The sequence below is a fragment of the Kitasatospora sp. NPDC002040 genome (genome assembly GCF_040296785.1).
Taxonomy (GTDB): domain Bacteria; phylum Actinomycetota; class Actinomycetes; order Streptomycetales; family Streptomycetaceae; genus Kitasatospora.
Genome location: NZ_JBEOXV010000016.1, coordinates 57319 through 114989, shown reverse-complemented (window position 1 = coordinate 114989; position 57671 = coordinate 57319). Strand labels below are relative to the sequence as shown.

48 protein-coding genes (2 of these 48 only partly in view) are annotated in these 57671 nt (G+C 72.8%); 35 read left to right on the top strand and 13 right to left on the bottom strand.

Annotation, left to right across the window (positions count from 1 at the left end; translation table 11 throughout):
- On the bottom strand, positions 1 to 278 hold the start of the coding sequence (locus ABT118_RS27065) for a glutamate ABC transporter substrate-binding protein (RefSeq protein ID WP_350674254.1). 616 nt of this gene lie to the left of the window's left edge; 278 of the gene's 894 nt are visible here — the first part of the coding sequence; the start codon lies at positions 276 to 278; the stop codon falls past the left edge of the window.
- A gap of 91 nt (positions 279 to 369) precedes the next feature.
- Entirely contained in the window at positions 370 to 1137 is a 768-nt protein-coding gene (locus tag ABT118_RS27060; protein WP_350674252.1) for an amino acid ABC transporter ATP-binding protein, read from the bottom strand.
- Positions 1138 to 1416: 279 nt separating this feature from the next.
- Between ABT118_RS27060 and ABT118_RS27055 the strand changes: the two genes are divergently transcribed.
- Both ABT118_RS27055 and ABT118_RS27050 read left to right on the top strand, forming a co-directional pair.
- The gene (locus ABT118_RS27055) at positions 1417 to 2118 is read left to right on the top strand and encodes a response regulator transcription factor (protein ID WP_350674249.1); all 702 of its coding nucleotides are present in this window, start codon (positions 1417 to 1419) and stop codon (positions 2116 to 2118) included.
- A gap of 6 nt (positions 2119 to 2124) precedes the next feature.
- Positions 2125 to 3552 carry a sensor histidine kinase gene (locus tag ABT118_RS27050; RefSeq protein WP_350674247.1) on the top strand — a complete coding sequence of 476 codons (1428 nt, stop codon included), beginning with the start codon at positions 2125 to 2127 and terminating at the stop codon, positions 3550 to 3552.
- Between the two features lie 86 nt (positions 3553 to 3638).
- On the opposite strand, the gene ABT118_RS27045 is transcribed toward ABT118_RS27050, so the two are convergent.
- Complete coding sequence (locus ABT118_RS27045; RefSeq protein WP_350674245.1) at positions 3639 to 4649, bottom strand: TAXI family TRAP transporter solute-binding subunit; 1011 nt, start codon at positions 4647 to 4649, stop codon at positions 3639 to 3641.
- 79 nt (positions 4650 to 4728) lie between these two features.
- Between ABT118_RS27045 and miaB the strand changes: the two genes are divergently transcribed.
- Both miaB and ABT118_RS27035 read left to right on the top strand, forming a co-directional pair.
- The gene (gene miaB, locus ABT118_RS27040) at positions 4729 to 6216 is read left to right on the top strand and encodes a tRNA (N6-isopentenyl adenosine(37)-C2)-methylthiotransferase MiaB (RefSeq protein ID WP_350674241.1); all 1488 of its coding nucleotides are present in this window, start codon (positions 4729 to 4731) and stop codon (positions 6214 to 6216) included.
- A 90-nt stretch (positions 6217 to 6306) separates the two neighbouring features.
- Positions 6307 to 7005: a class III extradiol dioxygenase subunit B-like domain-containing protein gene (locus tag ABT118_RS27035; RefSeq protein ID WP_350674238.1), complete on the top strand. Its 699-nt coding sequence runs from the start codon at positions 6307 to 6309 to the stop codon at positions 7003 to 7005.
- A 7-nt stretch (positions 7006 to 7012) separates the two neighbouring features.
- On the opposite strand, the gene ABT118_RS27030 is transcribed toward ABT118_RS27035, so the two are convergent.
- Positions 7013 to 7243, bottom strand: coding sequence for an antitoxin (locus ABT118_RS27030; RefSeq protein WP_350674235.1), 231 nt, complete (start codon positions 7241 to 7243; stop codon positions 7013 to 7015).
- A 127-nt stretch (positions 7244 to 7370) separates the two neighbouring features.
- Between ABT118_RS27030 and miaA the strand changes: the two genes are divergently transcribed.
- The 5 genes from miaA (at position 7371) to hflX (ending at position 13906) form a co-directional block, all read left to right on the top strand.
- Positions 7371 to 8309, top strand: a complete 939-nt coding sequence (gene miaA, locus ABT118_RS27025; RefSeq protein WP_350674232.1) for a tRNA (adenosine(37)-N6)-dimethylallyltransferase MiaA — start codon at positions 7371 to 7373, stop codon at positions 8307 to 8309.
- Positions 8310 to 8503: 194 nt separating this feature from the next.
- Entirely contained in the window at positions 8504 to 9007 is a 504-nt protein-coding gene (locus ABT118_RS27020; RefSeq protein WP_350674229.1) for a hypothetical protein, read from the top strand.
- An 18-nt stretch (positions 9008 to 9025) separates the two neighbouring features.
- Positions 9026 to 9895, top strand: a complete 870-nt coding sequence (gene dapF, locus ABT118_RS27015) for a diaminopimelate epimerase (protein ID WP_502884684.1) — start codon at positions 9026 to 9028, stop codon at positions 9893 to 9895.
- 189 nt (positions 9896 to 10084) lie between these two features.
- On the top strand, positions 10085 to 12310 hold the full coding sequence (locus ABT118_RS27010) for a RelA/SpoT family protein (protein ID WP_350674223.1): 2226 nt from the start codon (positions 10085 to 10087) through the stop codon (positions 12308 to 12310).
- An 87-nt stretch (positions 12311 to 12397) separates the two neighbouring features.
- Positions 12398 to 13906 carry a GTPase HflX gene (gene hflX / locus ABT118_RS27005; RefSeq protein ID WP_502884679.1) on the top strand — a complete coding sequence of 503 codons (1509 nt, stop codon included), beginning with the start codon at positions 12398 to 12400 and terminating at the stop codon, positions 13904 to 13906.
- 46 nt (positions 13907 to 13952) lie between these two features.
- Here hflX and ABT118_RS27000 read toward each other — a convergent pair whose 3' ends face one another.
- A complete protein-coding gene (locus tag ABT118_RS27000) occupies positions 13953 to 15086 on the bottom strand; it encodes a trypsin-like serine peptidase (protein ID WP_350674220.1) in 1134 nt (377 codons plus the stop codon).
- Between the two features lie 258 nt (positions 15087 to 15344).
- Between ABT118_RS27000 and ABT118_RS26995 the strand changes: the two genes are divergently transcribed.
- The 5 genes from ABT118_RS26995 to ABT118_RS26975 are packed head-to-tail and all read left to right on the top strand — an operon-like array spanning position 15345 to position 22933.
- A complete protein-coding gene (locus tag ABT118_RS26995; RefSeq protein ID WP_502884678.1) occupies positions 15345 to 17093 on the top strand; it encodes an IucA/IucC family protein in 1749 nt (582 codons plus the stop codon).
- A complete protein-coding gene (locus tag ABT118_RS26990; RefSeq protein ID WP_350674216.1) occupies positions 17090 to 17605 on the top strand; it encodes a GNAT family N-acetyltransferase in 516 nt (171 codons plus the stop codon). The genes ABT118_RS26995 and ABT118_RS26990 overlap by 4 nt, the downstream gene beginning before the upstream one ends.
- Positions 17606 to 17631: 26 nt before the next feature.
- A complete protein-coding gene (locus tag ABT118_RS26985) occupies positions 17632 to 19023 on the top strand; it encodes a lysine N(6)-hydroxylase/L-ornithine N(5)-oxygenase family protein (RefSeq protein WP_350674212.1) in 1392 nt (463 codons plus the stop codon).
- A 19-nt stretch (positions 19024 to 19042) separates the two neighbouring features.
- Positions 19043 to 20821: an IucA/IucC family protein gene (locus tag ABT118_RS26980; protein WP_502884677.1), complete on the top strand. Its 1779-nt coding sequence runs from the start codon at positions 19043 to 19045 to the stop codon at positions 20819 to 20821.
- A gap of 12 nt (positions 20822 to 20833) precedes the next feature.
- Complete coding sequence (locus ABT118_RS26975) at positions 20834 to 22933, top strand: ATP-dependent DNA helicase (protein ID WP_350674209.1); 2100 nt, start codon at positions 20834 to 20836, stop codon at positions 22931 to 22933.
- Between the two features lie 62 nt (positions 22934 to 22995).
- Here the strand turns inward: ABT118_RS26975 and lexA are convergent, their stop codons facing one another.
- Positions 22996 to 23733, bottom strand: coding sequence for a transcriptional repressor LexA (gene lexA / locus ABT118_RS26970; protein ID WP_350674364.1), 738 nt, complete (start codon positions 23731 to 23733; stop codon positions 22996 to 22998).
- Positions 23734 to 24114: 381 nt separating this feature from the next.
- Between lexA and nrdR the strand changes: the two genes are divergently transcribed.
- Together nrdR and ABT118_RS26960 are read left to right on the top strand one after the other, a co-directional pair.
- Positions 24115 to 24606: a transcriptional regulator NrdR gene (gene nrdR, locus ABT118_RS26965; protein WP_350674204.1), complete on the top strand. Its 492-nt coding sequence runs from the start codon at positions 24115 to 24117 to the stop codon at positions 24604 to 24606.
- Positions 24607 to 24735: 129 nt separating this feature from the next.
- Positions 24736 to 27603, top strand: a complete 2868-nt coding sequence (locus tag ABT118_RS26960) for a vitamin B12-dependent ribonucleotide reductase (protein WP_350674201.1) — start codon at positions 24736 to 24738, stop codon at positions 27601 to 27603.
- Positions 27604 to 27717: 114 nt separating this feature from the next.
- Here ABT118_RS26960 and ABT118_RS26955 read toward each other — a convergent pair whose 3' ends face one another.
- The gene (locus ABT118_RS26955; RefSeq protein WP_350674196.1) at positions 27718 to 28098 is read right to left on the bottom strand and encodes a winged helix-turn-helix transcriptional regulator; all 381 of its coding nucleotides are present in this window, start codon (positions 28096 to 28098) and stop codon (positions 27718 to 27720) included.
- A gap of 69 nt (positions 28099 to 28167) precedes the next feature.
- On the opposite strand from ABT118_RS26955, the gene ABT118_RS26950 reads away from it, so the two are divergent.
- Both ABT118_RS26950 and ABT118_RS26945 read left to right on the top strand, forming a co-directional pair.
- Positions 28168 to 28815: a nitroreductase family protein gene (locus ABT118_RS26950; RefSeq protein ID WP_350674194.1), complete on the top strand. Its 648-nt coding sequence runs from the start codon at positions 28168 to 28170 to the stop codon at positions 28813 to 28815.
- Between the two features lie 137 nt (positions 28816 to 28952).
- Positions 28953 to 29384, top strand: a complete 432-nt coding sequence (locus ABT118_RS26945; protein ID WP_350674190.1) for a hypothetical protein — start codon at positions 28953 to 28955, stop codon at positions 29382 to 29384.
- Here the strand turns inward: ABT118_RS26945 and ABT118_RS26940 are convergent.
- Entirely contained in the window at positions 29370 to 29756 is a 387-nt protein-coding gene (locus ABT118_RS26940; RefSeq protein WP_350674186.1) for a GNAT family N-acetyltransferase, read from the bottom strand. The genes ABT118_RS26945 and ABT118_RS26940 overlap by 15 nt on opposite strands.
- A complete protein-coding gene (locus ABT118_RS26935; RefSeq protein WP_350674183.1) occupies positions 29753 to 30550 on the bottom strand; it encodes a helix-turn-helix domain-containing protein in 798 nt (265 codons plus the stop codon). Before ABT118_RS26935 ends, ABT118_RS26940 begins: the two co-directional genes overlap by 4 nt.
- Before the next feature lie 74 nt (positions 30551 to 30624).
- Here ABT118_RS26935 and ABT118_RS26930 point away from each other — a divergent pair, with 74 nt between their 5' ends.
- The 15 genes from ABT118_RS26930 (at position 30625) to ABT118_RS26860 (ending at position 47311) form a co-directional block, all read left to right on the top strand.
- A complete protein-coding gene (locus ABT118_RS26930; protein ID WP_350674180.1) occupies positions 30625 to 30891 on the top strand; it encodes an RNA polymerase subunit sigma-70 in 267 nt (88 codons plus the stop codon).
- A gap of 3 nt (positions 30892 to 30894) precedes the next feature.
- Entirely contained in the window at positions 30895 to 31449 is a 555-nt protein-coding gene (locus ABT118_RS26925) for a Clp protease N-terminal domain-containing protein (RefSeq protein WP_350674177.1), read from the top strand.
- A 219-nt stretch (positions 31450 to 31668) separates the two neighbouring features.
- The gene (locus ABT118_RS26920; protein WP_350674172.1) at positions 31669 to 33345 is read left to right on the top strand and encodes an ATP-binding protein; all 1677 of its coding nucleotides are present in this window, start codon (positions 31669 to 31671) and stop codon (positions 33343 to 33345) included.
- On the top strand, positions 33342 to 33743 hold the full coding sequence (locus ABT118_RS26915; protein ID WP_350674169.1) for a roadblock/LC7 domain-containing protein: 402 nt from the start codon (positions 33342 to 33344) through the stop codon (positions 33741 to 33743). The genes ABT118_RS26920 and ABT118_RS26915 overlap by 4 nt, the downstream gene beginning before the upstream one ends.
- Complete coding sequence (locus tag ABT118_RS26910) at positions 33740 to 34108, top strand: DUF742 domain-containing protein (RefSeq protein ID WP_350674164.1); 369 nt, start codon at positions 33740 to 33742, stop codon at positions 34106 to 34108. Before ABT118_RS26915 ends, ABT118_RS26910 begins: the two co-directional genes overlap by 4 nt.
- The gene (locus ABT118_RS26905; RefSeq protein ID WP_350674161.1) at positions 34089 to 34712 is read left to right on the top strand and encodes a GTP-binding protein; all 624 of its coding nucleotides are present in this window, start codon (positions 34089 to 34091) and stop codon (positions 34710 to 34712) included. Before ABT118_RS26910 ends, ABT118_RS26905 begins: the two co-directional genes overlap by 20 nt.
- Positions 34709 to 35959: a cytochrome P450 gene (locus tag ABT118_RS26900; RefSeq protein WP_350674159.1), complete on the top strand. Its 1251-nt coding sequence runs from the start codon at positions 34709 to 34711 to the stop codon at positions 35957 to 35959. Before ABT118_RS26905 ends, ABT118_RS26900 begins: the two co-directional genes overlap by 4 nt.
- 26 nt (positions 35960 to 35985) lie before the next feature.
- Positions 35986 to 37188, top strand: coding sequence for a cytochrome P450 family protein (locus ABT118_RS26895; protein WP_350674156.1), 1203 nt, complete (start codon positions 35986 to 35988; stop codon positions 37186 to 37188).
- A gap of 245 nt (positions 37189 to 37433) precedes the next feature.
- On the top strand, positions 37434 to 38789 hold the full coding sequence (locus ABT118_RS26890) for an ABC transporter substrate-binding protein (RefSeq protein ID WP_350674152.1): 1356 nt from the start codon (positions 37434 to 37436) through the stop codon (positions 38787 to 38789).
- 73 nt (positions 38790 to 38862) lie between these two features.
- The gene (locus tag ABT118_RS26885; RefSeq protein WP_350674149.1) at positions 38863 to 39867 is read left to right on the top strand and encodes a carbohydrate ABC transporter permease; all 1005 of its coding nucleotides are present in this window, start codon (positions 38863 to 38865) and stop codon (positions 39865 to 39867) included.
- Complete coding sequence (locus ABT118_RS26880; RefSeq protein WP_350674146.1) at positions 39864 to 40799, top strand: carbohydrate ABC transporter permease; 936 nt, start codon at positions 39864 to 39866, stop codon at positions 40797 to 40799. The genes ABT118_RS26885 and ABT118_RS26880 overlap by 4 nt, the downstream gene beginning before the upstream one ends.
- Positions 40800 to 40953: 154 nt before the next feature.
- Positions 40954 to 44031, top strand: a complete 3078-nt coding sequence (locus ABT118_RS26875; RefSeq protein ID WP_350674143.1) for an Ig-like domain-containing protein — start codon at positions 40954 to 40956, stop codon at positions 44029 to 44031.
- A gap of 147 nt (positions 44032 to 44178) precedes the next feature.
- Complete coding sequence (locus ABT118_RS26870) at positions 44179 to 45738, top strand: DUF4153 domain-containing protein (RefSeq protein ID WP_350674140.1); 1560 nt, start codon at positions 44179 to 44181, stop codon at positions 45736 to 45738.
- Positions 45739 to 45883: 145 nt separating this feature from the next.
- Positions 45884 to 46567 (top strand): ribonuclease HII, encoded by a 684-nt coding sequence (gene rnhB, locus ABT118_RS26865; RefSeq protein WP_350674136.1) that lies wholly within the window; start codon positions 45884 to 45886, stop codon positions 46565 to 46567.
- Positions 46568 to 46915: 348 nt separating this feature from the next.
- Complete coding sequence (locus ABT118_RS26860; RefSeq protein WP_350674133.1) at positions 46916 to 47311, top strand: hypothetical protein; 396 nt, start codon at positions 46916 to 46918, stop codon at positions 47309 to 47311.
- Between the two features lie 55 nt (positions 47312 to 47366).
- On the opposite strand, the gene ABT118_RS26855 is transcribed toward ABT118_RS26860, so the two are convergent.
- Together ABT118_RS26855 and ABT118_RS26850 are read right to left on the bottom strand one after the other, a co-directional pair.
- The gene (locus tag ABT118_RS26855; protein ID WP_350674130.1) at positions 47367 to 49793 is read right to left on the bottom strand and encodes a PQQ-dependent sugar dehydrogenase; all 2427 of its coding nucleotides are present in this window, start codon (positions 49791 to 49793) and stop codon (positions 47367 to 47369) included.
- A 10-nt stretch (positions 49794 to 49803) separates the two neighbouring features.
- Positions 49804 to 50820 carry a chitinase gene (locus ABT118_RS26850; RefSeq protein WP_350674126.1) on the bottom strand — a complete coding sequence of 339 codons (1017 nt, stop codon included), beginning with the start codon at positions 50818 to 50820 and terminating at the stop codon, positions 49804 to 49806.
- Positions 50821 to 51054: 234 nt separating this feature from the next.
- Here ABT118_RS26850 and ABT118_RS26845 point away from each other — a divergent pair, with 234 nt between their 5' ends.
- Complete coding sequence (locus ABT118_RS26845; protein ID WP_350674124.1) at positions 51055 to 52509, top strand: APC family permease; 1455 nt, start codon at positions 51055 to 51057, stop codon at positions 52507 to 52509.
- A 137-nt stretch (positions 52510 to 52646) separates the two neighbouring features.
- On the opposite strand, the gene ABT118_RS26840 is transcribed toward ABT118_RS26845, so the two are convergent.
- Positions 52647 to 53243 (bottom strand): hypothetical protein, encoded by a 597-nt coding sequence (locus ABT118_RS26840; protein ID WP_350674361.1) that lies wholly within the window; start codon positions 53241 to 53243, stop codon positions 52647 to 52649.
- Between the two features lie 425 nt (positions 53244 to 53668).
- A complete protein-coding gene (locus ABT118_RS26835; protein ID WP_350674120.1) occupies positions 53669 to 55876 on the bottom strand; it encodes a DEAD/DEAH box helicase in 2208 nt (735 codons plus the stop codon).
- A 221-nt stretch (positions 55877 to 56097) separates the two neighbouring features.
- Here ABT118_RS26835 and ABT118_RS26830 point away from each other — a divergent pair, with 221 nt between their 5' ends.
- A protein-coding gene (locus ABT118_RS26830) for a DUF4192 domain-containing protein (protein WP_350674116.1) crosses the window boundary here: on the top strand, positions 56098 to 57671 show its 5' portion. It continues 43 nt past the right edge of the window; 1574 of the gene's 1617 nt are visible here — the first part of the coding sequence; its start codon is at positions 56098 to 56100; its stop codon lies beyond the right edge, outside the window.

Below are 57671 nucleotides of genomic sequence, written 5' to 3'. Positions count from 1 at the left end.
ATCTTGGCGATCTCGATGTCGAAGCCCTCACGGGTGCCGGAGGCGACGTTCTCGAAACCGAGGAACGGCTGGTCGGCCTTGGCGCCGATGATCAGCTTGCCGCGCTTCTTGGCCTCGTCGAAGGTCTTCGAGCCCTCCACCTTGGCATCGGTCTTCACCGTGTAGGTCGGCAGCTTGGCGGTGGTGTCGGAGGCCGGGGCGGCCTCCTTGCCGCAGGCGGCGACGGCGGTCAGCGCCAGGACGGACAGGGCGGCGGCGATGGTACGACGAGTCCTCATGGAAGGAGCTCTCCTCTGGTGTGGCCACGGAGTGTCCGGGCACGGGGAGTTCAGGACATGACAGAAGACTGACGCTAGGTCAGCAGGGGCCTCAGTGGTGCAGGATCTTCGAAAGGAAGTCCTTGGCACGGTCGCTGCGCGGCGCGGTGAAGAACGCCTCGGGGGTGCTCTCCTCGACGATCCGGCCGTCGGCCATGAAGAGCACGCGGTTGGCGGCGGAGCGGGCGAAGCCCATCTCGTGGGTGACCACGACCATGGTCATCCCCTCGGCGGCCAGACTGCGCATGACCTCCAGCACCTCGTTGATCATCTCCGGGTCGAGCGCCGAGGTGGGCTCGTCGAAGAGCATCACCTTCGGGTTCATCGCCAGCGCCCGGGCGATCGCCACCCGCTGCTGCTGGCCGCCGGAGAGCTGGGCCGGGTACTTGGCCGCGTGCGCGTCCAGGCCGACCCGCTCCAGCAGGGAGTGCGCGGTCTGCTCGGCCTGCGGGCGCGGGACCTTCCGCACCTTCATCTGGCCGAGCACCACGTTCTCCAGCACGGTCTTGTGCGCGAAGAGGTTGAAGCTCTGGAACACCATCCCGACCTCGGCCCGCAGCTTCGCCAGCTGCTTGCCCTCGGCCGGCAGCGGCCGGCCGTCGATCGAGATCGAGCCCGAGTCGATGGTCTCCAGCCGGTTGATCGTCCGGCACAGGGTCGACTTGCCGGACCCGGACGGGCCGATCAGGACCACCACCTCGCCCTGACGGATCTCCAGGTCGATGTCCTGCAGGACGTGCAGCGCGCCGAAGTGCTTGTTCACACCGCTCAGCACCACCAGCGGAGCGGCGGAGGAGTCACTGACGGTGGTCTCGGTCATCGCGCCTGGCTCCCTCGTGGGCGAACCCCGGAGGTTTCTCCTCGCAGGGGCGGTGCGTGGGCCTGTCGGACAGGCTCAGGTCCGGGGGCTGGTCGCCGGCGGAGCTCGCAGCCCCCGGTTGGGCCGACCTTAGGGCGCTGACCATGTCACGTCAGCCGATCTGAGCGTTACTTGAGGATCACGATCCGGCCACGCAGCGTTGCGGAGCGGCCCGGCCGTGACAGACGGAGCGGCTTGGACGATACTCCGCAGGGATCGGACACCGAAGGGAGGACCACGATGCGACTGCTGCTCGTCGAGGACGACGAACGGGTGGCCGCGGCGCTGGTCGCGGTGCTCGGGCGGCACGGCTTCCAGGTCAGGCACGCCCGCAGCGGCCACGAGGCGCTGGACGCACTGGTGCCGGACGGCAGCGACCCGTACCGGGTGGTGCTGCTCGACCTCGGCCTGCCCGACCGGGACGGCTTCGAGGTGTGCAGCCGGATCCGCGCCCACAGCGGCGTCCCCGTCATCATGGTCACCGCCCGCGCCGACATCAGGTCCCGCATCCACGGCCTCAACCTCGGTGCGGACGACTACGTCACCAAGCCGTACGACATGGGCGAACTGCTCGCCCGCATCCACGCGGTGGCCCGCCGCGGCCTGGCCGCCGAGCCGGCCGAGCCGGTCAGCCAGGCCGGTCCGCTGGAGGCCCGCGGCATCGTGATCGACCGCGATCGCCGCCGGGTCAGCGTGCAGGGGCGCGATGTCCCGCTCACCCGCAAGGAGTTCGACCTGCTGGCGCTGCTCGCGCAGAGCCCCGGCGTGGTCTACCGGCGCGAGCAGATCTTCAGCGAGGTCTGGCGCTCCGGCTGGGAGGGCAACGGCCGGACCCTGGAGGTGCACATCGGTTCGCTGCGCACCAAGCTGGCGCTGCCCGGCCTGGTCGAGGCCGTCCGGGGCGTCGGCTACCGCCTGATCCCCGAGCAGCCGGCCGGCTGATCCCTCGTGCGCACCCGTCTGCTCGGCATCCTGCTCGCCCTGATGGCGGCCGTCCTGGCCGCCCTGGGAGTGCCGCTCGCGGCCGCGATGGCCGCCGCCGAGCAGAGCAGGGTGGTGGTCGACCGGATGGACGACGCGGCCCGGTTCGCCCAGAGCCTGCCCACCCAGGGCCGCCCGACCGCGGGCACCGCCGTCAAGGGCGACCCCACCCCGGTGGACGGCGACGGCGGACGGCTGCACGCCCTGGTCGGCGAGGTCGAGCGCTACTACGAGCTGTACGGCGTCCGGGTCGGCATCTTCCACCGCGACGGCAGCGCGGTGGCGGTCGCCCCGGCCGACTGGAAGGTCCCGGCCGAGGGCCCCGGCTCCCAGGCCTTCCAGGAGGCGGTGGACGGCCGCCGCAGCCAGAACCCGCCGCAGGCCTGGCCCTGGACCCCGGACCGCACCCTCACCGTGGCCGCCCCGGTGGTCCGGGACGGCGACGTGATCGCGGTGGTGATCACCGAGTCGCCCACCGGGCCGCTGCGCTCCCGGATCCTCTACCGCTGGCTCGGGATCGGCGCGGGCGAGTCGCTCGCGATGATCGCGGCCGTGCTGCTCTCGATGCGGCTGACCGGCTGGGTGCTGCGCCCGGTCCGGACCCTGGACCGGGCCACCCACGACATCGCCACCGGCCGGATGAACGCCCGGGTCGCCCCCAGCAGCGGCCCGCCCGAACTCCGGCGCCTGGCACGGTCGTTCAACGACATGGCGGACAACGTCCTGATCGCGCTGGACCAGCAGCGGGCCTTCGTCGCGGACGCCTCGCACCAGCTCCGCAACCCGCTGGCCGCCCTGCTGCTGCGGGTCGAACTGCTCGGCCTCGAACTCCCGGAAGGGCACGAGGCGGAGCTCGGCGCGGTCCGGGAGGAGGGCACCAGGCTGGCCCGGGTGCTCGACGACCTGCTCGGCCTGGCCACCGCCGAGCACGCCCGCCCCGAACCGGAGCGGGTCGACCTCAGCGTGCTGGCGCTGGCCCGGATCGACGCCTGGCGGCCGGTGGCCGAGCAGCGCGGCATCCGGCTGGGCTGGGACGGGCCCGCCACCGCGATCGGGCTGGCCGATCCGATCGGGTTCGGCAGCGCGCTGGACGCGGTGCTCGACAACGCGCTCAAGTTCACGCCGAGCGGGGCGGCCGTCCGGCTCGACGTCGAGCGGGGCAAGCGGCAGATCACCCTCACCGTCTCCGACGCGGGCCCCGGCCTCACCGAGGAGGAACTGGCCCGGATCGGCGACCGCTTCTGGCGCAGCCCCCGCCACCAGAACGTCGACGGCTCCGGCCTCGGCCTCTCCATCGCCCGCACCCTGCTGCTGGCCGGCGGCGGCTCCCTCGACTTCGCCCCGGTCGCCCCCACCGGCCTCGCCGTCCACCTGACGGTGCCCCGGCCGCGCTGAGCCTGCGGCAGGCGCCGAGCCGTCAGGGTGGAGGGTCAGGCACTTCTGCCTGCTGCCTCACCGTTCCCCGGCCGCGCTGAGCCTGGCTACGGCTTGACGGAGAGGTAGTAGCGGCGGGCGCCTTCGTGCAGGGGGAGCGGGTCGGTGTAGACCGCCGTGCGGAGGTCCACCACCTGGGCGGCGTGGACCTCGGCGCCGATCGCGTCCCGGCTGTCGATCACCGCCTGCGTCATCCGCTGCACCAGCCCCGGATCCACGTCGTCCCGGGTGATCAGCAGGTTGGGCACGGCCAGCGTGGCCACCGCCGTCCCGCTGGACCGGGCGTGCGGGTAGGCGTCGGCCGGGATGGTGGCGGCCCGGTAGGCGTCGGCTCCGCCGCCCTCGCCGTGGTGCACCGACTCGGCCAGGTCGCCGAGCGGCACGATCCGGATCGGGAAGTGCTCGGAGAGGTCGCTCAGCGCGCTGGTGGGGAGCCCCCCGGACCAGAAGAAGGCGTCCAGCTGACCGTTCCTCAGCTGGTCGGCGGCGTCGCCGACGCCGAGGTTGGCGGCGGCCACGTCCAGGTCGGGGTCGAGCCCGGCCGAGGTCAGCAGGCGTTTCGTCACCAGCAGCACCCCGGACCGGCTCTGCCCGACCCCGACCCGCAGTCCCTTGAGGTCGGAGGCCCGCTGGACCTTGGAGTCGGCGGGCACCACCAGTTGCAGGTAGTCGTCGTACAGCCGGGCGATCCCGCGCAGCCGGTCCTTGCCGTCGCCCTGGTAGCTGGCCACCGCGTCGGCGGTGGCGATGGCGAAGGAGTCCCGGCCGGAGGAGATCCGGTCCAGGTTGTCGAGCGAGCCCTGGGAGTTGTCCAGCCGCAGTTCGGCCCCGGGCATGGCGGTGTGCAGGTAGGTGCGGAGCAGCTGGCCGTACCGGTCGTACACGCCCCGTTGGACTCCGGTGGCGAAGCCGATCTCCCCGCGCGGGTAGTCCGGCCGGTCGCCGGAGGCCAGCCACCAGCCGCCCAGCCCGGCCACGACCAGCAGCAACGCGGCGGCCACCCGGACGAGCCGGCTGCGGGCCAGCGCGCGCAGCGGGGCGGCGGGTCTCCAGGTCATGGGGTTGGATACTGCCAGTCCTGGCCCGGGAAAGGGAGAGGGTCACGGAGCCCGATCCGGTTCTCGTACTCTTGGGTCCGTGGGTACGAGCCAGGATTCCAAGAGCTACAAGGTCGTCACGTACGGCTGCCAGATGAACGTGCACGACTCCGAGCGCCTCTCCGGGCTGCTCGAGGACGCCGGGTACGTGAAGGCCGACCAGGAGGGTGATCCCGACCTGGTGGTCTTCAACACCTGTGCGGTGCGCGAGAACGCCGACAACAAGCTGTACGGCAACCTCGGCCAGCTCGCTCCGGCCAAGACCCGGAACAAGGAGATGCAGATCGCCGTCGGCGGCTGCCTGGCCCAGAAGGACCGCGACACCATCGTGAAGCGGGCCCCCTGGGTCGACGTGGTCTTCGGCACCCACAACATCGGGCACCTGCCGGCGCTGCTGGAGCGGGCCCGGATCGAGCAGCAGGCCCAGGTGGAGATCCTGGAGTCGCTGGAGACCTTCCCCTCCACCCTGCCGACCCGGCGCGAGTCGGCGTACGCGGCCTGGGTGGCGATCTCGGTCGGCTGCAACAACACCTGCACCTTCTGCATCGTCCCGGCGCTGCGCGGCAAGGAGGAGGACCGCCGCCCCGGCGACGTGCTCGCCGAGATCGAGGCGCTGGTCGGCGAGGGCGTCATCGAGGTCACCCTGCTCGGCCAGAACGTCAACGCGTACGGCTCCGACCTGGGCGACCGGGAGGCGTTCTCCAAGCTGCTCCGGGCGGCCGGCCAGATCGAGGGCCTGGAGCGGATCCGCTTCACCTCGCCGCACCCGCGCGACTTCACCGACGACGTGATCGCCGCGATGGCCGAGACCCCGAACGTGATGCACCAGCTGCACATGCCGATGCAGTCCGGCTCGGACACCGTGCTCCGGGCGATGAAGCGCTCGTACCGGCAGGAACGCTTCCTCGGCATCATCCGCAAGGTCCGCGAGGCGATGCCGGACGCGGCGATCTCCACCGACATCATCGTCGGCTTCCCCGGTGAGACCGAGGAGGACTTCGAGCAGACCATGCACGCGGTCCGCGAGGCGCGCTTCACCAACGCCTTCACCTTCCAGTACTCCAAGCGGCCCGGCACCCCCGCCGCCGAGATGGACGGGCAGATCCCCAAGGCCGTGGTGCAGGAGCGCTACAACCGGCTGATCGCCCTCCAGGAGGAGATCTCCTGGGAGGAGAACAAGAAGCAGGTCGGCCGCACCCTGGAGGTCCTGGTCGCCGAGGGCGAGGGCAAGAAGGACGACCGGACCGACCGGCTCTCCGGCCGCGCCCCCGACAACCGGCTGGTCCACTTCACCCGCCCCACCGAGCCGGTCCGCCCGGGCGACACGGTGACGGTCGAGATCACCTACGCCGCCCCGCACCACCTGCTGGCGGAGGGCCCGACGCTCTCGGTCCGCCGTACCCGCGCGGGCGACGCCTGGGAGAAGCGGCAGGGGCTCCCGGCCGCGAAGCCGGCCGGCGTCATGCTGGGCCTGCCCACGATCGGCGTCCCGGCGGCGCTCCCGGTGGTCACCGGCTGCGGCGACTAGCCGACTGCGCCGGGGCACTTTCGCGTTCCGACCCCGGCGCCGGTTCCCCGGGCCCCCGCCTTCCGTACCGGGTGCCATAGGGTGATCGTCATGCTCGTTGCCGCTGCCGTCGTCCCCTGCCCCCCGCTGCTGGTGCCCGAGGTCGCCTCGGGCGCGGCGCCCGAGCTGGAGCCGCTCCGGGCGGCCTGCCTGGAGGCGGTGCAGGAGCTGCTGGCCGCCGGGGCGGAGCTGATCGTGCTGGTCGGCGGCGGCCCTGCGGCGGGCGTCTGGACCGAGGGCGGGGCGGGTTCGTTCCACCGGTACGGCGTCTCCCGGGTGGTCCGGCTGCCGTCCGGCGGGGTGGACGGGCCCGAGCTGGCGCCGTCGCTGACCGTCGGGGCCTGGCTGCTGGAGCAGGCGGGGGCGACCACGCCCACCCACGCCTGCGCCGTTCCGGTCGACGCGCCCACCGGGCGGTTGCTCGGCCTGGGCCAGGGGCTGGCCGAACTCGCCGACCGGGTCGGTCTGCTGGTGCTCGGCGGCGGCAGTGCGTGCCGTTCGGTCAAGGCACCGGGCTACCTGGACGAGCGGGCCGAGGGCTGGGACGCCGAGGCGGCCCGGGCCCTGGGCGGGGCGGACCCGGACGCGCTCGCCGGGCTCGACGCCGGGCTGGCGGCCGAGCTGCAGGCGGACGGACGGGCGCCCTGGCAGGTCCTCGCGGGAGCTGCGCAGGGCGCCGGGTTGAGCGGGAGGCTCCGGTACGACGAGGCCCCGTACGGGGTGGGCTACTTCGTGGCCTCCTGGAGCTGACCGCAGGTCAGCTCTGTCCCTCGTCCTTGGGCTTGGCGGCGAAGTTGTCGACCGCGCCCTTGGCCTTGCTGGTGCCGGTCTCGATCTTGTCGCTGTACTTGCCCTTGGTCGCCTTGTCCACGGCACTGCCGGTCTTCTCGACCATGTGGTCGATCTTCTCGTTGTGCTTGCCGGCCAGCTCGCTGGCCTTGTCCTTGAGCTCCTCGGCCTTGCCCTTGAGGTTGTCCATCAGGCCCATGGTCCGTCGCTCTCCTTCTGCTGGGTCCGCCCGGCGGACGGAGAAAATAGGTCATACCGTTCATATCCTTCCCCAGAGTGACCGCCCGAGACACGGCGCCACTCCCGTTCTTTGCGAGACTTGGCCCGTGAGCAGCTCTCCCGTCACCCAGCCCCGCGTCGTCTCCGTGGTCGGCGCGACCGCCGCGGGCAAGTCCGACCTGGCGGTCGCCATCGCCCGCACGCTGGGCGGCGAGGTGATCAACACCGACTCGATGCAGCTCTACCGGGGCATGGACATCGGCACCGCGAAGCTCACCACCGCCGAGCGCGGCGGCATCCCGCACCACCTGCTGGACATCTGGGAGGTCACCGAGGCGGCCAGCGTCGCCGAGTTCCAGCGGCTGGCCCGGGCCGAGATCGACCGGCTGCTCGCCGAGGGCCGCACCCCCGTGCTGGTCGGCGGCTCCGGGCTGTACGTCCGGGCGGCGATCGACGAGATGGAGTTCCCGGGGACCGACCCGGAGGTCCGGGCCCGGCTGGACGCCGAGTGCGAGCAGGTCGGCCCCGGTGCGCTGCACCGGCGGCTGGCCGGGCTCGACCCGGCCGCCGCCGAGGCGATCCTGCCCAGCAACGGGCGCCGGATCGTCCGGGCGCTGGAGGTGATCGAGATCACCGGCCGGCCGTTCACCGCCAGCCTGCCGACCAACACGGCGGTCTACGACGCGGTGCAGATCGGCGTCCAGGTCGAGCGCCCGGAGCTGGACCGGCGGATCGAGCTGCGGGTGGACCGGATGTGGGAGGCGGGCCTGCCGGCCGAGGTCCGCGAGCTGGAGGCCCGGGGGCTGCGGGACGGCCTGACCGCCTCCCGGGCGCTCGGCTACCAGCAGGTGCTGGCGCACTTCGCGGGCGACTGCACCGAGGCGGAGGCCAAGGCCGAAACCGTCCGGGCGACCAGGCGCTTCGCCCGCCGCCAGGAGTCCTGGTTCCGCCGGGACGACCGCATCCACTGGCTGTCCCGCCCGGCCGGTACGGACCCCGTCGAGCTGCTGGAACGGTCGCTGGACCTGATTGCCCGTCAGATCTGAGCGGTTTCCGGCCATCCGGCCGGTGCAGGTGCAAGTGCAGGACGAACTGAGGGTTACGGGCGCATCACGTCCTGGCCACGGATCACCCGATGACCCGGTGGGACCCGCGTCGGCGGCACGGGACATGCCATTATCGAGAACAACCAGGGGTCGGCCGCGCGGGCCGCCCTCACCGCCCGCGAGTCCGTTGGCTCGTGTCGAACCGTCAGGGGAGGCCGCGTGTCCATGGGAACCGGCCCGAGACCGAGGCGCTTCCGGGCACCGTCAGCGCCGAGCTGGTGCTGGCCGAGGACCGCCCGACCACCTCGTACGCCCTGGCCCTGCCCGCGCTCACCGACCTGGCCGCACCCGGCGTGGTGCACGAGCGGGAGATCCGCCCGCGCCGCCGGCTGCGCTGGTGGCAGACCCTGCCGATCGTGCTGCTCGGCGCCGCCGGTGCGCTGATGTTCGCCTTCCCGCTCGCCTTCGGCTCCGGTGACGGCGCCTCCGCGATGATCGGGATGCTCGGCCTGCTGCTCACCGCCGCCTCGGTCGGCTGGGGCGCGATGGCCGCCCGGATGGCCGGGTACAAGTGGCCCGGCGTCCCGCGCCGGGGCAGCGGCCTGCGGGCCGGTCGCAAGGCGATCGCCCTCTACACCCTGGCGGCAGCGGTCGCGGTCGGCCTCGCGGTCTGGCGAGTGGTCCACCTCGCCTCCTGAGCCGCCCGGCTCAGTACCATCGGCTCTGTGAGCGCATCCAGGACCTTCGGTCTCCCCTTTCTCAAGGGCCACGGCACCCAGAACGACTTCGTGATCGTCCCGGACCCGGACGGCCTGCTCGACCTCGGCCCGGCCGACGTCGCCCGGCTGTGCGACCGCCGGGCCGGCATCGGCGGCGACGGCCTGATCCGGGTGGTCCGGGCGGCGGCCGATCCGGCGTCGGCGGCGATGGCGGACCGGGCCGAGTGGTTCATGGACTACCGCAACGCCGACGGCTCGATCGCCGAGATGTGCGGCAACGGCATCCGGGTCTTCGCCCGCTACCTGACCGAGGCCGGGCTGGCGAAGCCGGGCACGCTCGCGGTGGCCACCCGGGCCGGCGTGCTGGGCGTGCGGGTCGCCGAGGACACCGGCCTGATCACCATCGACATGGGCCGGGTCACGCTCCCCGGCCCCGACCTGGTCGAGGTGACGGTCGGCGGCTCCAGCTGGCCCGCGCGGAACGTCAACATGGGCAACCCGCACGCGGTCGCCTTCGTCGAGGACCTGGCCCAGGCGGGCGACCTGTACACCGCCCCGGGCGTCACCGCCGGGGTCTACCCCGAGGGCGTCAACGTCGAGTTCGTGGTCGAGCGCGGGCCCCGGCACGTCGCCATGCGGGTGCACGAGCGCGGCTCCGGCGAGACCCGCTCCTGCGGCACCGGCGCCTGCGCGGTGGCCGTGGCGGCCGCCCGCCGCCACCACCTCGACCCCTCGGTCACCGGCGAGCCCGTCACCTACACGGTCGACCTCCCCGGCGGCACCCTCCTGATCACCGAGCACCCGGACGCCCGGATCGAGATGACCGGCCCGGCCGAGATCGTCGCCACCGGCACCCTGCACCTCTGATCCCCGGCACCCGTTCCGGCGCTGCGGCCAGGGGCTCGCCGCTCCCGGCGCCCCTGGCCGCGCGCCGTGCTTCCCGTTTCGGTACGGAGCGAATCCCCCCGTTCGGGTGGAGTTGGTGACGGTGCGGGAGCAGGGCGTCGCGGAACGTGCTGTGCTCGGTAGCATGGACCATCGCTGCCGGAGGTGCAGATGACCATCGATGCCGAGGCCGGGAAGCGTCCCCGGGGCAGACTCAACCGGGCCTCCCTTGGCCGGGCCGGCCGGGCGGCCGTGCTGGCCACCGGCCGCGCCCCGCTCCCCGACGCGATCGAGCCGATCGTGGAGGCGCACCGCCGCCACCACCCGGGCGCCGACCTGGCCCTGCTCGGCCGGGCGTACCGGACGGCGGAGGCCAGCCACCGGGGGCAGACCAGGAAGAGCGGCGAGCCGTTCATCACCCATCCGCTCGCGGTGACCATGATCCTGGCCCAACTCGGCGCCGGGACAACGACCCTGGTGGCCTCGCTGCTGCACGACACGGTCGAGGACACCGAGGTGACGCTGGACCAGGTGGCCGAGGAGTACGGGCCCGAGGTGGCCTATCTGGTCGACGGCGTCACCAAGTTGGAGAAGGTCGACTTCGGCGCCGCCGCCGAGGCGGAGACCTTCCGGAAGATGCTGGTGGCCACCGGCGACGACGTCCGGGTGATGGTGATCAAGCTCGCCGACCGGCTGCACAACATGCGGACCATCCGGCACATGAAGCCCGCCAGCCGGATCAGGATCGCCAAGGTGACCAGGGACGTGCTGATCCCGCTCGCCGAGCGGCTCGGGATCCAGGTGCTGAAGGCCGAGTTGGAGGACATCGTGTTCGCCACTCTGCACCCGGAGGAGTACGCCCGCACCGGTGCGCTGATCGAGGCGTACGACGCGCGCCCGGAGGAGCTGCTGCAGCCCTTCGCGGACGCGCTGACCCGGCAGCTGGCCGAGTCCGGGGTGACCGCCTCGGTGACCGTCCGGCCCAGGCACTGCGTCTCGGTCCACCGGGTGCTGCTCAAGCGGACCGCCGCGGCCGGCCCGGACGGCCTGCCGCAGGACCTCCAACCCGCCGATTTCGGGCGGCTGTTGGTGGTGGTGGAGGAGAACGCGGACTGCTACGCGGTGCTCGGCGAGCTGCACACCTGCTGGACCCCGCTGCCCGGGGAGTTCAAGGACTTCGTGGCGTCCCCCAAGTTCAACCTGTACCAGTCGCTGCACACCGCGGTCGCGCTGGCCGGTGGCGAGGTGGTCGAAGTCCTGGTCCGGACCCGGGAGATGCACCGGGCGGCCGAGTTCGGGGTGGTGGCCCTGGGCGATCCGCACCAGGACGGCCCGGACGATCCGGAGCGGATCGACCCGACCCGGCCCGGCTGGCTGAGCCGGCTGCTGGAGTGGCAGCAGGAGACGCCGGACCCGGACACGTTCTGGTCCGCGCTCACCTCGGACCTCTCCGACGACCGCGAGATCACCGCCGTCACCGAGCAGGGCGAGACGCTGCACCTGCCCGCCGGGGCGAGCTGCGTGGACGCCGCGTACCTGCTCGGCGAGGAGACCGGCCACCGCTGTCTGGGGGCCAGGGTGAACGGGCGGCTGGTCGCGCTCTCCACCGCGCTCCGGGACGGTGATGTGCTGGCGGTGCTGACCGAGCAGGCCGCCGAGGCGTCCGGCCCGGCCGCCGAGTGGCTGGAGTACGTCCGCACCCCGGCGGCCCGGCTGGCGATCGAGCGCTGGCTGGCCGGCCGCCCGGTCGGCGCGCCGGTGGCGCAGCCGGGCGCGGAGCCGGCCAAACCGGCGCCCACCGCCGTCCCGTCCGCCGGGCGGCGGCGGGCCCCGGTGACCGTCCCGGGCCGGCCGGGGGCGTCGGTCCGGCTGTCCAGGTGCTGCACGCCGGTGCCGCCGGACGCGCTGACCGGCTACCTGATCCGGGGCGGCGCGGTGGCCGTGCACCGCACCGGCTGCCCGGTCGGGGAGCAGCTGCGGGAGGACGGCCGGGAGCCGGTCGGCCCGCACTGGGTGCCGGGCGCCGACCCGGCCGACGGCTACCGGGTGACGCTGCGGGCCGAGGCGCTGAACCGTCCCCGGCTGCTGGCCGACCTGACGGCCGCGATGTCGGCCGAGGGGGTCGGCATCATCGCGGCCGAGGTGGAGCCGCCGCAGCAGCTGCGGGTCCGGCACAGCTACACGGTGGAGCTGCCGGCGGCGGCGGTGCTGCCGCTGCTGATGCGGGCGATGCTGCGGGTCTCGGGCGTGTACGACGTCTACCGGCCCGGTCCCGGGGCGGAAAATCGGGATGACCCGGTCGTGGCGGGCGTGCGACCATCGTGGGGAATTCGCGGCCGGTCCGTGGCGTTCACCGGACGTAGTGGTTCCGGTGTCGACCGCGGCCTGCAGGGGTAGCTCGGCTCGCCACGTGGTATCGGGGCGCCATACGGGGCAGACTCCGGGGTGCGCACGGCGCACCGGCCCGTCCCGATCTACCTAAGGATGAGATTGACCTCCACGTCCGACAGCCGCAGCAATTCCGACAGCCAGAACAACCGGCTGTCGGACCTCCGGGCGGAAGCCCTGATGGACGAGGACCTCGCGGCGAACGACGAGGGCTTCGACCGATACGACGGCGAGCAGTACGACCGGAGCGAGCGCGCCGCGCTGCGCCGCGTCGCCGGCCTCTCCACCGAACTGCAGGACGTCACCGAAGTCGAGTACCGCCAGCTCCGACTGGAGCGGGTGGTGCTCGTGGGCGTCTGGACCGACGGCACGGTCGAGGAGGCGGAGAACTCGATGGCCGAGCTCGCCGCCCTGGCCGAGACCGCGGGCTCCGAGGTGCTCGACGGTGTGATCCAGCGCCGCGACAAGCCCGACCCCGCCACCTACATCGGCTCCGGCAAGGCCCGGGAGCTGCGCGACATCGTCGCCTCCACCGGCGCCGACACCGTGGTCTGCGACGGTGAGCTGACCCCGGGCCAGCTGATCCAGCTGGAGGACGTGGTCAAGGTCAAGGTGGTCGACCGCACCGCCCTGATCCTGGACATCTTCGCCCAGCACGCCAAGTCCCGGGAGGGCAAGGCGCAGGTCTCGCTCGCGCAGATGCAGTACATGCTGCCGCGGCTGCGCGGCTGGGGTGCGTCGCTGTCCCGGCAGATGGGTGGTGGCGGCTCCGGCTCCTCCGGTGGCGGCATGGCCACCCGTGGTCCCGGTGAGACCAAGATCGAGACCGACCGGCGCCGGATCCGCGAGAAGATGGCGAAGCTCCGCCGGGAGATCGCCGACATGAAGAAGGGCCGCGACACCAAGCGCCAGGAGCGCCGTCGCAACCACGTCCCCTCGGTCGCCATCGCGGGCTACACCAACGCGGGCAAGTCCTCGCTGCTCAACCGCCTGACCGGGGCCGGCGTCCTGGTGGAGAACTCGCTGTTCGCCACCCTGGACCCGACCGTCCGCCGGGCGCAGACCCCGAGCGGCCGGGTCTACACCCTGGCCGACACGGTCGGCTTCGTCCGGCACCTGCCGCACCACCTGGTCGAGGCGTTCCGCTCGACCATGGAGGAGGTCGCCGAGGCCGACCTCATCCTGCACGTGGTGGACGGTTCGCACCCCGAGCCGGAGACCCAGCTGGCCGCCGTCCGGGAGGTGATCGTCTCGGTCGAGGCACAGAACGTGCCGGAGATCGTGGTGATCAACAAGGCCGACGCCGCCGACCCGCTGGTGCTCCAGCGGCTGCTCCGCCGGGAGCCGCACGCCATCGTGGTGTCGGCCCGCAGCGGGCAGGGCATGGACGAGCTGCTGCAGCTGATCGACAGCGAGCTGCCCCGCCCGGCCATCGAGGTGCAGGCGCTGGTCCCGTACACCCGGGGCGACCTGCTCTCCCGGGTGCACGCCGAGGGTGAGCCGATCTCCACCGAGCACACCGGTGAGGGCACCCTGCTGCACGCCAAGGTGGCCGCCGAGCTGGCGGCCGAGCTGGAGCAGTTCGCGGTCGTCACCCAGAACTGAGCCCGGTCCGCAGGGCCCGCACCGGTCACCGGTGCGGGCCCTGCGGTCATTTCCGGGCGACGTACTCCAGCGCCTGGCGGGCCACGCTGTCCAGGTACGGGCCGTTCAGCGCGGTGTGGGCGAGGTTGCCGATCGAGGTGTTGCTGACCAGCGCCTGCCGGCCGTCCGGCATGGTGGCGAACCAGCCGCCGCCGCTGGAGCCGGCCGTCATGGTGCAGCCGATCGAGAGCATCGGCGGCCGGGCGGGGGCGAAGGAGAGCCGGGCCGGGCGGCCGCCGTCGCAGCGGTACAGCTCGCGCCCGTCGAACGGCTTGACCGAGGGGTAGCCCCAGGCCTCGACCGAGAGCTGCTCGCGCGGGGCGTCGAACCAGACCGGGACGGCGGTGCCGATGGTCTCCTCCAGCGAGCGGCCGCTGCCGTCCGGGTTGTGCACCTTGAGCACCGCGAAGTCGTACTGGTTGGCCGCGTTGCCGCTGTGGCCGCCCTCGGCGAGCCACTGCGGGGAGGTGATCACGTTGTCGGCCCACCACTGCCCGAGCGGGGCGGCCTCGGCCATGGTGGCCTTCCGGCCCGGGTTCGAGCCCGCGCTGTTGTAGGCGGGGACGAAGATCAGGTTCTTGAACCAGCCGCCGGCCTGCCCCTCGTGCACGCAGTGCCCGGCGGTCCAGACCAGATTGCTCTTCCCCGGGTGCAGCGGGTCGGCCACGGCGGTGGCGGAGCACTGGCCGGTGCCGCCGCGCGGTGCGGTGGAGAAGACCTTCCCGGAGGCCGGGTGGAGGGTGTACGGCCGGGGCACCGGGACGGCCTGCACGGCGGCCGGCTCCGGGGCGGCCGGTTCGGTGGCGCTCGGGCCCGGGGCGCTCGGCCCGGTGGCCTCGGGCGTGGGCGCGGGGGACGGCGGGGCCGGCTGCTGCGGCGCGGCACCGCCCATCCGGTCCGGATCCCAGAGGTCGGTGACCACCGGGTTCTCGAACACGTGCTGCCTGGCCCAGCGGTCCCAGTCCTCGTACCGCCAGGTCTTCAACTCCTGCCAGCGCTGGGACAGTTCGCCCCGCCACTGGGACGGCACCGCAGTCGGCAGCCGCCAGTCCCCGGACCGCTCCCCGTCCGGGCCGCCGCACCCCGTGAGCAGTACCAGCCCGAGCAGCACCGCCGTCGTACCCCTGCGTATCGACCCCATGGCCCCCGCCCCCCTGTTTCGGACGCCGATTGTCCCACCGGCGGGCTCCACCGCCCGGATCCGGGGCGCGTGTCGATCCGGACCAGACCACTCCAACGAGTGAGTGATCCGTTGGGATTCACCACAACGAGTGAGCTGATCTTGTGATCACCCGTCAGCGGACAGTTCCCTTGGCCTGTCGGCGCCCCACGGCCATGCGAGCCTCGGCCGTCCCCCAACTCCCGGCGCCCGCACCCCCGCTCGCCCCAAGGAGCAGCCTTGAGCACCGTCGCCCTCGCTGGAGTACCGCCCGTCGCCCTTCCACAGCCGAACGACAGACTGCTCGACGCCGACCCGGCGGTGGCCGCCGAACAGGCCGGGGTGGAGGGCCTGCTGCGTTGCTGGGCCCGCGAGACCGGGGCCGGTCCGGGCCCGGACGGGACGCTGCGGGTGCCGGTGCTCGGCGGGGCGGTCGAGCTGACCGCCCCGGTGCGGTACTGGTCGCGGACCGGCTGGCACCGGTTCGGCGAGGTGACCCTGGCCGGGCTGCCGGTGGACGCGGTGACGGTGGCCACCCTGGTCGCGGGCGCCACCGCCGAGCGGCCCGAGGCCGGTCAACTGACCGACCTGGCCGCCCGGGTGGCCGACTCGGTGCTCCGTACCGCCGAGGTGCTGGCGCACCGCCGGACGGCGGCCGACCCGGACTGGCCGTTCCTGGCGGCCGAACAGGCCCTGCTGCTCGGCCACCCGCTGCACCCCACCCCGAAGAGCCGGGACGGCCTCGGCCCGGCCCAGAGCGCCGCGTACTCGCCGGAGCTGCACGGCGCCTTCCGACTGCACTGGTACGCCGTCAGCCGGGACCTGCTGGCCTCGGGCTCGGCGGTCGGCGTCCCGGCCGAGCAGCTCACCGCCCGGCTGCTCGGCGACCGGGTCGCGCTGCCGCCGGGCACCGCCGCGCTCCCGCTGCACCCCTGGCAGGCCCGTGAGCTGGCGCTCCGCCCCGAGTTGGCCGCGCTGCTGGCGGCCGGCGCGCTGCACGACCTGGGCGAGCACGGCGAGGAGTGGCACCCGACCTCCTCGGTGCGGACGGTCTGCCGCCCCGGCACACCCTGGATGCTCAAGCTCTCGCTCGGCCTGCGGATCACCAACTCCCGCCGGGAGAACCTGCGCAAGGAGCTGCACCGGGGCCTGGAGGTGCACCGGCTGCTGGAGACCGGCCTGGCCGCCGAGTGGCGGGCCGCGCACCCCGGCTTCGACATCGTCCGCGACCCGGCCTGGATCGGTGTCGACCTGCCCGGCGGCACCGACCCGAACGGACTGGACACGGTGCTCCGCCAACAGCCGTTCGGCCTGCGCGAGCGTGCGTACTGCGTCGCGGGCCTGGTGGCCGAGCAGCCGTTCGGCGAGCGGGTCGACTCGCTGCTCGGGCGGACCGTCCGGGTGCTCGCCGAGCGGTGCGGCCGCCCGGTGCACACCGTCGCCACCGAGTGGTTCCTGCGCTACCTGGACGCGGTGGTGCTCCCGGTGCTCTGGCTGGACGGCCGGGCCGGGATCGCCCTGGAGGCCCACCAGCAGAACAGCCTGGTGCTGCTGGACGAGGCGGGCTGGCCGGTCGGCGGACGCTACCGGGACAACCAGGGCTACTACTTCCGCGAGTCCTTCGCCGACCGGCTGGAGGCCCGGCTGCCCGGGGTCGGGCGGAGCAGCGACACCTTCGTCGACGACGGCCTCGCCGACAAGAGCTTCGCCTACTACCTCGGCATCAACCACGTGCTCGGCCTGATCGGCGCCTTCGGCTCGCAGCGGCTGGCCGAGGAGGAGGTGCTGCTGGCCGCCCTGCGCGGCTTCCTGGGCGGCCCCCGCGCGGCCGGCACCGGCTCCGGGCTGCCCGCACTGCTGCTGGAGCGCCCCGAACTGCGGTGCAAGGCGAACCTGTTGACCAGGCTGAACGGAATGGACGAACTCGTCGGCCCGGTCGCCACCCAGTCCGTCTACGTCGACATCCGCAACCCGGTGGCCGCCGTATGAGGACCGCCGTCGGCGAGTTCGAGCTGCGCGAGGTCGAACTCGCCACCGACCTGCCGCTGCTGGCCGGGTGGATGAACGACCCGGAGGTGGACGCGTACTGGGAGCTGGCCGGGCCGCCCGAGACCACCGCCCGGCACGTCGCCCCGCAGCTCGGCCCGGACAGCCACAGCTGCCCGCTGATCGGGCTGCTGGACGGCACCCCGATGAGCTACTGGGAGCTCTACCGGGCCGAGGCGGACCGGCTCGCCGAGTACTACCCCGCCGGGCAGGGCGACCTCGGGCTGCACCTGCTGCTCGGCCCGCCCGGCCACCGCGGCCGGGGCATCGGCGCGCTGCTGCTCACCGCGCTGGCCGACCGGCTGCTGACCGAGCCCGGCTGCGAGCGCCTGGTGGCCGAGCCCGACCTGCGCAACACCCCGTCGCTGCGGGCGTTCCGGCGGGCCGGGTTCGAGACCGTGGCCGAGCTGGACCTGCCCGAGAAGCGGGCGGCGCTGATGCTGCGTCAACGATGACCCGCCCGCACGAAGACTGGGACGACATGGACCACCCGCAGCCCGAGCCCTACGACCTGCTGGGCGTCGGCCTCGGCCCGTTCAACCTGTCCCTGGCGGCGCTGGCCGACCGGGTCAGCGGGCTCGACGCGCTGTTCTGCGAGGCGAAGCCGGAGTTCCGCTGGCACCCCGGGATGCTGGTGGACGGGGCCCGGATGCAGGTCCCGTTCTTGGCCGACCTGGTCTCGCTGGTCGACCCGACCAACCCCTGGTCCTTCCTCAACTACCTGCGCGACCAGGACCGGCTGTTCCCGTTCTACTTCGCCGAGCGCTTCCAGCTCGCCCGCCGGGAGTACGACCACTACTGCCGCTGGGCGGCCGAGCGCCTGGTCAACTGCCGGTTCGGCGCGGCCGTCACCGAGCTGCACTGGCACCCCGAGCAGGAGCTGTTCCGGGCGCTGGCCGGCGGCACCGAGGTCTGGGCCCGGAACGTGGTGCTCGGCGTCGGCACCGCCCCGGTCCACCCGGAGGCGTTCGCCGCGCTGCGCGGGCACCCGGCGGTCTGGCACTCCGCCGAGTACCTGGACCGCCGGGCCGGCCTGGACCGGGCCCGGGACATCACCGTGGTCGGCTCCGGACAGTCCGGCGCCGAGGTCTTCCTCGACCTGCTCCGCCACCGGGGCGGCGACGGCACCCGGCTGCGCTGGCTGACCAGGACCAGGGCGCTGGCCCCGATGGAGTACTCCAAGCTCGGCCTGGAGCACTTCACCCCCGACTACACCCGCCACTTCCACGGCCTCGCCCCCGCCGTCCGGGACCGGTTGGTGCGGGAGCAGTGGCAGCTGCACAAGGCGGCCAGCGCCGAGACCCTGGCCGAGATCCACGAGCTGCTGTACGAGCGGACCATCGGCCGGGCGCTGGACGCGGAGCCGGTGGAGATCCTCCCCGGCACCGCCGTCACCGAGGCGCTGGCCGGGCCGTGCGGCGGCTTCGAGCTGGCATGTCGACAGGTCGACTCGGGTGCCGAGCACGTGGTGCGGACCGACGCGGTGGTGCTGGCCACCGGCTACCGGGCGGTCCGCCCGGCGCTGCTCGACCCGGTCGCCGAGCTGGTCGACTGGGACGGGCACGGCCGGTTCCGGGTCGACCTGGACCACCGGGTCGCCACCCGGCCCGAACTGACCGGCGGTCTGTACGTGCAGAACGCCGAGCTGCACACTCACGGGGTCGGCACACCCGATCTCGGCCTGGGTGCGCACCGGGCCGCGGTGATCCTCAACGCGGTGACCGGCCGGACCGTCCACCGGCTGCCCGCCCGGACGGCCTGGACCAGCTTCGCCCCGCCGGTTCCTGCAACAGCTCCGCCCGCATCCGTTCCGCCCGCTTCCGCCCTCCCGCGCCCGCAGGAGGGCAACCGTGCCGCCCCAGTCACCCGCTGAACCCCTCCGGAGGGGAACCGTGCCGCAGCCTCCCGCCGAGCTCCACCTGCCGCCCCAGCTCACGGCCGCGCACTGGCAGCGGGCCCGCCGGGCGATGCTCGCCAAGATGCTCGGCGAGTTCGCCTACGAGGAGCTGCTCACCCCGGTGCCGGACGGCGCCGGCTACCGGCTCGACCTGCCCGAGGCGGTCTACCGCTTCACCGCCCGCCGCGGCGCGTACGGGAGTTGGCAGGTCGATCCGGACTCGGTGCACTGCCAGGCCGACCCCGGGCGGGACCCGCTGCGGCTGCTCCAGCTGGCCCGGGGCGTGCTGGGCCTCTCCGGCGACACCCTGGGGCACCTGGTCCGGGAGCTGACCGCCACCCTGCTCGCGGACGCCCGGCAGCTGGCCACCCAACTGACCGCCGCCGAGCTGGCCGACCTGGACCACGTCGAGCTGGAGGGCCGGCAGACCGGGCACCCGTGGATCGTCCCGAACAAGGGCCGGCTCGGCCTCTCCGCCACCGACCTGGCCGCCTGGGCCCCCGAGGCCCGGACCCCGCAGCAGCTGCCCTGGCTCGCGGTGCACCGCGGGCTGGCCGAGTTCCGGGGCCGGTCCGACCTGTACGAGCAGGAGTTGAGCCCGGCCTTCCGGTCGCAGGTCGGGGACGACTACCTGCTGCTGCCGGTGCACCCGTGGCAGTGGGACGAGGTGGTGCTGCCGCTGTTCGCCCCCTGGATCGCCTCCGGCGAGATCGTCCCGCTGCCCAGCGACGGCGACCTGCGACTGCCGCAGCAGTCCATCCGCAGCTTCTTCAACCTCAGCCGGCCCGAGCGCTGCACCGTCAAACTGCCGCTCTCGGTGCTCAACACCCTGGTCTGGCGCGGCCTGCCCACCGAGCGCACGCTGGCCGCGCCCGCCGTCACCGCCTGGATCCACGGCCTGCGGGACGGCGACCCGTTCCTGCGCGACGAGTGCCGGGTGATCCTGCTCGGTGAGATCGCCTCGGTCGCGGTCGACCACCCGGTCTACCGCGACCTGCCGGAAGTCCCTTACCAGTACAAGGAGTTGCTCGGCGCGATCTGGCGTGAGCCGCTCGGCCGGTACCTCGCCCCGCACGAGCGGGCCCGCACGCTGGCCTCGCTGCTGCAGACCGGCTCGGACGGCCGCGCCCTGGTGGCCGAGCTGGTCGACCGCTCCGGGCTGCCGGCCCGGGACTGGCTGCGCCGGCTGTTCGCGGTGATGCTGCCGCCGCTGCTGCACTTCCTCTACCGCTACGGCACGGTGTTCTCCCCGCACGGCGAGAACGCCATCGTGGTCTTCGACCAGCACGACGCCCCGGCCCGGCTCGCGGTCAAGGACTTCGTCGACGACGTCAACATCAGCGACCGCGAACTGCCCGAACTCGACGGCCTGCCGGCCGAGGTGGGCGAGGTGCTGCTGCGGGAGCCGCCGGAGTACCTGTGCCAGTTCCTGCACTCCGGCCTGTTCGTCGGGGTGTTCCGCTACCTGGCGCCGCTGTTCGACGCCCAGCTCGGCGTCTCCGAGGCCGAGTTCTGGGAGCTGCTGCGCGAGCGGATCACCGCCTACCAGCGGCGCTTCCCCGAACTCGGCGAACGGTTCAAGCTCTTCGACCTCTTCACGTCCAAGATCGACCGCCTCTGCCTGAACCGCAACCGGCTGCTGCTGGACGGCTACCGGGACCGCCCCGAGCGCCCGCACGCCGCCGTGCACGGCGAGGTGTCCAACCCGCTGCACCTGGACGGGACGGCCGGGCTGCCCCCGCAGCAGAGCCGGATTGTCACCCCCACGTCGTAGGCTGGGCGGGCCATGACGAACGACTCCGAATCCCAGTCCCTGCCCGGTACCGCCGAGGCCCCGGCACCCGTCTCCCGCGCCGCGCTCCCGGAGCTGCTGCACGCCGCCGTGACGGCCGTCGGGGGCGTCGAGCGCCCCGGCCAGGTGGCGATGGCGGCAGCCGTCGCCGACGCGGTCGGCAGCGGCGAGCACCTGCTGGTCCAGGCCGGCACCGGCACCGGAAAGTCCCTCGCCTACCTCGTCCCGGCGCTCGCGCACGGCGACCGGGTGGTGGTGGCCACCGCCACCCTGGCGCTGCAACGCCAGCTGGTGGAGCGGGACTTGCCCCGGACGGTGGACGCGCTGCACCCGGTGCTGCGCCGCCGCCCGCAGTTCGCGATGCTCAAGGGCCGGTCGAACTACCTCTGCCTGCACCGCGCGCACGAGGGCACCCCGAGCGAGGAGGGCGAGGGCCTGTTCGACCCGGTGGACGCGCTCGGCGGCCCGACCGGCAAGCTCGGCCAGGACGTGCTCCGGCTGCGCGACTGGGCCGACGAGACCGAGACCGGCGACCGCGACGACCTCTCGCCCGGTGTCTCCGACAAGGCCTGGGCCCAGCTCTCGGTCACCTCCCGGGAGTGCCTCGGCGCCTCGAAGTGCACGTACGGGCAGGAGTGCTTCGCCGAGGCGGCCCGGGAGCGGGCCAAGCTGGCCGACGTGGTGGTCACCAACCACGCGATGCTGGCGATCGACGCGATCGAGGGCGCCCCGGTGCTGCCCGACCACGGCCTGCTGATCGTCGACGAGGCGCACGAGCTGGTGAACCGGGTGACCGGCGCCGCCACCGGCGAGCTCACCGTCGGCGCGGTGAACCGGGCGGTCAAGCGGGCCGCCCGGCTGGCCAACGAGAAGGCGGTGGACGCGCTCCAGGCCGCCGCCGAGAACTACCACGGGCTGATGGAGACCGCCCAGCCCGGCCGGGTCGAGGGCGAGCTGCCCGAGTACCTGGCCTACGCGGTCACCGCGATCCGGGACGCCGCCCGCCTGGTCATCACCTCGCTCGGCGAGACCAGGGACAAGGCGCTCACCGACGAGGACGCGGTCCGCAAGCAGGCGATGGCCTCCGCCGAATCGCTGCACGAGACCGCCGACCGGCTGCTCTCCGAGTCCGCCTACGACGTGATCTGGATCGAGCGCAGCGACCGCTTCGGCCCCGGCACCGCCTCGCTCCGGGTCGCCCCGCTGAGCGTCTCCGGCCTGCTCCGGGAGAAGCTCTACAAGGAGCGCTCGGTGGTGCTCACCTCCGCCACCCTCAAGCTGGGCGGCGACTTCAACGGCGTGGCCGCCTCGGTCGGCCTGCCGGGCGAGGGCCGGCTGCCGGACGAGCGGGCGGCCGACGAGCCCGAGCTGGTGCACGGCGAGGACACCCCGCCGTACTGGCGCGGGATCGACGTCGGCTCGCCGTTCTCCTACCCCAAGCAGGGCATCCTCTACGTCGCCAAGCACCTGCCCGACCCGGGCCGCGACCCGGAGCGCCCGGAGATGCTGGACGAGCTCACCGAGCTGATCGGTGCGGCCGGCGGCCGCACCCTCGGCCTGTTCTCCTCGATGCGCGGGGCCAAGGCGGCGGCCGAGGCGCTGCGCGAGCGGCTGGACAACAAGATCCTGCTCCAGGGCGAGGACACCCTGGGCGAGCTGATCCGGGAGTTCGCCTCGGACGCCTCCACCTGCCTGTTCGGCACCCTCTCGCTCTGGCAGGGCGTGGACGTGCCCGGCTCGGCCTGCCAGCTGGTGGTGCTGGACCGGATCCCGTTCCCGCGCCCCGACGACCCGCTGATGAGCGCCCGGCAGAAGGACGTCGAGGAGCGCGGCGGCAACGGCTTCATGGCGGTCGCCGCCACCCACGCCGCGCTGCTGATGGCCCAGGGCGCGGGCCGGCTGGTCCGGGCGGCCGACGACCGGGGCGTGGTCGCGGTGCTGGACCCGCGGGTGGCCACCAAGCGCTACGGCAGCTTCTTCCGGTCCTCGATGCCGGACTTCTGGTACACCAACGACCGCAACCAGGTGCGCCGTTCGCTGGCTGCCATCGACGAGTCGGCGCCGCCGGTCCGCCCGGTGGCCAAGCGCGGCTGACGGCCCGCACGGGAAAGGGCCACCCCGAGGGGGTGGCCCTTTTCGTGTCTCCGTACGACGGGTCAGAGGCGGCGGAGCACCGCGACGACCTTGCCCAGGATGGTCGCGTTGTCGCCCGGGATCGGGTCGTACGCGGGGTTGTGCGGCATCAGCCAGATCTTGCCGTCCTCGCGCTTGAGGCGCTTGACGGTGGCCTCGCCGTCGATCATCGCGGCCACGATGTCGCCGTTCTCGGCCACCGGCTGGCGGCGGACGGTGACCCAGTCGCCGTCGCAGATGGCGGCCTCGATCATCGAGTCGCCGCGCACGGTGAGCGCGAACAGCTCGCCCTCGCCGACCAGCTGACGGGGCAGCGGGAAGACGTCCTCGACCGTCTGCTCGGCCAGGATCGGGCCGCCGGCGGCGATCCGGCCGACCAGCGGCACGTACGAGGTGGACGGGCGACCGGCCGCCTCGGCCGTGTTCGGCCGGGCCACCTCGACGCCGCGGACCTCGTAGGCGCGCGGGCGGTGCGGGTCGCGGCGCAGGAAGCCCTTGCGCTCCAGCGCCATCAGCTGGTGCGCGACCGAGGAGGTCGAGCTGAGGCCGACGGCCTGGCCGATCTCCCGCATCGACGGCGGGTAGCCCCGGCGCTGCACCGAGTCCCTGATCACTTCGATCACCCGGCGCTGGCGCTCCGTCAGCCCGGCCTCGTCGGTGCGGATGCCCGGGGGCCGCCCCGGCAGCGAGCGCGTCGGGACGGTCTGGCCGAGGACGTCGTCCTGGGCGGCGGAGTGCTCGATGGGCTGGCTCCGGCTCATGGTGTGGTCCACGCTCTCCTGCTCAGCGGTGCGCGCGGGGCGCTCCTGCACCGGGATGGAGGTCTTGGCTTCGACGGTGTTCACGGCGGTCCTTCCGACAGGTCTCCCTTTGCCCAGCACAACTGGGTCCCCTATCGAAAGGTTGCGCCAAACACACGTTCGAGTGAATTTATTCGAAGTCGGCTGACTCGATCAAGACTCTGGGTGTAGATCGCTTAAATGTTCGACCTGAGCAGTCTATTTGAAGTGCCGAGAAGTTTTCACCCCGCCCGGCGCGTCAGCTGGTCCGTCACAAGATGTAGGGGTAGGTTCTCGGCTTGGGCCCACCCCTTGTGTCGGGTAGGCTTCTGGAGTCCGTTGTTGCCAGAGAGGGAGTTCCCGATGCACTGCCCCTTCTGTCGGCATCCGGACAGCCGGGTCGTGGACAGCAGAGCCAGTGACGACGGGAGTTCCATCCGTCGCCGCCGCCAGTGTCCCGACTGCAGCCGACGCTTCACCACGGTCGAGACCGCCACCCTGATGGTGATCAAGCGCAGCGGCGTGACCGAGCCGTTCTCCCGGTCGAAGGTGATCACCGGTGTCCGCAAGGCCTGTCAGGGCCGCCCGGTCACCGAGGACGCCCTCGCCCAGCTCGGCCAGCGGGTCGAGGAGTGCGTCCGGGCCTCGGGCAGCGCAGAACTCTCGACACACGACGTGGGCTTGGCCATACTCGGCCCACTCAAGGATCTCGACCTGGTCGCCTACCTGAGGTTCGCCTCGGTGTACCGCGCCTTCGACGATCTCGAAGACTTCGAGGCCGCCATCGCGGAGCTCCGCGCCGAACGGCCTCTCCCCTCGGTGGAGGACGTCGCCGTCCTCTCCGCCACGCCCTGACCAGCTGACGTACACCGGTTGATCCGGGTCTCCGGCGTGCCCGAAAACGGTGCGCCGAACACTGCCGCCCGCCCCTGCGCCCATCTGATAATGGGATATCGGGGGATTTTCCCTGGAGGAGAGCAAGAAGTGACCGATACCACGAGCGGGTCAGCACGCGGGTCGAAGGCTGCCAAGGGGGCCGGCAAGGCTCCGAAGGGCGGGCTGCGCATCGAGCGCATCCACACCACTCCCGGCGTGCACCCCTACGACCAGGTCACCTGGGAGCGCCGGGACGTCGTGATGACCAACTGGCGCGACGGCTCGATCAACTTCGAGCAGCGCGGCGTCGAGTTCCCCGACTCCTGGTCGGTGAACGCGGTCAACATCGTCACCTCGAAGTACTTCCGCGGCGCGGTCGGCACCCCGCAGCGCGAGTGGAGCCTGAAGCAGATCATCGACCGGGTGGTGCTGACCTACCGCGCCGCCGGTGAGAAGAACGGTTACTTCGCCCGCCCGGACGACGCCGAGATCTTCGAGCACGAGCTGACCTACGCCCTCCTCCACCAGGTGTTCAGCTTCAACTCGCCGGTCTGGTTCAACGTCGGCACCAAGCAGCCCCAGCAGGTCTCCGCCTGCTTCATCCTGGCCGTCGACGACTCCATGGAGTCGATCCTCGACTGGTACAAGGAAGAGGGCATGATCTTCAAGGGCGGCTCCGGCGCCGGCCTGAACCTCTCCCGGATCCGCTCCTCCAAGGAGCTGCTCTCCTCCGGCGGCAACGCCAGCGGCCCGGTCTCCTTCATGCGCGGCGCCGACGCCTCGGCCGGCACCATCAAGTCCGGTGGCGCCACCCGCCGCGCGGCCAAGATGGTCGTGCTGGACGTGGACCACCCGGACGTCGAGGCCTTCATCGAGACCAAGGTCAAGGAGGAGGAGAAGATCCGCGCCCTCCGTGACGCGGGCTTCGACATGGACCTCGGTGGCGACGACATCACCTCGGTCCAGTACCAGAACGCCAACAACTCGGTCCGGGTCTCGGACGAGTTCATGACGGCGGTCGAGAACGGCACCGAGTTCGGCCTGAAGGCCCGGATGACCGGCGACGTGATCGAGACCATCGACGCCAAGAAGCTGTTCCGCAAGATGGCCGAGGCGGCCTGGGCCTGCGCCGACCCGGGCATCCAGTACGACGACACCATCAACCACTGGCACACCTGCCCGGAGTCGGGCCGGATCAACGCGTCCAACCCCTGCTCCGAGTACATGCACCTGGACAACTCCAGCTGCAACCTCGCCTCGCTGAACCTGATGAAGTTCCTCCGCGACGACGACTCCTTCGACGCCGGGCGCTTCGCCGCCGTGGTCGAGCTGGTCATCACCGCGATGGACATCTCGATCTGCTTCGCCGACTTCCCGACCGAGAAGATCGGCGAGACCACCCGGGCGTACCGCCAGCTCGGCATCGGCTACGCCAACCTCGGCGCCCTGCTGATGGCCACCGGCCACGCCTACGACTCCGAGGGCGGCCGCGCGCTGGCCGGCTCCATCACCTCGCTGATGACCGGCACCGCCTACCGCCGCGGCGCCGAACTCGCCGGTGTGGTCGGCCCGTACGACGGCTACGCCCGCAACGCCGCCCCGCACCAGCGGGTGATGAAGCAGCACGCGGACGCCAACGCCGTCGCGGTCTCCTACGACGACCTGGACGCCCCGATCTGGGCCGCGGCCACCGCCACCTGGGCGGACGTGCTGACCCTGGGCGCGCAGAACGGTTTCCGCAACGCGCAGGCCTCGGTGCTCGCTCCGACCGGCACCATCGGCCTGATGATGGACTGCGACACCACCGGCGTCGAGCCCGACCTGGCGCTGGTGAAGTTCAAGAAGCTGGTCGGCGGCGGCTCGATGCAGATCGTCAACAACACCGTGCCGCGCGCGCTCAAGCGCCTCGGCTACCAGCAGGAGCAGGTCGAGGCGGTCGTCGCCCACATCGCCGAGCACGGCAACGTGCTCGACGCGCCGGGCCTCAAGCCCGCGCACTACGAGGTCTTCGACTGCGCGATGGGCGAGCGGGTCATCTCCGCCATGGGCCACGTGCGGATGATGGCGGCGATCCAGCCGTGGATCTCCGGTGCGATCTCCAAGACGGTCAACATGCCCGAGGCCGCCACGGTCGAGGAGATCGAGGAGATCTACTTCGAGGCGTGGAAGCTGGGCGTCAAGGCCCTCGCGATCTACCGCGACAACTGCAAGGTCGGCCAGCCGCTCTCGGCCAAGAAGAAGGACGCCCCGGCCGTCGCGGCCCCCGCCGCCGCGGCCGTCCCGGCGCCCGTGGTCGAGTACCGCCCGGTCCGCAAGCGCCTCCCCAAGGGCCGTCCCGGCATCACCACCTCCTTCACGGTGGGTGGCGCCGAGGGCTACATGACCGCCAACTCCTACCCGGACGACGGTCTGGGTGAGGTCTTCCTGAAGATGTCCAAGCAGGGTTCGACCCTCGCGGGCATGATGGACGCCTTCTCGATCGCGGTCTCGGTCGGCATGCAGTACGGCGTCCCGCTGGAGACGTACGTCTCCAAGTTCACCAACATGCGGTTCGAGCCGGCCGGTCTGACCGACGACCCGGACGTGCGGATGGCGCAGTCGATCGTCGACTACATCTTCCGCCGCCTGGCGCTGGACTTCCTGCCCTTCGAGACCCGGTCCGCGCTCGGCATCCACTCGGTCGAGGAGCGCCAGCGCCACCTCGACACCGGCTCGTACGAGCCGATCGAGGCCGAGGACCTGGACGTGGACAGCCTGTCCCAGTCCGCCCCGCTGGCCAACGCCCGCCCGGTCGAGATCACCCCGGCCCCCAAGGCGGCGGCCCCGGCCCAGGCGCACAACTCCACCGAACTGATGGAGATCCAGCTCGGCCTCAACGCCGACGCGCCGCTCTGCTTCTCCTGCGGCACCAAGATGCGCCGCGCGGGCAGCTGCTACCTCTGCGAGGGCTGCGGCTCGACCAGCGGCTGCAGCTGATCCTCGCGCCCGGTAGGGCGTGAAGCTGCCGTTCAGGGCGGTGGGGCCGGGATTCCGGCGCCACCGCCCTGCGGCGTTCGACGGGTTGTGCGGTGGGTGCCGGACCCGGGTCGGTCAGGCCGGGCGGTGCTGCTGCCGGGCCCGTTCGATCTTGTTGATGTGGGTCTCCGCCCATTCGCGCAGCGCCCTGACCGGCTCGGCCAGGCTGTGGCCCAGCTCGGTCAGGGTGTACTCGACCCGGGGCGGGACGGTCGGGTGGACGGTGCGGGTGAGGAATCCGTCGGCCTCCAGCGCGCGCAGGGTCTGGGTGAGCATCTTCTGCGAGACGCCTTCGATCCGGCGGCTCAACTCCGTGTAGCGCAGCGTGCCTTGGAGGAGGGCGTCGACGACCAGGACCGTCCACTTGCCGGCGATCCGGTCGAGTACGTCGCGGGTGGGGCAGTTCGCCGAGTAGGCGTCGGCCGGGAGCCCGGATGATTCCACCACTGTCGTCATGCCCGGGAGAGTAACGCACTTTCAGGTGCCCTCTTCCTGATCGAGCGTCACTCTCCAATAGTGAGTGGCATGACGAACCGCACCGCATCTGTCGCCGACGCCATCCGCACCCGCCGCACCATCCGCCACTACCGGCCGGACCCGATCCCGGACGCCACCCTCACCGCCCTGCTCGACCTCGCCGTCGAGGCGCCCACCAGCTGGAACCTGCAGGACCGTTCGATCGTGGTGGTCACCGACCCGGCCGGTCGGGCGGAGCTGGCCCGCGCCACCGGCGGGCAGCCGCAGCCGCAGGAGGCGCCGGTGGTCCTGGTATTCGTCGCGGAGCCGCAGGCCTGGCGGGAGGACCGCGCCGACGTCTACGAGCGGGCCCGTCGCAGCGGGGCCTGGAACGAGGAGTTCATCGCCGCGTTCGACGCCGAGTCCACGGCCTTCCAGACCGACCTCGACCGGCGCGGCCTGGTGCGGGAGTACGCCGTCAAGGACGCCGTGATCGCGGCCTCCTTCCTGATCCTCGCCGCCACCGAACTCGGCCTGGCCACTTCCCCGATGAACGGCTGGAACGAGGCGGAGGTCAAGCAGGCGATCGGCATCGGTGACCGCGACGACCTCGCCATCGCCCTGCTGGTCTCGCTCGGCCACCCGGCGGAGTCCCGTCCGCACCCGGGCCGCCGCGCCCCGGAACGCAACGTCTTCCGCGAGCGCTACGGGGCCTGAGGCGGTGGCCTGCACCCCGCTGCCGGGCCGGCATTACCCGGGACGTAATCGACCCGGTGCGACCGGCCCGGCAGGCTGGGTGCAGGCCGCCGGGGAGGACCTCGGAGGGCCGCCGACCGCTCGGAGGGTGATCCGTCATGTCCGTGAACTCGCTTGTTGGTGCTGTCCGTTCGACCGGGACCGGGCAGGGGTGGCTGCGTCGGGTGCTGGCGCTGGACGCCGTGGTCACCGGGGGGAACGGGCTGGCCTACCTGGCCGCCTCGGGGCCGCTCGGGGAGCTGCTCGGGATCGACCGGGGGGTGCTGCTGGAGATCGGGGCGTTCCTGCTGCTGTTCGGCGCCGGGGTGGGCTTCCTGGCGAGCCGGCCGGAGCCGTCGGCGGCGGTGGTGAAGGTGCTGGTGGACGTGAACCTGCTGTGGACGGTGCTCAGCGTGGTGGCGATGGCGGTGTGGTTCGAGCCGACCACCGCCGGGCTGGTGTGGATCCCGCTGCAGGCCGCGACGGTGGCCGGGTTCGCGGTGCTGCAGTGGCGGGCGCTGCGCGGAGCCGCCCGGTCAGAGCGCCAGTAGTCCGGCGGCGGTCGGCCGGAAGCCGCACCTGGCGTAGATGCCGGTCAGGTGCGGCTCGTAGTCGACGTGCAGCCAGTGGGCCCCGTGTTCGCGGGCCTGCTCGGCCGCGGCCCGCACCAACCGCACCCCGAGGCCGAGCCGTTGCTCGTCGGGGTGCACGGTGGTGTCCAGGATGAAGGCGTGCGCCCCGCCGTCGCCCACGACGTTGACGTACCCGATCAGGCGGGAACCGCGGTGGGCGCCGACCCAGAGCAGGCTGCGGGTGAGCAGCGGGGCGAAGGCGGTCGGGCGGTGCTCGGGCCAGGCCGCGGCGAAGAGTTCGTTCAGCTCGGCGTCGGTCAGTGCCGGGCGGATCGTGAGGGTGACGGTCACGGCAGCACCTCGCGCAGGTAGGACGCGGTCTCCGGGTCGGCCGGGAGGAAGGTCTCCATGGCCAGCTCGGAGACGGTCACGTCCATGGGGGTGTTGAAGGTGGAGATGGCGGAGAGGAACGAGAGCACCCGCCCGCCGTGCTCGAACCGGAGCGGCAGGGCGAACGGGAACAGTGCGGAGGCGTCCTGCGACTCGTCCTCCAGCGGGGCCGGGTAGGCCCTGACCTCCTCGTACAGCAGGCGCAGCGGTTCGGAGCGGACCAGGGCGATCTGACGCTCCATCTGCTCCAGCAGGTGGGCCCGCCACTGCCGGAGGTTGCGGATCCGGGGGGCGAGGCCGCCGGGGTGCAGGGTGATCCGCATGGCGTTCATGGGCGGGGTGAGCAGCCCGGGGTCGACGCCTTCCAGCAGCAGGGCGATGCCCCGGTTGGCGGCCAGGACCCGGTAGGTGCCGTCGACGATCAGGGCGGGGTAGGGCTCGTGGGCCGCGAGCAGCTGCTCCATGCCGGACCGGAGCGCGTCCAGGGACGGGTCGTCGAGCGGGGTCTCGGCGTAGTGCGGGGCGTAACCGGCGGCCAGCAGCAGGGCGTTGCGTTCGCGGACCGGGATGTCCAGGTGCTCGGCGAGGCGGAGCAGCAGCTCCTGGCCGGGGCGGGCGCGGCCGGTCTCGATGAAGCTGATGTGCCGGGCGGAGGAGTCCGCGCCGAGGGCGAGCTGGAGCTGGCTGAGGCCGCGCCGCTCCCGCCAGTCGCGCAGCAGGGCTCCGGAGCCGGGCCCGGTGGACGTGGTGGTCATGGGGAGACCGTAGCGCGCACGGCCAGGTGTCAACCAAGGTTGACAGAATCGACGTGTCAACCTACGTTGACAGTATGAGCGATTCGAAGCAGCTCGCGGCAGCCGCGAGCAGCCGCGACCCGGCCGTCGGCCTGCGCGCCGTCCGCGCCCTGCGGGACCTGGCGGACCGGCTGGAGGACCTCCAGGTCGGGAACGCGCGCGGCCAGGGCTGGTCCTGGCAGGACATCGCGGTCTGCCTGGGCGTCAGCAGGCAGGCCGTGCACAAGAAGTACGCGAAGCGCGGCTTCGGCGACGAGAGCAGCGGCAGCAGTGGCGGCAGCAGCGCCGCGGACGGAGGCTGAGGAATGTTCGAGCGGTTCACGGCGGCGGCCCGGCAGGTGGTCGTGCAGGCCCAGGCCGAGGCGGCGGAGTTCCGGCACGGCTACATCGGGACGGAGCACCTGCTGCTCGCGGTGCTGGCCGACCCGGCCGACCCGGCGGCGGCGCTGCTGGTCGCCAAGGGGCTGGATCACGACGCGGTCCGGGCGGAGGTGACCCGGCTGATCGGCCCGGGCGAAGGGCACGACGCGGCGGTGCTGGCCACCATCGGGGTCGACCTGGACGCGGTACGGGAGGCGGTGGAGGCCGAGTTCGGGGTCGGGGCGCTGGACGGGCCGAAGGAGGAGCCGCGCCGGCGCGGCTGGTTCAAGAGCGACCACAGCCCGTTCACGCCCCGGTCGAAGAAGGTGCTGGAGCTCTCGCTCCGGGAGGCGGTGCGGCTGGGCGACAAGCAGATCGCGGTCCGGCACCTGCTGCTCGGAGTGCTCCGCGAGGGCGGTGGCCTGGGGGTGAAGGTGATCGCGGACCGGGGGATCGACCCGGCCGGACTGCGACAGGAGTTGGAGGCGCTGTCGGACTGACGGCGCTCGCGCGCGGAGGACTGTTGTCCGTCGTGTGCAGCGGATGTGCAGGGAGCGGACGGTTCGTCAGTTGGCAGGTTGAGTACAACTGGTGAATGGATATGATCTGCTGACCGCGTGTACTGATCAGCCGCACGGAGCGTGCCCGAGGGCACGCTCCGTGCGGTGGTGCGCTGTCGCCTGCCCTGCCACAGCCGTCCGCCCCCGAGGATCAGCCTGATGACAGCCCGCACGCGCCCGGACCGAGGCGCGTCCGACCGCCGCTCCCACGGCAACCCCGCCCGCTGGGCCGCGATCGGCCTGCTGATCGGCGCCGGGGGAGGAGCGGCCGCCGTCGTGCTGACCCCGGTCGACCGGCAGCCGGCCGTGGCCGCCACCGTGGCCGGCGCACTGGTGCTCTGGTGCGGACTGCTCGCGCTGGCCTGCCGCCAGCTCGGCCGCACCCGCCGGACCGCCGCCGAACTCCGGGACGCCCGCGACCAGCTGGCCGCCGCACACGACTACGCCGGCAACCTGTACGCCACCCTGGAGGACACCCACCGGGCCGCCGCCGACCTGCGGACCGCGCTGACCACCGCCCGGGCCGAGCGCGAGGCCGTCCGGGTCGAACTCCGGTCCGCCGAGGCCGCGCTGGCCGAGTCGGAGGCCGAGAACGGGGAGCTGCGCGAGCAGGCCCGACTGGCGGACCAGGAGCGGCACGCCCGCGAGCTGCTGCTCCGGGAGGAGCGGGCCGCCCTGGACCGCCTCGGCGCCGAGGTGCTGCCCGAGGTGGTCGCCCGGCTCCGGGCCGGCGGCTCGGTGGAGACCGCGCTGGCCCCGCACCGGGCGCTGCCGCACGCCGCCCTGCTGCGCACCGTCGCGGCCGAGGTCGGCCGGGGCGAGCGCCGGCGGGCCGCCGCCCTGGCGGTCTGCGCGACCGCCGCCGGACGGGTCCAAGCGCTGGCCACCAGCATGCACGCCGAGCTGCGGGACATGCAGCACCGGCACGGCGAGGAGGTGCTCGGCGACCTGCTGACGCTCGATCACGCCACCGCCCAGGCGGGCAGGATGGCCGACTCGATCGCGGTGCTCACCGGCGCCCGCTCCGGTCGGCGCTGGACCAGGCCGATCGGGGTGGAGTCGATCCTGCGCGGCGCACTCGGCCGGATCGGCGCGTACCAGCGGGTGCGGCTGCACTCCGCCAGCACCGCCGCGGTGGCCGGCTTCGCGGCCGAGGGCGTGATGCACGTGCTGGCCGAACTGCTGGACAACGCCGCCAACTTCTCCGCCCCGCCGGCCGAGGTGCACGTCTACGTCGAGGAGGTGCACTCCGGCCTGGTGGTCACGGTCGAGGACGGCGGGCTCGGCCTCGGCGAGAGCTGGCTCAAGCGGGCCGAACAGGCCGTCTCCGCCGAGCCGTTGGACCTGGCCGAGCTCTCCGCCGGCACCCGGCTCGGCCTGGCCGTGGTCGGGGTGCTGGCCCGCAAGCACGGGCTGCAGATCTCGTTCCGTCCGTCCGCCCGGGGCGGCACCGGCGTGGTGGTGCTGATCCCCGAGCAGCTGATCACCCACCCGGCGCCGACCCGGCCCGAACTCCCGGCCCCGGCACCGGCGGTGGAGGCGGCTCCGGTGCACGAGCGGGCGGACCGGCCGGTCGTCGAGGCCGCCGGGAACGGGCTGCCGCAGCGGCGCCGCGGCCAGACCCTGGTGGCGGCCGAGGCCCTGGCGGCGGCCCAGCCCCTGCCGACCGCCCAGTCCCGCTCAGCTGCGCAGACCCTGACGCCTGCTCAGGCCCCCGAACTCCCCGCACTGTCCGGACGCACCGATGCGGCGGCCGCCGCCGCCCGGTTCGGCGCGTTCCGGCGTGCGCTCCGGCAAAGCCCCGACGACGCTCCCCAGAAGGACGACTCCCGATGAGCAGCACCGACTGCGATCTCGACTGGTTGTTGGAGAATCTGCTGTCCGCCACCCCCGGTACCCGGCACGCCCTGGTGCTGTCGGCCGACGGCCTCAAGCTGTGCCACACCGCCGGGCTGGGCACCGACCAGGCCGACCAGCTGGCCGCGATCGCCTCCGGCATGCAGAGCCTGGCGCACGGCGCGTCGATCGAGTTCGGCGACCGCAGCGGCGGGGTCAGGCAGTCGATGACCGAGTTCCACGGCGGCATCCTGTGCATCGTCGCGGCCGGTGAGGGCGCGCACCTCGCGGTGGTCACCGACGAGAGCGCCGACGTCGGAGTGGTGGGCCACAACATGTACGGCCTGGTCGAGCAGATCGGCACGTACCTGACCGCCCCGGCGCGCGAGACGGCATGAGCACCCGGGTGGGCATACCCGGTCCGGACGACTCGCCGGACCGGCTCTACACCGTCACCAAGGGCCGCAGCCGCCCGCCGGAGCAGGCCTTCGACCTGGTGACCCTGATCGTCACCGAGCAGGAGCCGGCGCCGGGCATGCAGTCCGAGCACGCCCGGATCCTGGAGATCTGCGCCAGCCCCACCGCGGTGGTCGAGCTGGCGGCCGAACTGGCCCTGCCGGTCAGCGTGGTGAAGATCCTGCTGGGCGACCTGCTGGAGAGCGGCCGGGTCACCGCCCGGCACCCCCGGTTCGCGCCCAGCAAGGCCCGGCTGCCCGACCTCGACACGCTGAAGCAGGTGCTCAATGGACTCCAACGGCTCTGACACCGCGCTGCTCCGGGCCCGGGCGTCCGCCCCGCTGCGCAGTACCGCCTCGAACGGCCTGAAGATCGTCGTGGTCGGCGGCTTCGGGGTCGGCAAGACCACCCTGGTCGGCTCGGTGAGCGAGATCCGTCCGCTCAACACCGAGGAGACCATGACCCGGGCGGGGGAGGGCGTCGACGACCTGACCGGGGTGGCCGACAAGCGCTCCACCACGGTGGCCTTCGACTTCGGCCGGATCACCCTGGACGAGCGCCAGGTGCTCTACCTGTTCGGTGCGCCCGGCCAGGAGCGGTTCTGGTTCCTCTGGGACCGGCTGTTCACCGGTGCCCTGGGCGCGGTGGTGCTGGTGGACACCCGCCGGCTGGAGGAGTCCTGGCACGCGATCGACCGGCTGGAGCACCACGGCACGCCGTTCATCGTGGCCAGGAACGACTTCGGCGGCCCCGGCCACAGCCTGGCCGAGGTGCGGGCCGCGCTCGACCTGCCCGCGCACGTGCCGCTGGTGGACTGCGACGCCAGGGACCGCGCCTCCGGCAAGCAGGTGCTGATCGCCCTGATCCGCCACATCGAGCAGTTGGTACTCGCAGAGGAGAAGACCCCGTGACCGAGCCCGCGAACGCCACCCCGCCGCCGGGCTGCCCGGCGCACGCGAACGCCACCCCGCTGTACGGGCCCCGGTTCCAGACCGACCCGGGGCAGCTGTACCAGGAGCTGCGCCGGGTGCACGGCCCGGTGGCACCGGTGGAGCTGGCCGGGGGAGTCCCGGCCTGGCTGGTGATCGGCTACCGCGAGCTCCAGCTGATGACCGGTCAGACCAAGCTGTTCGGCCGGGACTCGACCCGGTGGAACCAGTGGCCGAACATCCCGGCGGACTGGCCGCTCAAGCCGATGATGGCCCCCGTCCCGTCGATCCTGTACGCCGAGGGCGCCGAGCACCAGCGCCGGAAGTCGGCGGTCACCGACGCGCTGGCCGGGGTGGACCAGTACGAGCTGAAGCAGTACTGCGAGGAGGTCGCCGACCGGCTGATCGACGGGTTCGCGGGCCGGGGCGAGGCGGAGCTGGTCGCCGACTACGCGCACCGGCTGCCGCTGTTGGTGCTGTGCCGGATGTTCGGGCTCGACGAGGACGAGGCGCCGGTGCTGATCGCCGGGCTGGTGGCGATGCTGGACGGCGGCGCGGACGCCCAGTCCGGGGCGCAGCGGCTGCTGGACGTGATGCTCGGCCTGGTCCGGCGCAAGCGCGCGGAGCCGGGCCCGGACCTCACCTCCCGGCTGCTGGGCCACGAGGCCGGGCTGACCGACGAGGAGGTGATGCGGGACCTGCGGGTGATCCTGATCGCCGGTCACCAGCCGTGCGCCTACTGGATCTCCAACGCGCTGCGGCTGATGCTCACCGACGACCGGTTCGCCGCCTCGCTCTCCGGCGGTCGGCGCAGCGTCGGCCAGGCGCTCTCCGAGGCGCTCTGGGAGGACACCCCGACCCAGATCTTCGCGGGCCGCTGGGCCACCGGCGACACCCGGCTCGGCGGGCAGCGGATCGCGGCGGGGGACCTGCTGCTGCTCGGCCTGGCCGGGGCCAACACCGACCCCTCGGTCCGGCAGGCCGACGGCACCCCGGCCGAGGGCAACCGGGCCCACCTGGCCTACTCGTACGGCCCGCACAGCTGCCCGTTCCCGGCCCAGGAGACCGCCGAGGTGATCGCCGCCACCGCGATCGAGGTGCTGCTGGACCGGCTGCCCGACCTGCGGCTGGCGGTGGCCGAGCACGCGCTGGTCTGGCGGCCGTCCGCCTGGGTGCGCGCGCTGGTGGCGCTGCCGGTGGCCTTCACCCCCGGATACCTGGCCGGTTGAGAACCCGTTCCCCCGAAGGAGTACGCATGACCGCCCCGATCCTGATGGACCCGCTGGCCACCGACAACGCCGCCGAGGGCGCGCTGCTGCGCGCGGCGGGACCGGTGGTCGAGGTCGAGCTGATGGGGGGCGTCCGGGCCTGGGCGGTCACCCGGCACGCCGCGGCCAGGGCGCTGCTGAACGACGAGCGGCTGGTGAAGAGCGCCCAGCACTGGGCGGCGTTCCAGCGCGGGGAGATACCGAAGACCTGGCCGCTGATCGGGCTCGCGGTGCCGGGGCCGAGCCTGGTCACCACGGACGGTGCGGAGCACCGGCGGCTGCGGTCGATCGTGACCCAGGCCTTCACCCCGCGCCGGGTGGAGGCGATGCGGCCCGGGATCGAGGCGGTGACCGCCGAGCTGCTGGAGCGGGTGGCCGCGGCCGGGCCCGAGGTCGACCTGAAGACCGTCTTCGCCTTCCCGCTGCCGATGACGGTGATCGGCACCCTGCTGGGGGTGCCGGAGCAGGACCACGCCACGATCCGGGACCTGTACGAGCGCTTCTTCAGCAGCGTGAAGGACCCGGCCGAGGTCCCGGCGATCATCGCCGGGCTGAACGCCTTCGTGCAGGGCCTGGTGGCGAAGCGCCGGGCGGAGCCCGGCGACGACCTGACCAGCGCGCTGCTGGCGGCCGACGTCGAGGGCGGCCCGCTGACCGACGCCGAGGCGGCGGCCACCCTGCGGGTGATCATCGCGGCCGGGCACGAGACCACCGTCAACCTGATCAGCAACGCGGTCCGGGCCCTGCTCACCCACCCGGACCAGCTGGAGCTGGTGCGCAAGGGCGAGGTGGCGTGGTCCGCGGTGGTCGAGGAGTCGCTCCGCTGGACGCCGCCGACCAGCAACTTCCTGTTCCGCTTCGCCACCGAGGACCTCCCGTACGGCGATGCGGTGATCCCGGCCGGGGACGCGGTGCTGATCTCCTACAACGCGATCGGCCGGGACCCGGCCCAGCACGGCGTCACCGCCGAGGTGTTCGACGTCACCCGGGATCCGGCCCGGATCCTCTCCTTCGGCCATGGCCCGCACGTCTGCCCGGGGGCGTCGCTGGCGCGGATGGAGGCGCAGATCGCGCTGCCCGCCCTGTTCGCGCGCTTCCCGGGGCTTCGGCTCGCCGTCGCCGACCACGAGCTGCGCCCGAGCCCGTCGATGGTGGTCAACAGCCTGAAGGAACTGCCCGTCCTGCTCTGACCGGTCGCGGCGTGACCCGGCCGCGCAGCACGGCCAGGTCACGACTGCGGCACTGGCCGATGAAGGTCGAACGCACACCTTGGCTCGGGATGACGACTGGGTTAACGTCTTCGAGCCAGCCCGACGGGTTGGGACACACTCCTCTCTCTGGTTCAGCGCCTGTCGTTCGTCTTACTGCTGGCATGTCATGCCCTGGCAAGGAGGACCTCGTTGACCCCCGTCCTGTTCGCGATCGAAGGCCGCCGATGACCCTCCGCCCCCGGCTGCTGGCCGTGCCCGCCGTCCTGGCGCTGGCGCTCACGGCGGCCTGCTCCAACTCCTCCACCAGCGGCACCGGCGGCGGCTCGTCCGCCCCGCTGACCGGCGACTGCGTCAAGTACCAGGCCTACGCGGGGCACTCCGGGACCACGGTGACGATGTTCGCCTCGATCCGCAGCCCCGAGTCGGACTCGCTGGAGAAGTCCTGGGCCGAGTTCAGTTCTTGTACGGGGATCAAGATCTCGTACGAGGGCTCGCCCGACTTCGAGTCGCAGATCCAGGTCCGGGTGACCGGCGGCAACGCCCCCGACCTGGCGATCATCCCGCAGCCCGGGGTGCTGGCCCAGATGGTGAAGACCGGCAAGGTGGTGAAGCCGCCGGCCCAGACCGAGGCCAACCAGGCCAAGTGGAGCCCGATCTGGAAGACCTACGGGTCGGTGAACGGGACCTTCTACGCCGCGCCGATGAGCGCCAACATGAAGTCGTTGGTCTGGTACTCGCCGAAGGCGTTCAAGGCGGCCGGCTACCAGGTGCCCAAGACCTGGGCCGAGCTGATGGCGCTGAGCGGGAAGATCGCCGCCTCGGGTTCCACCAAGCCGTGGTGCGGCGGCATCGGCTCCGGCACCGCGACCGGCTGGCCGGCCACCGACTGGCTGGAGGAGGTCGTGCTCGGCACCCACGGCGGCGAGGTCTACGACCAGTGGGTCAGCCACCAGGTGAAGTTCGGCGACCCGAAGATCGCCGCCGCGATGCAGACGGTGGCCGACTGGATGCAGAACCCGACCTGGGTGAACGGCGGCATCGGTGACGTGAAGTCGATCGCCACCACCACCTTCCAGGACGCCGGGGCGCCGATCCTGACCAACAAGTGCGCGATGCTCCAGCAGGCCTCGTTCTACGCGGCGCAGTGGCCCAAGGGCACCAAGATCGGCGAGGACGGCGACATCTTCGCCTTCCAGCTCCCGGCGGTGAACCCCTCGGTGCCCAACCCGGTCGAGGGCGGCGGCGAGTTCGTGGCGGCCTTCTCGGCCAAGCCCGAGGTGCAGGCGGTGCAGAACTACCTGTCCAGCTCGGAGTGGGCCAGCAGCCGGGTCAAGGTCACCAGCGGCTGGGTCTCCGCCAACCAGGGCGTGGACAAGAGCCTGTACACCGACCCGATCGACAAGCTCTCCGCCGCGGCGCTGACCGACCCCGCCGCGACCTTCCGGTTCGACGCCTCCGACCTGATGCCCGCCGCCGTCGGCGCGGGTGCCGAGTGGAAGGCGCTGACCGCCTGGTTCGCCGAGGGACAGGCCATCCCGAAGGTGGCGGCCGACATCGATGCGGCCTGGCCGCAGCAGTAGTCGTTCGTCACGGGGCAGCGCGGGTCCACCCGCCCGCGCTGCCCCCAACCCCTGTGCCGGGAAGGACCCCTGAATGCCCGCCACCCTGAACGTGGCCGCCTCCGCCTGGACCGATGCCGGGATCAAGTTCGGCAACAGCCTGGGCGCGATCGCCGGGTTCCTGGGCATCCTGCTGCTGATCTTCTTCGTGGCCGGCCGGGCCACCGGCCGGTTCGCCCGGCCGCTGGCGATCCTGGTGATGCTCGGCCCGGCCGTGCTGCTGCTCGTGGTCGGCCTGGTCGCGCCGCTGGTCCGGACGGTCTTCCTGAGCTTCTACAACGCCGACAGCGACCGCTCGGTGGGCCTGCGCAACTACGAGTGGGCGCTGACCACCGACTCGATCCACACCGTGCTGCTGAACACCGCGCTCTGGCTGCTGGTGGCACCGCTCACCGCGACCGGCCTCGGGCTGGCGCTGGCGCTGCTGGTGGAGCGGATGCGCTGGCAGGGGCTGTACAAGTCGCTGATCTTCCTGCCGATGGCGGTCTCGCTGGTCGGCGCGGGGATCATCTGGAAGTTCGTCTACGAGTCCCGCGGCGCGGGCCAGCCGCAGATCGGCCTGCTCAGCCAACTGGCCGTCAGTCTGGGCTGGGAGGACCCGCCGAACTGGATCCTGAGCCAGCCGCTGAACAACTTCCTGCTGATCGCGGTGATGGTCTGGGTCCAGACCGGCTTCGCCATGGTGGTGCTGTCGGCCGCGATCAAGGCGATCCCGGACGAGGTGACCGAGGCGGCCCGGCTGGACGGGGCGCGCGGGCTGCGCCTGTTCTGGTTCATCACGGTGCCGATGATCCGCACCACGCTGGTGGTGGTGCTCACCACCGTCATGATCACCACGCTCAAGGCCTTCGACATCGTCCGCACCATGACCGGCGGCAACTTCGGCACCCAGGTGCTGGCCAACGAGATGTACGCGCAGTCCTTCACCCAGTTCGACGTGGGCCGGGGGAGCACCCTCGCGGTGATCCTCTTCCTCGCGGTGCTGCCGCTGGTGGCCTACAACATCGTCCAGCTGCGCAAGGAGCGTGAGACCCGGTGAGCACTCCGACGACCAGCCCCCCGACGACCGGCGCCAAGGCTGTCCGACGCTCGTTCAGCGGCCCGCTCGGCTCGCTGTTCGTGATCGTGGTGACGGTGCTCTGGACCGTCCCCACCTTCGGCCTGCTGGCCACCTCGCTGCGGCCCAAGCAGGAGGTGGCGACCACGGGCTGGTGGGAGGTGTTCGCCCACCCCGGGCTGATCCTGTCCAACTACCACACGGTGCTGTTCGAGGGCGGCTTCGGCGTCAGCTCCGGGATGATGCCGTTCCTGGTCAACTCGCTGGCGATCAGCGTGCCGGCCACCGTCTTCCCGCTGGTGATCGCGGCGATGGCGGCGTACGCGCTGGCCTGGGTGCGGTTCCGGGGCAGCGACACGGTCTTCTTCGTGATCTTCGCGCTCCAGGTGGTGCCGCTGCAGATGGCGCTGATCCCGCTGCTCCAGCTGTTCTCCGGCGGGGCGCACCTGGGCGGCTTCACCGTCATCCCGCAGGTGGACCTGAGCGGGACGTACGCACCGGTCTGGCTGGCGCACACGATGTTCGCGCTGCCGCTGGCCACCTTCCTGCTGCACAACTTCATCTCGCAGCTGCCGCGCGACCTGATGGAGGCGGCGGTGATGGACGGGGCCTCGCACTTCAAGATCTTCCGGTCCATCGTGCTGCCGCTCTGCACCCCGGCGCTGGCCTCGTTCGCGATCTTCGAGTTCCTCTGGGTCTGGAACGACCTGCTGGTCGCGCTGACCTTCGCCGGCGGCACGCCCGAGGTGGCGCCGATGACGGTCCGGCTGGCCCAGCTCTCCGGCTCCTTCGGCGGCCGCTGGGAGCTGCTGACGGCCGGGGCCTTCCTCTCGCTGATCATCCCGCTGATCGTCTTCTTCGCGCTCCAGCGGTACTTCGTCCGAGGACTGTTGGCAGGATCCGTCAAGGGGTGACGTGCTGACGGGGTGTCATGCCTCGGGAATGTGTGGATTCTGCGGACGCGGCCTCGCTCCAAGCTGTACACCGGTAACGGCATTTAGCCAGTGATGTTGTTATCAGACACTTGGGGTGGGTGTGCGGTACAGGGGAAGACTCTCAGGGCTCTTGGTGGCCCTGCTGACGGCGACGGCGCTCGGCGCGGCGCCGGCGAGCGCGGCCGAGACGGCCACGCTCGGCAACACCACGATCGGTACCGCCACCGACTCGGGCGACTCCAACCATCTGAACGCCTCCCGGTTCGTGATGGGGGCCAAGGGCGGCCAGGTCAGCAGCATGAGCGCGTACGTCGGGCCGGTCGGCACGGCGCCCAACAACCAGTACCAGCTGGCGATCTACCAGGACGCCAGCGGCAAGCCCGGCGCCCTGGTGGCCAACAGCGCGGCCGGCACGCTGACCGGCAACAGCTGGAACATCCTGCCGGTCGCGGCCACCCTGGCCCCCAACACCCCGTACTGGCTGGCCTACAACAGCAACGGGGCGGGCCCGGCGGTCAACAACCTGAAGTACAACACCGGCGGCAAGGGGACCTACAGCAACGCCGGTACCCCGTACGGCAGCTGGCCCGCGAGCTTCGGCGCCTCCACCGCCACCACGCTGGACTTCTCGATCCAGGCGACCTACACCCCGACCGGCGGCGGCACCACCGCCCCGGGAGCGGGGCCCGGCACGGCGGGGCCGGTGCTGCTGGTCACCACGGCGGCCAACCCGTACAGCAAGTACTACGGCGAGATCCTCAAGGCCGAAGGGCTGAACCACTACCAGGTGGTCGACCTCTCGCAGGTCACCCCGGCGCTGCTGGCCCAGCACGACCTGGTGCTGCTCGGTGAGACCCCGCTGACGGACAGCCAGGTCACCGTGCTGACCAACTGGACCAACGGCGGCGGGCGGCTGCTCGCGATGCGGCCGGACAAGAAGCTGGCGCCGCTGCTCGGCCTGACCGCCACGGCGGCCACCCAGGCCGACGCCTACCTGCGGATCGACACCTCGGCCGCCCCCGGGGCGGGGCTGACCGGCGAGACCATGGGCTACCACGGCACCGCCGACCGCTACACGCTGAACGGCGCCACCGCGGTGGCCTCCCTGTACAGCGACGCCTCCACCGCCACCGCCAACCCGGCGGTCTCGCTGCGCGCGGCCGGCTCCGGCCAGGCCGCCGCCTTCACCTTCGACCTGGCCCGCTCGGTGGTGCAGACCCGGCAGGGCAACGTCGCCTGGGCCGGGCAGCAGCGCGACGGCACCGACGGCTACGAGGCCAGCGAGATGTTCTTCGGCACCAACGGCCAGTCGAACTGGAACGACCTGGACAAGGCGCTGATCCCGACCGCCGACGAGCAGCAGCGGCTGCTGGCGAACCTGATCACCCGGATGGACCTGGCGAAGACCCCGCTGCCGCGGTTCTGGTACTTCCCCCGGGACGTCAAGGCGGTGGTGGTGATGACCGGTGACGACCACGGCGTCGGCGGCACCGCGGGCCGCTGGGACTACTACATCTCGCAGAGCCCGCCCGGCTGCGTGGTGGCCGACTGGCAGTGCGTGCGCGGCTCCTCCTACCTGTACAGCGGCGGTCCGATGACCGCCTCGCAGGCGCAGGCCTACTCGGACGAGGGCTTCGAGGTGGGCGTGCACATCACCACCGACTGCCGTCCCTGGGGCACCCCGGCGGCCCTGCAGTCCATGTACGCCAGTCAGTTGAGCGCCTGGAAGGCCAAGTACCCGGCGCTGCCGACGCCTGCGGGCAGCCGCACGCACTGCGTGGAGTGGGACGACTGGGCCACCCAGGCCAAGACCAAGCTGGCCAACGGCATCCGGCTGGACCACGACTACTACTTCTACCCGTCCTCGTTCGTGCAGGACCGGCCCGGCTTCTTCAACGGCACCGGCATGCCGATGCGGTTCGCCGACACCGACGGCAGCCTGATCGACGTCTACCAGGCCACCACCCAGCTCACCGACGAGTCCGGCCAGTCCTACCCGGGCACGGTCAACACCCTGCTCGACGCCGCGTACGGCCCGCAGGGCTACTACGCCGCGCTGACCGCCAACATCCACACCGACTTCGCCGCCTCGCAGACCTCCGACCAGGTGATCGCGGCCGCCAAGGCCAAGGGCGTGCCGGTGGTCTCCGGCCGCCAGCTGCTGACCTGGCTGGACGGGCGGAACGGCTCGGCCTTCACCGACCTGGCCTGGAACGGCAGTTCGCTCGGCTTCAAGATCACCGGCGGGACGAACGGGCTGCGCGCGATGCTGCCGGTGCAGTCCGCCACCGGGACGCTGATCGGGATCAGCCGGGGCGGGCAGGCGCAACCGTACCGGGTGGAGACGGTCAAGGGCGTCGCCTACGCCTTCTTCGACGGCGCGGTCGGCAGCTACACCGCGACCTACGGCCAGGACACCACCGCCCCGACCGTGACCGGGACCTCGCCCGCGAGCGGGGCGCCGGCCGCGCCGGCCACCGGCCCGGTCCGGTTCTCCTTCAGCGAGCCGCTGAACGGGGCGACGGTGACCGGCTCGGCCGTCACCGTGCAGCCCACCGCCGGGGGAGCGGCGGTGGCCGGGACGGTCTCGTACGACTCGACCACCAGCGGGGTGGTCTTCACCCCGGCCGCGGCGCTGCAGCTGACGACCGGTTACACGGCGACCGTGCAGGGCGTCCGGGACGTGGCGGGCAACCAGCTGGCCGCACCGTACGTGCTCACCTTCACCACGGCCGGGCCGCCGCCGCTGACCGTCGGCAACAACGAGATCGGCACCCAGATCGACGACAACGACGCGAACCACCTGAACGGCAGCCGGATCACCACCGGCGCCGCCCCGGTGGCGCTCGACCAGTTGAGCGTGCACGTCGGCGCGGTCAGCCCGGCGCCCAACAACCAGTACCAGCTGGCCGTCTACACCGACAGCGCGGGCTCGCCGGGCACCCTGGTGGCCACCACCGCGCCGGGGACGCTGACCGCCAACTCCTGGAACGCGCTGCCGATCGACGTCACGCTCACCGCCGGGACGTCGTACTGGCTGGTCTACAACAGCAACGGGGCCAGCCCGGTGCTGAACAACATGCACTACAGCACCGGGGCCTACGGCATCGGGGCGTACCTGAGCGCCGCGACGCCGTTCGGGACCTGGCCGAGCAGCTTCGGCACGGCCACCAAGACGGCGCTGGCGTACTCGCTGTTCGGGTCCTACTGACCCGTCAGGTTCTGTCACAGCTCTGCGACAAGGGCGTCGCGGGGATGTTTTGAACCTGTTCAGAACTGGCGTCGAACCCCTAGAGTCACGAGCGGCGCGGCATCCCCGTCCGGATCCGCGCTGCTCGTCGAACTCTGAGGGAGCGTCATGTCCAGTCCCGCGAAGCCGGCTCCGCCGATACCCACCGGCCCCTGGCGGCCACCCGTCGCACCGCCGAAGCCCGCCTGGGTGACCGCGACCGAACCCCGGGTGGCCGCGCAGCCCCGACTGCGGGTGCTGGCGGCGGCGGTGGCGACGGGCCTGATCGCGGCGGTGACCCTGGTCGACGGGATCGGGGCCAACCTGCTGCTGCTCGGCCTGGCGGCCGCCGCGGCGGCCGCCGGTGCCGCGCTGGCGGGCGGACGCCGGCCCCGGCCGTGGACGCTGGTGTGGGCCCTGGTCGCGCTCGCCCTGCTGGCCGTCCCGGTGTTCACCGACGCGGGCTGGCCGGTCGCGGCGGCGGTCGCCGCCGCGCTCGGCGTCGCCTCGCTGGCCCTGCACGGCGGGACCAGGTGGGCCGGGGTGCTGATCGGCCCGCTGGGCATCTGGGGGAACTTCGTGCCGTCCCTCCCCTGGGCGGCCAAGGCGCTGCGCGGCCGGGAGTACCCCGCCAAGGAGAAGGTGCTGCCGGTGCTCAAGGCGGCGCTGGTCGCCGGGGTGCTGCTGCTGGTCTTCGGCGCCCTGTTCGCCAGCGCGGACGCGGCCGTCGCCGACCTGCTGGACGGGCTGACCCCGGACGCCGACATCGGCGAACTGCCGGTCCGGACGGTGCTCTTCGTGCTCGGCCTGGTGTTCGCCCTCGGCGCCGCCCGCACCGCCGCCGCCCCGCGCCGCTGGGACCGGCTGCCGGTCGCGCCCGGCACCGGGCGCGGCCGGATCGAGTGGGCGGTCCCGATGATCGCGCTCAACCTGCTCTTCGGCGCCTTCGTGGCGGTCCAGGCCGTGGTCTTCTTCGGCGGCTACGAGGCGGTCATGAGCAAGCCCGGGCTGCTCCCCGCCGAGTACGCCAGGCAGGGCTTCTGGCAGCTGCTCTGGGTCACCGTGCTCACCCTGGCCGTGGTCGCGCTCGCCCAGCGCTGGGCACCCCGGGCGACCGCCGCCGACCGCCTGCTGGCCAAGATCCTGATCGGCCTGCTCTGCGCACTGACCCTGGTGGTGGTCGCCTCGGCGTACTACCGGATGCACCGCTACGTGGAAGCCTTCGGCCTGACCCGGCTGCGGATCTCGGTCACCGGCGCCGAACTCTGGCTCGGCGCCGTCCTGGTGCTGGTCCTGGCCGGTGTCCTGTTCGGCTCCCGCCGCTGGCTTCCGCGGGCCGTGGTGCTCAGCGGCGTGCTCGCGGTCGCGGTGTTCGGGCTGATCCGCCCGGACGCGCTGATCGCCGAACAGAACGTCACCCGCTACGAGAAGAGCCGGACCATCGACGTCGGGTACCTGCGCGGCCTCTCCGCCGACGCGGTGCCCGCGCTGGACCGCCTCTCCGGCGACCTGCGCACCTGCGCCCTGCAGCGGATCGACACCGAGCTGGCCTCCGGGAACCGGGCCTGGTGGGCGACCAGCCTGGCCGGGAGCAGGGCGGCCGGGATCCTGTCCGACCGCCCGGTCCGGTCGGACCGGGGCGAGGCCTGCGCCCGGGCCGGGGTCAACCTGGACGACGCTCGGTACTGAGGCCTCCGGGCCCGTGACGTGGCGGTCGCGGGCGTGCCGGGGGGCACGTCCGCGACCGTCGGGACAGCAGTGGGGGTGTCGTAGGCTGAAGGCGCAGACCGCAGCCGCGGGCACCCCTCGCCCGCCCCGCCGGATTGGAACCCCGATGCCGTACGAGCCGCCCACCCACTCGGTCGAGCGCTCGCTGCGCCGGGCGGGGGCCCAGGTGGTCGCCGGGCTGGACGAGGTCGGCCGGGGCGCCTGGGCCGGGCCGGTCACGGTCGGCGCCGCGGTGACCGGGCTACGCAAGGCACCGGAGGGGCTGACCGACTCCAAGCTGCTCACCGAGAAGCGCCGCACCGGGCTGGCCCCGGTGCTGGCCGACTGGGTCACCGCCTACGCGCTCGGCCACGCCTCACCCGAGGAGTGCGACGAGCTCGGCATGACGGCCGCGCTGCGGCTGGCCGCGACCAGGGCGCTGGAGGCCCTGCCGGTCCGTCCGGACGCGGTGATCCTGGACGGCAAGCACGACTACCTGGGCGGCCCGTGGCGGGTCCGGACGGTGATCAAGGGCGACCAGTCCTGCGTCTGCGTGTCGGCCGCCTCGGTGCTCGCCAAGGTGGAGCGGGACGCGATGATGGCCGAGATCGGCCTGGAGCACCCGGAGTTCGGCTTCGCCGACAACGCCGGCTACCCCTCGCCGGTGCACCGCGCGGCGCTGGAGGAGTACGGCCCGACCGGGCAGCACCGGCTGTCCTGGTCCTACCTGGACGCGCTGCCGAGGTGGAGCCACCTCAAGCGCAGCCGGTTCGCCGAACCGGCCGACGAGCAGCTCTCGTTGGGCTTCTGAGCCCTGGTCCGGCGGGACGGACCGTCCGTTGGCCCCGGGTTCGCCGGGAGTTGGGCCGGGGGGCGACGGTTCGGGTCCCAATGATTGCCGGTCGGTTCCAACTGGTGGGGCGCCCGTGCGCATTCGACCGGCATTTGATAGACATCGGGCATGCCTGTCTTCCCCGAGGAGCCGGAGATTCACGAGAGTATCCCGGGCCCCGGCGTTCCCTTTCCGCGAGAGTCGGACGCACGAGCCCCCCGCCCATCTGTCCCCGCTGCCGCCCGCCCGGTGCCGGGCCCGCGTCCGGCCGCACCCAGGCCGGGGCCCCGGCCCGGTCCGCCGCCGGCCCGACGTCCGGGCGTCCCGGTGCAGTTGGTGCCGGCCACCGCGCAGGACGCGGTCGGCCGGGCCGACGACACCGTCGACCGGCTGCTGGAGTCCGGCCGCCGGCCGGAGCACGTCCTGGTCCTGACGGTCGGTGAGCCGCACCCCTGGCAGCAGCACGAGCTCACCTTCGGCGAGGAGCGCTACTGGGCGCAGCTCACCGAGGGCGGCGACGTCTTCTACGCGGACGCCGCCGCGACCCGGACGGTCGGCCGCGAGGTCGTGGTCCTGGTGGTCAACTCCCGGGCTGCGGGTGACCGGTTGGCCGGTACCGCCCGCGCGGCGCACGCGCTGGCGAAGGAGCTGCTGGTGGTCTGCGGCGACGCGGACAGGGTGGCTCCGCTGTTCCCCGGGGCGAGCACGCCCGTCCCGGCCTGAACCGTGCTGCGGCGGCCCCGGGGCCGGGGTCGCCGCAGCACAGCGCCGGAACCGGTCAGCCGATGGTGATGCGGAACAGCTTGTCCGCGCCGTCGGCCGCCCCGCCGTTGTTGTCGGCGTTGGTGGTGGTGAGCCAGAGCTGGTCCGCGCCGGGCACCTTGGTGACCGTCCGCAGCCGGCCGTAGGTGCCGACGTAGTAGGAGGTCGGCGTACCGACGGTCTCGGTGTCGCCGTTGATCGGGATCCGCCACATCCGCTCGCCGCGCAGGGCGGCCAGGTAGACCACGTTGCGGACGATCGCGATCCCGCTGGGCGAGGCCACGTTGACCGCCCAGGTGGCCTTCGGGTTGGTCATCCCCGCCGTGCTGCAGGTGCCTTCGCAGGTGGGCCAGCCGTAGTTGGCGCCGGGCTTGATCAGGTTGAGCTCGTCGAACTTGGAGTCGCCGAACTCGGCCTCCCAGAGCCGCCCGCTGCGGTCGAAGGCGAGGCCCTGCGGGTTACGGTGGCCGTAGCTGTACGCGTAGTTGCCGAACGGGTTGCCGGGGGCCGGCCTGCCCTCAGTGGTGAGCCGCAGGATCTTGCCGTTGAGCGAGTTCTTGTCCTGCGCCCGGGCGCCGGTCTGGGCGTCGCCGGTGGAGGCGTACAGGTACCCGTCCGGGCCGAACGCCAGCCGCCCGCCGTTGTGGTAGCGGTTCTTCTGGATGCCCTGGAGCAGCACGGTGTAGCCGCTCAGCGCGGTGCCGTCGTAGTTCATCCGGACGATCCGGTTGCCCTCGGCGGCGGTGTGCATGAAGTAGACCCGGTGGTTGGCCGACCAGGCGGGGTCGACCGCGACGCCGAGCAGGCCGCCCTCGCCGTCGGTGGTGACGGCGTTGGGCACGGTGCCGACCTGGGTGCGGACCCCGGCCGGGGTGACCTTGAAGACCTTGAAGCTGTCCCGTTCGGTCACCAGCGCGGTCTTGCCGTCCGGCATCCAGAACACGCCCCAGGGGATGGTCCACCCACCGGAGAGGGCGGCGGGCGAGCCGGGAACCCCGCCGTCGGAGGAGCAGGCGCCGGTGGTGAACGACGCCGCCCCCGACGGCGCCGAGGAGCCGCCCGCGGTGTCCCTGGCCACCACGGTGAGGGCGAACGGGGCGTCACAGGCCAGCCCGGTCACGGCGGTTGAGGTGGCGGGCGGAGTACCGGTGACGGTCTTCACCACGGCGTTGCCGCTGCGGATCTCGTACGCCACCACGCCCTTGTCGTCGGTCGAGGCGGCCCAGGAGAGCGTCGCCCCGGTGGAGTTGACCGCCGAGACGGCCGGGGTGCCCGGGGTGCTGGGCGGCGGGTCGCTGCCGGCCGGGGTGGTGCAGTCGACCGCGACGCTGGCGGCCGAGGCGTTGCCGGAGGCGTCCCGGGCGATCACGGTGAGGTTGTAGGTGGTGTTGGGGGTGAGGCCGGTGAGTTCCTTGGCGGTGCTGGTGCCGGGGGCCTCGCCGATCTTGTTGCCGTGCTCGTAGAGGTCGTAGGCGCTGACGCCGACGTTGTCGGTCGAGGCGCCCCAGGAGAGGGTCAGGCCGTTCGGTCCGACCGCCGAACAGCTGGGCGCCCCGGGCCTGCTGGGCGCGGTGGTGTCGGCGCCGGCGCCGACCTGGAGGCGGTCCAGGTTGGGACCGCCGTTGGCGGTGGTGGCGGTGGCCCGGACCTTGTTCGCCCCGGCGGTCAGGTTGGCGTTCACCGTCCGGGTGGCCCAGGTGTCCCAGTCGGCGGTGGGCGGGAAGGCGACCCCGGTGGCGACCACGGTGCCGTTCACCGCGATGTCCATCGGCCGGTCGGCGGTCCCGGCGTTGGCGTACCGGAAGGCGAGTCCGGCACTGCCCGCGGTGGCGGCGCTGACCGTGAACTCGACCCAACTGCCCACCACGTTGCTGTAGTCGACGAAGCCGGTGCCGGTCCAGCCGGTGTGGTTGGCGGCCACGGCGGCCTGGCCGGTCGCGGCGTCCTCGGCCTGGTAGTCGGCGGTGGGCGCGGTGACGTCCAGGTCGAGGGCGTCCAGGTTGGGCAGGCCGGCCGCGCTGGTCGAGGTGAGGCGGATCCGGTTCGTCCCGGCGGAGACCGGGGCGGTGACGGTGGAGGTGGCCCAGTCGTCCCAGGTCCCGGTGGACGGGAAGGAGCGGGCCGCCGAGACCACGGCGCCGTTCACAGCCAGGTCACCGGGGCGGTCCAGGGTGGTCCCGTTGGCGTACCGGATCGCGATCGCGGCGGTGCCGGCCGTGCTCGCGGTCACCGTGAACTCGACCCAACTGCCCACCACGTTGTCGCCGTTGACGAAGCCGGTGCCCGAGTACCCGGTGTGGTTGGACTCCACCGCGCCGAGCGAGACGGCCGCGCCCTCGGCCTCGTACCTGGTCGGCGCGGCCGAGGCGGTGGTCGGTACCGTGACCAGGCCGACCACCAGCGCGGCAGCGGCCAGGCCGCCGACTCCCCTGAGGAGACGCATCGTCGGCCCCTCAGCCCTTGTACTGGACGACGATCTTGGTGAACGCGTACGGCGACTGCGCGATGCCGCTGCACGCGTCGGCGTCCGTGCCGCTGCCGCACTGGCGGTCCCGGTTGACCGACCAGAACGCGAACCGGGCCAGGTGGTGCTGCTGGGCGTAGGCCAGGATGGTCTTGAAGTCGCCGGTGGTGACGGTCTCGCCCGGCTCGTCGGTGATGCCGTTCATCGAGGAGACCCCGCTGTGCCGGTAGGCCTCGTCGTCGCTGTAGCCGTAGGCGCTCTTCACCGAGGCCTTCAGGCCCTCCAGTGCGCTGACCGTGGCCTGCCCCATGGTGCCGGTGTGGCCGCCGAAGTCGAACGGCATGATGATCCAGCCGTCGTTGGCCAGTCCGGCCTTCGCACCCCGCTTGATCAGGTCCTTGCCGGTGGCGTCCGGCCCGCTCGGGGTGGTGCCCATGGTCACGTACGTGACGATGCCGGGGTTCTTGGTCTTGACGATCTTCAGGGCGTCGACCACCCGCTGACGGACCGCCGCGTTGGAGAACTCGGTGTCCTCGATGTCGATGTCCAGCGCCTTCAGGCCGTAGGCGTTGATCACCTTCTGGTACGCGCCGGCCAGTGCGGTGGCGCTGCTGCACTTCTCGCCGAGCTTGTTGCCGCTCCAGCCGCCGACCGAGATGACGATGTCGCCCCCGGCCGCCCGGATCGACTTGATCGCCGCCTCGTCGGAGCCGCCGGTGAGCGGACGGCTGCCGTCCCACTTCGGGTTGCAGCCGCCGTCGGAGAGGACGAAGGCCAGCGTGAACCACTTCACGCCGGTGGCCGCCATCACGTCGGTCGGCTTCTGCGGGTTGCCCCAGCCGAGGTACTCGTACGGGGCGGCGGCCATCGGCCCCGGGCCGGCAGCGGCAGCTGCGGTGGGCACGGCGGCGGTCGCGGCGGTGGTGGGGGCCAGGAGAAGGACGGCGGAGCTCAGGGCGGCGGCCAGCAGCACGCTGGTGGTGCGGCGGGGAGCGGAACTGGGCATGTCTGCTCGCTTCTTGGGTCTGGTGCGGGGGAAGTGCCGGACGTGGCGCCGGACTTGAGGGCACCGTTCAGAATCGAGCCCTGAGCGCGAGCGGTCAAGAGTCATGGTTAGGAAAGTTTCCGATTGGTTGCTCCCGGTCGTTGCCGCCACCTGGGGTCCGGGTCTTGACGGATAAAGTAATGCTCTCTAACTTAAGGGCCCCGCCATCTCGCAGCACAGCTCGGAGGCTCCCCGATGTCCCCAGGTCTCAGCCGAAGAATCGGCCTCTTCCAGGCCACCACCATCAACATGAGCCAGATGTGCGGCATCGGACCGTTCGTCACCATCCCGCTGATGGTCGCCGCGTTCGGCGGGCCGCAGGCCGTGATCGGCTGGATCGCCGGCGCCGTCCTGGCGCTCGCCGACGGCCTGGTCTGGGCCGAACTCGGAGCCTCGCTGCCCGGCGCCGGCGGCACCTACGTCTACCTGCGGGAGTCGTTCCAGTACCGGACCGGCAAGCTGATGCCGTTCCTGTTCGTCTGGACGGCGATGCTCTTCATCCCGCTGATCATGTCCACCGGCGTGGTCGGCTTCGTCCAGTACCTCGGCTACCTCTGGCCGGACCTGAGCACCGGCCAGGGCGACCTGGTCGGCCTGGCGGTCTGCGCACTGGTCGTGCTGCTGCTCTGGCGCCGGGTCGAGAGCATCGCCAGGCTCACCACGGTGATGTGGGGCGTGATGATCCTCTCGGTCACCGCCGTCATCCTGGCCTGCTACACCAACTTCAGCCCCAGCCGGGCCTTCGACTGGCCCGCCCACGCGATCGAGCTGACCCACGGTCAGTTCTGGATCGGCTTCGCGGCCGGCCTCACCATCGGGATCTACGACTACCTCGGCTACAACACCGCCGCCTACCTCGGTGCCGAGGTCAAGCAGCCCGGGCGGGTGATGCCGCGCGCGATCGTGTTCTCGATCATCGGCATCATGGCGATCTACCTGCTGCTCCAGATCGGGGTGCTGGGCGCGATGGACTGGCGCGAGATGCTCGACCCCGACTCGGCCGCCTCGAAGTCGGTCGCCTCCGCCGTCCTGGAACGCACCTGGGGCAAGGCGGCGGCCGAGGTGGTCACCGTACTGATCCTGCTCACCGCCTTCGCCTCGGTCTTCACCGGGCTGCTCGGCGGCTCCCGGGTGCCCTACGACGCGGCGCGCGACGGCGTGTTCTTCCGCGCCTTCGGCCGACTGCACCCCCGGCACGGGTTCCCGGTGCTCGGCCTGCTCGCGATGGGCGCGGTCACGGCCGGGGGCTTCTTCTTCAGCCGGCACATCGGCACCAGCGCCGACCACCCGCCGCTGACCGTCCTGATCAACCTGCTCACCACCGTGATGGTGATCGTCCAGGCGCTGTCCCAGATCGTCGCGCTCTCGGTGCTGAGGCGCCGTCAGCCGAACCTGAGGCGGCCGTACCGGATGTGGCTCTACCCCGCGCCGAGCATCCTCGCGGCCGTCGGCTGGCTGGTCATCTACGGCTACGCAGACCGGAACGCTCCCGGCTTCCACCCGATCGAGCTCTCGCTGCTCTGGGTCGCGGTCGGCTGCGGCGCCTTCCTGGTCTGGGCCCGGAAGGAGGGCACCTGGCCGTTCGGGCCGAAGCAGGTGCGGGAGGAATTCCTGACCGCCCAGCTGGAGGAGGAGCAGGTCAGGGCCTGACTCCGGCGCAGGACCTGACTCGGGGGTGGGGCCTGGCTTCGGGGTGGGGCCGGGTGCTGTTCGCGGCGCCCGGCCCCGGCGATTTGGGGCAGGCCGGGAGCCGGATCGCCGGGAACCGGGAGCCGGGACGGCTCGGGTCAGGCGGTGGCGATCCGGCGCAGCGGTTGGACCTGAGCCGCCTGGCCGGGGCGGCCGAGGCCCTGGGGCTGGGCCTGGTGCCGGCCCTGGCCCCCGCTCTGGGACGGGCGCGGCGCCAGCTCGGTGACGGTGTGCACCGGGCCGTCCACCCAGGAGCCGGAGTGCGGGTTGCGGCCGCTCCGGCCGTCCCCGAGCGACTGCCAGCCGCTGGGCGTCAGCGCGATGTACGAACCGCAGCGCAGCCCGTGCAGGGCCGCCGCGTCCCGCAGGGCCCACATCCATGCACCGTCCTGCTGGGTCCAGCCCGGGGCGCCCTCGCGGCAGCGCAGCAGCACGGCCGTCCGGTGCGGCCTGGCCCGGCGGAGGTCGTGCGGGGTGACCTGGCGGAGGTGGGCGAGGATCTCGTTCCGGTGCTGCCAGCCGTCCTCGGTGTGCTGACGGGAGGCGAACGAGGCGGAGGCGGTGACCTGGTGCAGCGCGTCCAGTACCGCGACCACGGTGGTGCCCGGCTGCGGGAGGTGCCGCTGGTGCAGCTCGGCCACGAACTCGCGCGGCGCCCGGAGCAGCGGGATGTCGGAACCGCTCCAGCTCTCCAGGTCGAGCGTGCGCCTGCGGTCGGACGGGGATCTCCCGGAGAACCGGTGTCGGTCGCTGCCGCTGATCACGATCCTCCTCCCGGCCCGCCGCCCGTGGTTCGCAGGGCGCGCGGACGTGTCTGCGTACGCCGAAGGCCGGGTCCGTCGGACCGGGCTCTGGGTACCTCCCAATTCTCGGGTCAGATGGGGGCGAGCGGCAACGATGAAATGACGAACGCCGCCCGAATGCCGATGGTCTGCCGGATATATTCCACCGCGAACCGGCTGCCATTCGGCTGACGGTGGACCGGATCTGTCAGGTCGGACACACCCCGGCCGCCCGCACGGACCCGAACGGACCCGGACGGGGCCCCGCCGCCGGGCTCGGGCCGGGACGGACCGGGCGGGTCACGGGGCAGGTCGGGACGGACCTGGCAGGTCACGGGTCAGGCCTGGACGGCGAGGGTGAGCGGGAGGACTCCGGCCGCCCCGGCCTGGCGGAGCAGCCGGGCCGCGACCGTGACCGTCCAACCGGAGTCGACCAGGTCGTCCACCAGCAGGACCGGACCCGGTGCGGCCGCGATCGCCTCCTTCAGCCCGGGCGGCACCAGCAGGGCCCCGGCGAGCGAGTGCAGGCGCTGCGCGCTGTTGCTCCGGGCACCGCGCGGCGGCTGGCCGCCCGCGTACTCCAGCCGGCCGAGCAGCGGGAGCCGGCCGACCTCGGCCAGCCGGGCGCCGAGACTGCCGACCAGCTGCGGGCGACGGGCCGAGGCCATCGTGACCACGCCGACCGGCCGGGCCGACCTCCCGCCGTCGGCGTCCGCCGGGCCGGCCCAGCCGCCCGGACCGCGGGCCCAGTCGGCCAGCACGGTGACCATCGCGTCCAGCACCTCGGCCGGGACCGGGACGTCGGGTGCGTCGTCGGCCAGCAGCGTGCGCAGCCGGGTGCCCCAGCCGATGTCGGAGAGCCGCCCGAGCGCCCGGCCGGTCTCGGCCTGCTCACCCGCCGGGATGCGGCCCTTGAGCGGGACGCCGATCGCCTCCATCCCGGTCGGCCAGAGCCGGCGCGGCTCGAAACTGACGCCGGGTCGGCCGAGTGCGGCCCGGGCCGCCGTGTCGGCCTCGGCCGAGATCTCGGCGCTCGGCCGGGTGCCCGCGCAGTTGTCGCACCGGCCGCAGGGGGCGGCCTGCTCGTCGTCCAGCTGGCGGCGCAGGAACTCCATCCGGCAGCCGGTGGTGGCGGCGTACTCGCGCATCGCCCGCTGCTCGGCCTCGCGGGACTCGGCGACCTTCGCGTAGCGCGCCGCGTCGTACGCCCAGGGCTGCCCGGTCGCCGTCCAGCCCCCGCGCACCCGGCGGACGGCGCCGTCCACGTCGAGCACCTTGAGCATGGTCTCCAGCCGGGCCCGGCGGAGGTCGACCCGCGGCTCCAGGGCGGCGGTGGAGAGCGGGCGGCCGGCCTCGGCGAGGGCGGCCAGCGTCCGCCTGACCTGCTCCTCGGCGGGGAAGCCGAGCGAGGCGAAGTACTTCCAGATCGCCTCGTCCTCGCGGCCGGGCAGCAGCAGCACCTCGGCCCGGTCCACCCCGCGGCCCGCGCGGCCGACCTGCTGGTAGTACGCGATCGGGGAGCCGGGGGAGCCGAGGTGCACCACGAAGCCGAGGTCGGGCTTGTCGAAGCCCATGCCGAGGGCGGAGGTGGCGACCAGGGCCTTCACCCGGTTCGCCAGCAGGTCGGCCTCGGCGGTGCGGCGCTCGGCGTCCTCCGTCCGGCCGGAGTAGGAGGCGACCGGGTAGCCGCGCTCGCGGAGGAAGGCGGTCACCTCGTCGGCGGCGGCCACCGTCAGGGTGTAGACGATGCCGGAGCCGGGCAGCTCGGCGAGGTGGTCGGCCAGCCAGGCCAGCCGGTGCGCCGGATCGGGCAGCTGGAGCACGCTCAGGCTGAGGCTCTCCCGGTCGAGCGGGCCGCGCAGCACCAGTGCGGTGCCGTCGCCCGCCTCGCCGTGGGCACCGGTGCCGAGCTGGTCGGCGACGTCGGCGGTGACCCGGGCGTTGGCGGTGGCGGTGGTGGCCAGCACCGGGACGCCGGGGGAGAGCTCGGCCAGCATGGTGCGCAGCCGGCGGTAGTCGGGGCGGAAGTCGTGGCCCCAGTCGGAGATGCAGTGCGCCTCGTCGACCACCAGCAGGCCGGTGGACGCGGCCAGCTTGGGCAGCACCTGGTCGCGGAAGTCGGGGTTGTTCAGCCGCTCGGGGCTGACCAGCAGCACGTCCACCCGCCCGGCCGCCACCTCGGCCTGGATCTCGTCCCACTCCTCGGGGTTGGCCGAGTTGATGGTGCGGGCTTGGATGCCGGCCTTGGCGGCCGAGTCGACCTGATTGCGCATCAGGGCGAGCAGCGGCGAGACGATCACGGTGGGGCCCGCCCCCCGGGCCCGGAGCAGCGCGGTGGAGATGAAGTACACGGCGGACTTGCCCCACCCCGTCCGCTGCACCACCAGCGCCCGGCGGTGGTCCACCACCAGGGCCTCGATGGCCAGCCACTGGTCCTCGCGCAGGACGGCGGCCGGGCCGGCCAGCTCACGGAGCACGGCCTCGGCCTGCGCCCGGACGGCGGCGCGGTCGGGAGTGGGGGCGGGGTGCTGCAGTGGCTGGGTCATGGCTCATGGATACAGGCTTGGGGCGACAGACGGCGAACGGCGCCCTGGGGAAGTCGCCAACCCATTGATCAGTAGATCATCTGAATGAGTGTCATTTGTCCGCTTCTGTCGGCATGTTGTGGCTACTCCGAACGGGTGTACTGATGCTGGACCCCCTCGGTTGTCCACAGGGAAAGGGCTCCGGCCGGGCGGAGAGGCCGTGCGGCGGCAGGCTTCCCCCCATGAACGGCAACGAGGAACACCTCATCCAGTCCGCCACCGGTCCGCTCTCCGGCCAGGTCCCGCTCCAGCTGCGCGGCCCGGCCGACATGGCCGAGATGCTGCCCTACCTGCTCGGCTTCTTCCCGGACGACAGCGTGGTCGCCGTCGGCCTGCAGGGGCCGCTGCTCCAGCAGGGCGGGGTGATCCGGCTCGACATCCCGGCCGATCCCGCCGAGTGGCCCTCGGCCGCGGTCGACACGGCCCGGTTGCTGGTCACGCTCTCCGAGCGGCGGGACAGGCCGCCCGAGCAGGTGCTGCTCTACCTCTGCCGGGATGCGGCGCGGCCCCCGGGCGGGAGCCCGGCGGGAGGTGGCACCCCGGGGGCGGCCGACGGGTCGGGGCCGGTCGACGGGGCCGGGGTGCTGGCGGGGCTCCGACCGCTGGCGGATCAGCTGGCGCAGGCGTTCCGGGCCGCCGGGGTGCTGGTGAAGGAGTCGCTGCTGGTCTCGGACGGGCGCTGGTGGTCCTTCCTGTGCGGCGGGGAGGGCTGCTGCGACCCGGCCGGGGTGCCGATCCGCTCGGTCCGGCTGCCCAGTCCGATCGCCGCGGCCGCCGCCTTCGCCGGCGTGGCGCCCCGGGGCAGCCGGAAGACGATCGCCGCCGGTCTGGCCCCGATCGGGCCGCCGGAGGACGAGCCGGTCCGGGCGGCGATCGAGTGGGCCGGGCCGCAGCTGATCCACGAGCTCTCCGGCCCCGGCGGGCGGCCCGCGACGCTGGAGCGGACGGCCGTGCTGCTGGCCGAGGCGGTGGCCGAGTTCGGCAGCGGGGCCAGGGAGCTGGACCCGTCCCGGGCGGCCCGGCTGCTGGTCGGCCTGCAGGACAAGCTGGCCCGCGACCGCGCGGCCGAGTACGCCGAGCCGGACGAGCTCGTCCCGGCCCAGCGGCTCTGGCGCTACCTCGCCCGGCACTGCGTCCCGCCGTTCGAGCACTGCGCCGCGCCCCCGCTGACGCTGCTGGCGTGGACGTCCTGGCTGGCGGGGGACACCGCGACGGCCCGGGTCGTGCTGGCCCGGGTGCTCGACCTGGACCAGGGGTACACGCTGGCCCAGCTGCTCTACGAGTCCCTCAACGGGGGCCTCCAGCCGAGCGAGCTGCACGACCGGGTCCGCCAGGAGCGCCGGGCCCGGGAGCAGCTCGCGGGCCTGCGGCTGTCGGACGTGATCCTCCCGCCGGACAACCCCGGGCCGCCCGCTGCCCCGCCCCCGCCGTTCGTGCCCCCGCCGCGGTTCGAGCCGCCCGAGCCGCCCGCCGCCGCACCCCCGGCCGGGGCGTCCGCGCCCCCGACACCCCGTCGGGACCACCCGGCCCCACCGGATCACGCCGACGGCCGGCCCGGCCGACCGCGGGTGCCCCGCCAGGCCGGGGCGGACGATCCCGGGCGGTCCGGCCAGCCGCCCTCCTCCCGGCAGGGCCGCCGGAAGGCCCGCCGCTCCGGCCGGGCCACCGGTGGTGGCGGTGGCGGCAGCAGCGGTGGCCCCGCGTTCGACCTCTCGGAGGAGGCGGGCCCGGCCGCCGTCCGGGCCGCCCGGCGGTC

Excerpts from the sequence above, each read along its gene's own strand:
- ABT118_RS27035 (WP_350674238.1), top strand. The coding sequence starts at position 6,307 with ATGCTCGTTGCCGCTGCCGTCGTCCCCTGCCCCCCGCTGCTGGTGCCC.
- ABT118_RS26935 (WP_350674183.1), bottom strand. The coding sequence starts at position 30,550 with ATGACCACCACGTCCACCGGGCCCGGCTCCGGAGCCCTGCTGCGCGAC.
- rnhB (WP_350674136.1), top strand. The coding sequence starts at position 45,884 with ATGCCGTACGAGCCGCCCACCCACTCGGTCGAGCGCTCGCTGCGCCGG.
- ABT118_RS26905 (WP_350674161.1), top strand. The coding sequence starts at position 34,089 with ATGGACTCCAACGGCTCTGACACCGCGCTGCTCCGGGCCCGGGCGTCC.
- ABT118_RS27045 (WP_350674245.1), bottom strand. The coding sequence starts at position 4,649 with ATGACCTGGAGACCCGCCGCCCCGCTGCGCGCGCTGGCCCGCAGCCGG.
- ABT118_RS26925 (WP_350674177.1), top strand. The coding sequence starts at position 30,895 with ATGTTCGAGCGGTTCACGGCGGCGGCCCGGCAGGTGGTCGTGCAGGCC.
- ABT118_RS26855 (WP_350674130.1), bottom strand. The coding sequence starts at position 49,793 with ATGCGTCTCCTCAGGGGAGTCGGCGGCCTGGCCGCTGCCGCGCTGGTG.
- ABT118_RS26920 (WP_350674172.1), top strand. The coding sequence starts at position 31,669 with ATGACAGCCCGCACGCGCCCGGACCGAGGCGCGTCCGACCGCCGCTCC.
- ABT118_RS26870 (WP_350674140.1), top strand. The coding sequence starts at position 44,179 with ATGTCCAGTCCCGCGAAGCCGGCTCCGCCGATACCCACCGGCCCCTGG.
- ABT118_RS26835 (WP_350674120.1), bottom strand. The coding sequence starts at position 55,876 with ATGACCCAGCCACTGCAGCACCCCGCCCCCACTCCCGACCGCGCCGCC.
- ABT118_RS26945 (WP_350674190.1), top strand. The coding sequence starts at position 28,953 with ATGTCCGTGAACTCGCTTGTTGGTGCTGTCCGTTCGACCGGGACCGGG.
- ABT118_RS27030 (WP_350674235.1), bottom strand. The coding sequence starts at position 7,243 with ATGGGCCTGATGGACAACCTCAAGGGCAAGGCCGAGGAGCTCAAGGAC.
- ABT118_RS26990 (WP_350674216.1), top strand. The coding sequence starts at position 17,090 with ATGAGGACCGCCGTCGGCGAGTTCGAGCTGCGCGAGGTCGAACTCGCC.
- ABT118_RS26975 (WP_350674209.1), top strand. The coding sequence starts at position 20,834 with ATGACGAACGACTCCGAATCCCAGTCCCTGCCCGGTACCGCCGAGGCC.
- ABT118_RS26915 (WP_350674169.1), top strand. The coding sequence starts at position 33,342 with ATGAGCAGCACCGACTGCGATCTCGACTGGTTGTTGGAGAATCTGCTG.
- ABT118_RS26850 (WP_350674126.1), bottom strand. The coding sequence starts at position 50,820 with ATGCCCAGTTCCGCTCCCCGCCGCACCACCAGCGTGCTGCTGGCCGCC.
- lexA (WP_350674364.1), bottom strand. The coding sequence starts at position 23,733 with ATGAGCCGGAGCCAGCCCATCGAGCACTCCGCCGCCCAGGACGACGTC.
- ABT118_RS27055 (WP_350674249.1), top strand. The coding sequence starts at position 1,417 with ATGCGACTGCTGCTCGTCGAGGACGACGAACGGGTGGCCGCGGCGCTG.
- ABT118_RS26895 (WP_350674156.1), top strand. The coding sequence starts at position 35,986 with ATGACCGCCCCGATCCTGATGGACCCGCTGGCCACCGACAACGCCGCC.
- ABT118_RS26930 (WP_350674180.1), top strand. The coding sequence starts at position 30,625 with ATGAGCGATTCGAAGCAGCTCGCGGCAGCCGCGAGCAGCCGCGACCCG.
- nrdR (WP_350674204.1), top strand. The coding sequence starts at position 24,115 with ATGCACTGCCCCTTCTGTCGGCATCCGGACAGCCGGGTCGTGGACAGC.
- ABT118_RS26885 (WP_350674149.1), top strand. The coding sequence starts at position 38,863 with ATGCCCGCCACCCTGAACGTGGCCGCCTCCGCCTGGACCGATGCCGGG.
- ABT118_RS26955 (WP_350674196.1), bottom strand. The coding sequence starts at position 28,098 with ATGACGACAGTGGTGGAATCATCCGGGCTCCCGGCCGACGCCTACTCG.
- ABT118_RS26950 (WP_350674194.1), top strand. The coding sequence starts at position 28,168 with ATGACGAACCGCACCGCATCTGTCGCCGACGCCATCCGCACCCGCCGC.
- ABT118_RS26845 (WP_350674124.1), top strand. The coding sequence starts at position 51,055 with ATGTCCCCAGGTCTCAGCCGAAGAATCGGCCTCTTCCAGGCCACCACC.
- ABT118_RS26985 (WP_350674212.1), top strand. The coding sequence starts at position 17,632 with ATGGACCACCCGCAGCCCGAGCCCTACGACCTGCTGGGCGTCGGCCTC.
- ABT118_RS26910 (WP_350674164.1), top strand. The coding sequence starts at position 33,740 with ATGAGCACCCGGGTGGGCATACCCGGTCCGGACGACTCGCCGGACCGG.
- ABT118_RS27000 (WP_350674220.1), bottom strand. The coding sequence starts at position 15,086 with ATGGGGTCGATACGCAGGGGTACGACGGCGGTGCTGCTCGGGCTGGTA.
- ABT118_RS27060 (WP_350674252.1), bottom strand. The coding sequence starts at position 1,137 with ATGACCGAGACCACCGTCAGTGACTCCTCCGCCGCTCCGCTGGTGGTG.
- hflX (WP_502884679.1), top strand. The coding sequence starts at position 12,398 with ATGAGATTGACCTCCACGTCCGACAGCCGCAGCAATTCCGACAGCCAG.
- ABT118_RS27010 (WP_350674223.1), top strand. The coding sequence starts at position 10,085 with ATGACCATCGATGCCGAGGCCGGGAAGCGTCCCCGGGGCAGACTCAAC.
- ABT118_RS26890 (WP_350674152.1), top strand. The coding sequence starts at position 37,434 with ATGACCCTCCGCCCCCGGCTGCTGGCCGTGCCCGCCGTCCTGGCGCTG.